At 59.1% G+C, this 43,145-nt stretch carries 38 protein-coding genes (1 of these 38 running past the window's edge); 24 read left to right on the forward strand and 14 right to left on the reverse strand.

The window, feature by feature from the left end:
* Nucleotides 1-109, reverse strand: partial view of a zinc-dependent alcohol dehydrogenase gene (locus ABIE40_RS30805; protein ID WP_112715865.1) — the beginning only. It extends 1,067 nt beyond the left edge of the window; only the first 109 of its 1,176 coding nucleotides appear in the window; the start codon lies at nt 107-109; its stop codon lies beyond the left edge, outside the window.
* Nucleotides 110-127: 18 nt separating this feature from the next.
* Nucleotides 128-706 carry an SPW repeat domain-containing protein gene (locus ABIE40_RS30810; protein WP_354541253.1) on the reverse strand — a complete coding sequence of 193 codons (579 nt, stop codon included), beginning with the start codon at nt 704-706 and terminating at the stop codon, nt 128-130.
* A 232-nt stretch (nt 707-938) separates the two neighbouring features.
* Here ABIE40_RS30810 and ABIE40_RS30815 point away from each other — a divergent pair, with 232 nt between their 5' ends.
* The 7 genes from ABIE40_RS30815 to ABIE40_RS30845 all read left to right on the forward strand — a co-directional run bounded on the left by ABIE40_RS30815 (nt 939) and on the right by ABIE40_RS30845 (nt 9,016).
* A complete protein-coding gene (locus tag ABIE40_RS30815; RefSeq protein WP_112715869.1) occupies nt 939-3,341 on the forward strand; it encodes an FdhF/YdeP family oxidoreductase in 2,403 nt (800 codons plus the stop codon).
* Between the two features lie 52 nt (nt 3,342-3,393).
* Nucleotides 3,394-3,954 carry a c-type cytochrome gene (locus tag ABIE40_RS30820; protein ID WP_354541274.1) on the forward strand — a complete coding sequence of 187 codons (561 nt, stop codon included), beginning with the start codon at nt 3,394-3,396 and terminating at the stop codon, nt 3,952-3,954.
* The gene (gene coxB / locus ABIE40_RS30825) at nt 3,951-4,934 is read left to right on the forward strand and encodes a cytochrome c oxidase subunit II (RefSeq protein ID WP_130279554.1); all 984 of its coding nucleotides are present in this window, start codon (nt 3,951-3,953) and stop codon (nt 4,932-4,934) included. The genes ABIE40_RS30820 and coxB overlap by 4 nt, the downstream gene beginning before the upstream one ends.
* 26 nt (nt 4,935-4,960) lie before the next feature.
* Complete coding sequence (gene ctaD, locus ABIE40_RS30830; protein ID WP_502944846.1) at nt 4,961-6,844, forward strand: cytochrome c oxidase subunit I; 1,884 nt, start codon at nt 4,961-4,963, stop codon at nt 6,842-6,844.
* On the forward strand, nt 6,841-7,443 hold the full coding sequence (locus ABIE40_RS30835; RefSeq protein ID WP_112715875.1) for a cytochrome c oxidase subunit 3: 603 nt from the start codon (nt 6,841-6,843) through the stop codon (nt 7,441-7,443). Before ctaD ends, ABIE40_RS30835 begins: the two co-directional genes overlap by 4 nt.
* Before the next feature lie 298 nt (nt 7,444-7,741).
* Nucleotides 7,742-8,629, forward strand: coding sequence for a cytochrome c oxidase assembly protein (locus tag ABIE40_RS30840; RefSeq protein WP_199629706.1), 888 nt, complete (start codon nt 7,742-7,744; stop codon nt 8,627-8,629).
* A 123-nt stretch (nt 8,630-8,752) separates the two neighbouring features.
* Nucleotides 8,753-9,016 (forward strand): c-type cytochrome, encoded by a 264-nt coding sequence (locus tag ABIE40_RS30845; protein WP_354541254.1) that lies wholly within the window; start codon nt 8,753-8,755, stop codon nt 9,014-9,016.
* A 1-nt stretch (nt 9,017) separates the two neighbouring features.
* Here ABIE40_RS30845 and ABIE40_RS30850 read toward each other — a convergent pair whose 3' ends face one another.
* The gene (locus ABIE40_RS30850) at nt 9,018-9,953 is read right to left on the reverse strand and encodes a c-type cytochrome (RefSeq protein WP_112715881.1); all 936 of its coding nucleotides are present in this window, start codon (nt 9,951-9,953) and stop codon (nt 9,018-9,020) included.
* A 956-nt stretch (nt 9,954-10,909) separates the two neighbouring features.
* On the opposite strand from ABIE40_RS30850, the gene ABIE40_RS30855 reads away from it, so the two are divergent.
* On the forward strand, nt 10,910-13,903 hold the full coding sequence (locus tag ABIE40_RS30855) for a DEAD/DEAH box helicase (protein WP_354541255.1): 2,994 nt from the start codon (nt 10,910-10,912) through the stop codon (nt 13,901-13,903).
* Nucleotides 13,904-14,128: 225 nt separating this feature from the next.
* On the opposite strand, the gene ABIE40_RS30860 is transcribed toward ABIE40_RS30855, so the two are convergent.
* On the reverse strand, nt 14,129-14,998 hold the full coding sequence (locus ABIE40_RS30860; RefSeq protein WP_165402644.1) for an SDR family oxidoreductase: 870 nt from the start codon (nt 14,996-14,998) through the stop codon (nt 14,129-14,131).
* Nucleotides 14,999-15,770: 772 nt separating this feature from the next.
* Here ABIE40_RS30860 and ABIE40_RS30865 point away from each other — a divergent pair.
* A complete protein-coding gene (locus ABIE40_RS30865) occupies nt 15,771-15,899 on the forward strand; it encodes a CheR family methyltransferase (protein WP_354541256.1) in 129 nt (42 codons plus the stop codon).
* Here the strand turns inward: ABIE40_RS30865 and ABIE40_RS30870 are convergent.
* Nucleotides 15,863-16,231, reverse strand: coding sequence for a hypothetical protein (locus ABIE40_RS30870; RefSeq protein ID WP_354541277.1), 369 nt, complete (start codon nt 16,229-16,231; stop codon nt 15,863-15,865). The genes ABIE40_RS30865 and ABIE40_RS30870 overlap by 37 nt on opposite strands.
* 33 nt (nt 16,232-16,264) lie before the next feature.
* Between ABIE40_RS30870 and ABIE40_RS30875 the strand changes: the two genes are divergently transcribed.
* From ABIE40_RS30875 to ABIE40_RS30885, 3 genes are all read left to right on the forward strand, one after another.
* Nucleotides 16,265-18,511: a PAS domain-containing protein gene (locus ABIE40_RS30875; RefSeq protein WP_354541257.1), complete on the forward strand. Its 2,247-nt coding sequence runs from the start codon at nt 16,265-16,267 to the stop codon at nt 18,509-18,511.
* Nucleotides 18,504-18,917: a response regulator gene (locus ABIE40_RS30880; RefSeq protein ID WP_199629705.1), complete on the forward strand. Its 414-nt coding sequence runs from the start codon at nt 18,504-18,506 to the stop codon at nt 18,915-18,917. The genes ABIE40_RS30875 and ABIE40_RS30880 overlap by 8 nt, the downstream gene beginning before the upstream one ends.
* 223 nt (nt 18,918-19,140) lie before the next feature.
* Entirely contained in the window at nt 19,141-19,521 is a 381-nt protein-coding gene (locus tag ABIE40_RS30885) for a DUF982 domain-containing protein (RefSeq protein WP_354541258.1), read from the forward strand.
* 125 nt (nt 19,522-19,646) lie between these two features.
* On the opposite strand, the gene ABIE40_RS30890 is transcribed toward ABIE40_RS30885, so the two are convergent.
* From ABIE40_RS30890 to cyoA, 5 genes are all read right to left on the reverse strand, one after another.
* Complete coding sequence (locus tag ABIE40_RS30890; protein WP_354541259.1) at nt 19,647-19,934, reverse strand: hypothetical protein; 288 nt, start codon at nt 19,932-19,934, stop codon at nt 19,647-19,649.
* Between the two features lie 410 nt (nt 19,935-20,344).
* Nucleotides 20,345-20,752 (reverse strand): cytochrome o ubiquinol oxidase subunit IV, encoded by a 408-nt coding sequence (cyoD, locus tag ABIE40_RS30895; RefSeq protein ID WP_112715885.1) that lies wholly within the window; start codon nt 20,750-20,752, stop codon nt 20,345-20,347.
* Nucleotides 20,749-21,444 carry a cytochrome c oxidase subunit 3 gene (locus ABIE40_RS30900; protein WP_199629704.1) on the reverse strand — a complete coding sequence of 232 codons (696 nt, stop codon included), beginning with the start codon at nt 21,442-21,444 and terminating at the stop codon, nt 20,749-20,751. Before ABIE40_RS30900 ends, cyoD begins: the two co-directional genes overlap by 4 nt.
* A complete protein-coding gene (locus ABIE40_RS30905; protein ID WP_112715889.1) occupies nt 21,441-23,453 on the reverse strand; it encodes a cbb3-type cytochrome c oxidase subunit I in 2,013 nt (670 codons plus the stop codon). The genes ABIE40_RS30900 and ABIE40_RS30905 overlap by 4 nt, the downstream gene beginning before the upstream one ends.
* 1 nt (nt 23,454) lies before the next feature.
* Complete coding sequence (gene cyoA, locus ABIE40_RS30910; protein WP_354541260.1) at nt 23,455-24,348, reverse strand: ubiquinol oxidase subunit II; 894 nt, start codon at nt 24,346-24,348, stop codon at nt 23,455-23,457.
* 462 nt (nt 24,349-24,810) lie between these two features.
* On the opposite strand from cyoA, the gene ABIE40_RS30915 reads away from it, so the two are divergent.
* The 3 genes from ABIE40_RS30915 to ABIE40_RS30925 all read left to right on the forward strand — a co-directional run bounded on the left by ABIE40_RS30915 (nt 24,811) and on the right by ABIE40_RS30925 (nt 27,695).
* Nucleotides 24,811-24,939: a hypothetical protein gene (locus tag ABIE40_RS30915; protein ID WP_354541261.1), complete on the forward strand. Its 129-nt coding sequence runs from the start codon at nt 24,811-24,813 to the stop codon at nt 24,937-24,939.
* 6 nt (nt 24,940-24,945) lie between these two features.
* Nucleotides 24,946-27,291, forward strand: a complete 2,346-nt coding sequence (locus tag ABIE40_RS30920; RefSeq protein ID WP_199629703.1) for a glucose/quinate/shikimate family membrane-bound PQQ-dependent dehydrogenase — start codon at nt 24,946-24,948, stop codon at nt 27,289-27,291.
* A gap of 140 nt (nt 27,292-27,431) precedes the next feature.
* Complete coding sequence (locus tag ABIE40_RS30925; protein WP_112715895.1) at nt 27,432-27,695, forward strand: hypothetical protein; 264 nt, start codon at nt 27,432-27,434, stop codon at nt 27,693-27,695.
* A gap of 488 nt (nt 27,696-28,183) precedes the next feature.
* On the opposite strand, the gene ABIE40_RS30930 is transcribed toward ABIE40_RS30925, so the two are convergent.
* The 3 genes from ABIE40_RS30930 to ABIE40_RS30940 are packed head-to-tail and all read right to left on the reverse strand — an operon-like array spanning nt 28,184 to nt 31,614.
* Entirely contained in the window at nt 28,184-29,227 is a 1,044-nt protein-coding gene (locus ABIE40_RS30930) for a Gfo/Idh/MocA family protein (RefSeq protein WP_130279552.1), read from the reverse strand.
* On the reverse strand, nt 29,224-30,213 hold the full coding sequence (locus tag ABIE40_RS30935; protein WP_112715901.1) for an MDR/zinc-dependent alcohol dehydrogenase-like family protein: 990 nt from the start codon (nt 30,211-30,213) through the stop codon (nt 29,224-29,226). Before ABIE40_RS30935 ends, ABIE40_RS30930 begins: the two co-directional genes overlap by 4 nt.
* 15 nt (nt 30,214-30,228) lie before the next feature.
* The gene (locus tag ABIE40_RS30940; protein ID WP_130279551.1) at nt 30,229-31,614 is read right to left on the reverse strand and encodes a UDP-glucose dehydrogenase family protein; all 1,386 of its coding nucleotides are present in this window, start codon (nt 31,612-31,614) and stop codon (nt 30,229-30,231) included.
* A gap of 276 nt (nt 31,615-31,890) precedes the next feature.
* Here ABIE40_RS30940 and ABIE40_RS30945 point away from each other — a divergent pair, with 276 nt between their 5' ends.
* From ABIE40_RS30945 to ABIE40_RS30980, 8 genes are read left to right on the forward strand one after another with little or no spacing between them, the layout of a single operon-like run.
* Nucleotides 31,891-32,997 (forward strand): NAD-dependent epimerase/dehydratase family protein, encoded by a 1,107-nt coding sequence (locus ABIE40_RS30945; RefSeq protein WP_199629702.1) that lies wholly within the window; start codon nt 31,891-31,893, stop codon nt 32,995-32,997.
* Nucleotides 32,994-35,036: an NAD-dependent epimerase/dehydratase family protein gene (locus ABIE40_RS30950; RefSeq protein ID WP_199629701.1), complete on the forward strand. Its 2,043-nt coding sequence runs from the start codon at nt 32,994-32,996 to the stop codon at nt 35,034-35,036. Before ABIE40_RS30945 ends, ABIE40_RS30950 begins: the two co-directional genes overlap by 4 nt.
* Complete coding sequence (locus tag ABIE40_RS30955; RefSeq protein WP_354541262.1) at nt 35,033-36,154, forward strand: glycosyltransferase family 4 protein; 1,122 nt, start codon at nt 35,033-35,035, stop codon at nt 36,152-36,154. Before ABIE40_RS30950 ends, ABIE40_RS30955 begins: the two co-directional genes overlap by 4 nt.
* Nucleotides 36,151-37,281 (forward strand): CgeB family protein, encoded by a 1,131-nt coding sequence (locus ABIE40_RS30960; RefSeq protein WP_112715909.1) that lies wholly within the window; start codon nt 36,151-36,153, stop codon nt 37,279-37,281. Before ABIE40_RS30955 ends, ABIE40_RS30960 begins: the two co-directional genes overlap by 4 nt.
* Nucleotides 37,278-38,369 carry a CgeB family protein gene (locus ABIE40_RS30965; RefSeq protein ID WP_112715911.1) on the forward strand — a complete coding sequence of 364 codons (1,092 nt, stop codon included), beginning with the start codon at nt 37,278-37,280 and terminating at the stop codon, nt 38,367-38,369. The genes ABIE40_RS30960 and ABIE40_RS30965 overlap by 4 nt, the downstream gene beginning before the upstream one ends.
* Nucleotides 38,366-39,478, forward strand: coding sequence for a CgeB family protein (locus ABIE40_RS30970; protein WP_112715913.1), 1,113 nt, complete (start codon nt 38,366-38,368; stop codon nt 39,476-39,478). The genes ABIE40_RS30965 and ABIE40_RS30970 overlap by 4 nt, the downstream gene beginning before the upstream one ends.
* A 12-nt stretch (nt 39,479-39,490) precedes the next feature.
* A complete protein-coding gene (locus ABIE40_RS30975) occupies nt 39,491-40,525 on the forward strand; it encodes a UDP-glucuronic acid decarboxylase family protein (protein ID WP_112715915.1) in 1,035 nt (344 codons plus the stop codon).
* A gap of 2 nt (nt 40,526-40,527) precedes the next feature.
* Nucleotides 40,528-41,283: a TIGR04290 family methyltransferase gene (locus ABIE40_RS30980; RefSeq protein ID WP_112715917.1), complete on the forward strand. Its 756-nt coding sequence runs from the start codon at nt 40,528-40,530 to the stop codon at nt 41,281-41,283.
* Between the two features lie 66 nt (nt 41,284-41,349).
* Here the strand turns inward: ABIE40_RS30980 and sdhD are convergent, their stop codons facing one another.
* Nucleotides 41,350-41,733, reverse strand: a complete 384-nt coding sequence (sdhD, locus tag ABIE40_RS30985) for a succinate dehydrogenase, hydrophobic membrane anchor protein (RefSeq protein ID WP_199629700.1) — start codon at nt 41,731-41,733, stop codon at nt 41,350-41,352.
* 487 nt (nt 41,734-42,220) lie between these two features.
* Between sdhD and ABIE40_RS30990 the strand changes: the two genes are divergently transcribed.
* The gene (locus ABIE40_RS30990) at nt 42,221-42,637 is read left to right on the forward strand and encodes a hypothetical protein (RefSeq protein ID WP_112715921.1); all 417 of its coding nucleotides are present in this window, start codon (nt 42,221-42,223) and stop codon (nt 42,635-42,637) included.
* Nucleotides 42,638-43,145: the final 508 nt, after the last annotated feature.

The raw sequence follows: 43,145 nt of genomic DNA on the forward strand, positions 1-43,145 counted from the left end.
TCGCGCAGGCCGACATCTTGATGATCACGTCTCGACCATCTTCTATTTTGGGATCTGGGACGCTGTCGCAGCGAATGTCGCCTTTTCCATGCCAGCAGAGTGCCTTCATCACTGTCTCCTTATTGTCTCAAGATGCGGTCCCGAGCGCGCGGGTTCTCGTGGTCAGGGAGAGCACGATGGAAAGAATACCGATTGGATAGGCGGTCCAGCGCGCCGCGGGCGGAAAATCGAAGATTAACGGTGCTATGAGCATGGCGAAGCCGAAAGCAGCGTCGAGGACTAGGTGAAACCTTATCCGCAGAAAGTGGACGGCACCCAGCTCATAGTCAGTGAGCAAGCTGTAGACGATCACGAATAGCCCCAAGTCGATCAGGGCGACGAAGCCCGCACCCTCCATCTGCAGGGCGATAGGCAGCGCGATCACGATCAGCCCGACAAGATAGTCGAGAACGGCATGAAATCGCGTAGGCAAGAAACGCATGGTCGGCTCCAGCTGTACTGTACAAGGCGGCGAACCTGCCGGATCTCGCAAAGTTCCAGACGCCGCTGGTTTTTCTCCGATGGGGTCGGCGCGGATGAAGGTAAGGCGGGCGGCCGATCTGCGAATGCAGCGCGACCCTGGCGTCTCTGGCGCGTCTTCACCGCGCAATGCTTTACGCTCGGCATCGCGAATGGCTGTGACCGTCCGCAAAAATCGCTCTGGCATCGATCGGCATCGTCGAGGCTGTCGTGAAGAGATGCTGCACGAGCCGCTACTTCGGGTAAAATGACGATGAAAGCAAACCGCCGGGCGCCAATCGATGAGTGTTGCGACAGCCGCGGTTCCACTGCGAACCCCGTGAACGCAAAAAATTGAAGAGGCACGGAACTCTGGCGTGCCAAGTTGGTTCGGGTGAATTCCTCCTTGATCAGTCTTTTCCAGTTCCAGACGGCACATCATGACAAAAAACCCAAAGAAGACGCCCGAGCTCGGTTTCGACAGCGGCCCTGCAGGCGGCTGGGGTTCGGCGAAATCCGTCAGCGAAGTTTTGTTCCGAGAGCATGTCCCTCTGTCCGGGGCAAGATTGCTGGCGCAGCAGAACAAGCCGGAAGGCTACATGTGCGTGAGCTGTGCCTGGGCCAAGCCGGCAAAAACCCATCCCCTCGAATTTTGCGAAAACGGTGCGAAGGCGACCGCGTGGGAGGTGACCAGCCGAAGAACCGACCAGGCCTTCTTTGCAGATCACACGCTGTCTGAGCTAGAGAGCTGGCGTGATCACGATCTGGAGGAGCATGGCCGCCTGACCCGCCCGATGCGCTGGGACGCGCAAAGTGACAGATACCTCCCCGTCGAATGGGATGCCGCCTTTGAGGAGATCGGCCGCGAGTTGCGGGCCATCTCACCCGAACAAGCTGAATTTTACACATCGGGCCGCGCGTCTCTCGAAACGTCCTACATGTATCAGCTCATGGCCCGGATTTATGGCAGCAATAACCTGCCTGACTCCTCGAACATGTGTCATGAGAGTTCATCGGTCGGCCTTCCGGAAAGCATCGGAGCTTCGGTCGGAACGGCGCTCTTGTCCGACTTTCAGAACTGCGATTGCATTTTCTACATCGCCCAGAATGTTGGTACCTCCTCGCCGCGTCTGTTGCACGACCTGCAGGACGCGGTCGACCGCGGGGTTAAGGTGGTGACCCTGAACCTGCTGCGCGAACCGGGCCTGGAGCGCTTCGTCAACCCGCAGTCGCCTGGCCAGATGTTGACCGGTAAGGAAACGCCGATTTCCTCAAACTATTACCAGGTCAAGAGCGGCGGCGATATTGCCGCGATGTTCGGCATCTCGAAGGCCCTTATCGAGGCGGACGATGCGCTGCGTGCAGCCAATATCAGCAAAGTCGCTGGCAGTGATGATCAACCGAGGGACCCGTCCAGCGCAGCTTCTTTGGCCTTCGCATCGTCTGTTGCCGCGGCTGATACCAAACATGTGCTTGATCATGATTTTATCGCTACCCATACGGCCGGCTTCGAGGAATTCGCTGCCGCGGCGCGGCGACATGATTGGGATGAACTGCAGCGCGTCTCCGGCCTGACGCGGCAGGATATGATCGAAGCTGCCGAAGTCTACGCGGCGTCAGACGCTGTGCTGATGGTTTATGGGATGGGTTTGACCCAGCATCTGCTTGGGGTTGAAAACGTTCATATGGTCTGTAATTTGGCCCTCTTGCGCGGTAATATCGGCAAGCCCGGTGCCAACATCTGTGCCGTGCGCGGCCATTCCAACGTTCAGGGTCAGCGGACAGTTGGTATTACCGAGAAACCGAGCCTCGTGCCGCTCGACAAGCTGAAGCAGCTCTATCAATTCGAGCCGCCGCGCTGGGAGGGGCACACGACTGTGGACGCTTGCAAGTCGATCATCGATGGCAGCACCAAGGCATTCATCAGCCTTGGCGGCAATTTTCTGCGCGCGGCGCCAGAGACCGAGGCCATGGAGGCGGCCTGGCGCAATTTGCGACTGACCGTGCAGATCGCAACCAAGCTCAACCGCAGCCACGTCATTCACGGGGAGATCGCGTATCTGCTTCCGTGCCTGGGGCGGATCGAAATCGACATGCAGGCAAGCGGCCCGCAAGCGGTGTCGATGGAAAGTTCGGTGGCGCATTTCCACGGATCACGCGGCAAGACGCGGCCGGCAAGCCGTCACCTTTTGTCCGAACCGGCGATTGTTGCCGGGATCGCCAAGGCGACGCTCACCACTGGCGCGGTGCCTTGGGACCGGTGGGTCGATGACTATTCTTTGATCCGCGATGCCATTGAAGCCACATATCCGGAAACCTTTCGAGACTTCAACAAGCGGCTCTTCCAGCCAGGCGGGATACCGCGCCCACTTCCGGCGCGGGAACGGGAATGGGTGACGGCAAGCGGCAAGGCGAATTTTCTCACCCCCGAGCGCCTTTTTCCGGAACTCCCCCCTGAGGCACGCGACGCGGGCGTACTTCATCTCGCAAGCCTGCGATCGAACGATCAGTTCAACACGACGATCTACGGGTATAATGATCGCTTTCGCGGCGTCGACGGCACAAGGCAGGTGGTGTTCATGAACCGCAACGATATCGAGAGACTTGGTTTCGTGCCCGGCGATGCCGTTGATCTGATCACAGCGATCGAGCCAGAGACGAGGAGGGCCGTCCACGGGTTCAGGATCTTGGACTATGACATCCCGGAGGGCTGCTGTGCAGCATATTACCCCGAGACCAACCCGTTATTTCCGCTCGCCCATCATAGCCCGAAAGCCAAAACCCCGTCCTACAAGCTGCTGCCGGTGCGACTGGCCCCGTCTACGGCGGTGCCAGTCAACTAGGGAGAGGAGCATTTTGGCTACCGTCTCGCGTGGAAGTTCGCTGCTGCTCACGATAGGTCTGCTGATCATCGCTGGATCGTCCAGCGCAGCGATCGCATATCTGCGGGAGCCACGGCAATACCGCGCCGATCCGCCGGTCGCGCAGGCGATGGAGGGGCTGAGGCTGATGCCGAACGGGATCGCAGGCACCCCGCCACAGGTTTACTTCGCGCTCGCCAGGCCTTATGAGAAGACGGCTTACGATCTGTCGCAGGGCAAGCGGCTTTACACTTGGTTTGGCTGCGCGCAGTGTCATGGCGAGGGGGAGGGCGGTAAGGGACCGTCTTTTCTCGATGGCTGGTGGCTATACGGGCCCTCGATGGTTTCGATCGTGGCGTCGATCCGGGATGGGAGGCCACACGGCATGCCGCCGTTCAAAAGCCGGATGACGATCGACCAAATCTGGCAGCTATCAGGATACGTCAAGGCAATCGGCGCCTATACGGCCAGTGTCAACGCCCCGGCGCGTAACGATGACCGGCAGACGCGACCTGCGGAAAACCGGGCGCCTGCTGCATTGCTTTTCAACGAGGGGCCGGTCCCGCTTCATCCCGATCAGGGACCTTCGCCGTGAAGCCGGTCCTCTTCGTCTTGCCCGCTATTTTGAGCGGCTGCGCCGGGGCGCAGTCTGCGCTCGACCCGCAAGGCCATTCGGCGCTTCTCCTCAGAAACCTGATCCTCGCCATCGTCATCGTCTGCATCATCGTCTGGCTGGTGGTGATGGCCATGCTTTTGTGGGCCTTGCTGCGGCGCGACAGGCCGAAGCAAGGCGAGAGCGGTGTTGAAAGACGGATGAGGACGGCGGTGATCGCCGCGGTGGCAGCAACCATTGTCATCATCACCGGTTTGACGATCGCAAGCTTTTACACAACGCGGGGCCTCGGGCCGGTCCCTAACGCAGATCTGACGATCAGGGTGCGAGCACAGCAATGGTGGTGGCAATTCATCTATGAGGACAAGGATCCGGCGCGAACGTTTCAGACCGCAAATGAGATCCACATTCCGGTTGGCAAGGACGTCCGCGTGCTGCTTGACAGCATTGACGTCATTCATTCCTTCTGGGTGCCTAGCCTGGCGGGCAAGCAGGACCTCATCCCGGGCCGTGAGAATGTGCTCACCTTCAGGGCCGATCGGGTTGGCTCTTACCGGGGACAATGCGCCGAATTCTGCGGCCTGCAGCACAGCCACATGGCGTTCTTGGTTATTGCGGAGGATGAACAAACCTACCGGAAGTGGGAAGCCGCGCAACGCTCAGCGGCCCTTGAACCGCAAGATGCTGAACTCGTCGCCGGCAAGGCGGTTTTCATGGCCAGGCAATGCAGTGCCTGCCACACCATCCGCGGAACGGCGGCCGACGGCAGTTCCGGTCCGGATTTGACCCATGTGGGCAGCCGGCAAACAATCGGCGCCGGCCTTATCGACAACAGCCGAGGCTCGCTTGCCGCCTGGATTGCCGACCCCCAAACCCTCAAGCCTGGCAACAACATGCCGCTTGTACCGCTTTCATCGGAAGAGCTCCGGCAGATCTCAGCCTATATGGAAAGTTTGAAATAATGGCCGAACAGCACTCGCCGGTGGTGATGGACACGGATCTGGACGACGCGGGCCTGGTCCACGCATTGGACGTGACCTGGGGCACCCGGCGCGGATTTTGGGGAGCAATTGCTACGGTCGATCACAAGGTCATCGCGCGACGATACATCGTCACGGCCTTCGTTTTCCTCATGCTCGGCGGCGTTTTGGCTCTGGCGATGCGGCTGCAGCTGGCGCAGCCGGAAGCCAGGATCATCGATCCGGACCGCTACAACCAGATCTTTACGATGCACGGATCGAACATGATGTTCCTGTTTGCCGTGCCGGTAATGGAGGCGATGGCGGTCTACCTCGTGCCGCTGATGATCGGCACGCGCAACATCGCGTTCCCGCGCCTGAATGCGTTCTCCTACTGGGTGTTTCTCGCTGGCGGGATATTGCTTTGGTTATCGTTCCTGCTCGATGCTGCACCCGATGTCGGCTGGTTTGCCTACGTCCCTTTGGCAGGGCCTGAATACGGTCCCGGAAAGCGCGCCGACATCTGGGCTCAGATGATCACCTTCACCGAACTGTCGGCACTGGCCATTGCGGTGGAAATCGTCGTGACAGTATTCACACAGCGAGCTCCCGGCATGTCTCTTGACCGCATTCCGCTCTTCGTCTGGGCGATGCTGGTCACGGCCTTCCTCGTCATCATGGCGATGCCGGCAATCATGTTTGCGAGCTCGACGCTGATCATGGATCGCCTGGTCGGCACGCATTTCTACAATCCGGCCGAGGGCGGTGACGCGCTGCTATACCAGCATCTCTTCTGGTTCTTTGGGCATCCGGAAGTCTATATCATCTTCCTGCCGGCAGTCGGAATGGTCTCGACGATCCTGCCGACCTTCGTCCAGCGGCCGGTTTTCGGATATCTGCCGCTCGTCATGGCGCTGATCGCAACCGGGATCCTGTCGTTCGGTCTCTGGGTCCATCACATGTTTGTGGTCGGCCTGCCACGGCTCGGAGAGAGTTTCTTTACAGCTTCCAGCATGGCGATCGCGCTGCCCGCCGGCATCCAGATCTTCTGCTGGCTGGCAACGATCTGGGCAGGGCGCCCCATCTTCAAGGTGCCGATGCTTTTCATCATAGGCTTCATCGTCACCTTCGTGATCGGCGGCATGACCGGTGTGATGGTCGCCTCGGTACCGTTCGACACGCAGGTGCACGATACCTATTTCGTGGTGGCGCATTTTCATTACGTGCTTGTGGGGGGCGCCGTCTTCCCGTTGCTCGCGGCAGTATACTACTGGTTTCCGAAGATGACCGGGCGGATGATGAGCGAGGTGCTCGGGCGGTGGGCATTCTGGCTGATCTTTGCCGGTTTCCACCTGACCTTCTTTCCCATGCATATTCTTGGCCTGCAGGGAATGCCGCGACGCATCTACACCTATCAACCCGAGCTGCCCTGGAGCGGGCTTAATTTGTTTGTGAGCGTAAGTTCGATCGTTCTTGCCGCAGGGTTCCTGATCTTCTTCATCGACGCGTTGCGGAGTTGGCGCTCCGGCCAGCCGGCAGGAGACAATCCTTGGAATGCCCCGACGCTCGAATGGGCGACAAGTTCGCCGCCACCGTCGCCGAATTTCTGTTTTATACCGGTCGTCGGTGACCGCAACCCGCTCTGGTCGACGCCCGGCGCGCTTGCGGTGGCTTCCGGTTTGCGGGTCGATCGCCGCGAACTTTTGGTGACGAGCGTTGTTGAGGCATTGCCGCAGGCACGTGAATCCTCGGCACGCAATTCGGTCTGGCCGTTCTGGGCGGCATTAGCCACCTCGGTCATGCTCGTCTGGTCGATGTTCTCGCCCTGGGCCGTCATCTGGGGGTCGATGCCCATTGCAGTCACATTGATCGGGTGGTTTTGGCCGAAAGGCACACCGGAGGATGATTCATGAGCCGACATGTCGTTCTTGATGTTTCGCACCTGCCGATGCATGCCACCGGCACCGCCAGCCCGACATGGTGGGGCACCTGTGCCTTTATGCTGATCGAGGGCTCGGGGTTCAGCCTAGCGGTTGCTGTCTACCTTTACCTGATGAGCCTGGCGCCCATGTGGCCAATCGATGCACCACCCCCCGATCTTTGGCCGGGTACGATCCTGACCGGGCTCTTGGTCGTCAGCGTGATACCAAACCTCCTGGTGTCGCGCTGGGCGCGGCAAGAAAACCTGCAGCGCGTTCGGTTTGGGCTCATCGTCATGTCGTTCATGGGGGTCATCCCCCTCGTTTTTCGCGGCTTCGAATTCCCGGCGCTGCATGTCTTTTGGGACGATAGCGCCTATGGATCGATCACCTGGACAATCCTCGGCCTTCACACGACCCATATCCTGACGGATATCGTGGACACACTGGTGCTGACCGCCCTGATGTTTTCGCGGCATGCCGATAACACGAGGCGTTTCGGCGATGTCCAGGACAACTGTCTGTACTGGCACTTCGTCGTACTCACCTGGCTGCCTTTGTATGCCTGCCTCTACTGGGTTCCACGCCTATGAAACGCCGGGCCATCGCACAATATTGCGGGTGGGTGGTACCGCCGGTCGTGTGGGCTTTCAACGTCCAGCTCGGGCAAATCTTGCCTCACATCGACTGCGTGGCGGGTCTGGTCACGACGATGGTAGCCTGCTTTGGGGCTTTGCTGCTTGCGGCTGGCGGAACGATTGTTTCCTGCTGGACCCGGAGCGCATCGGGGTCACGTGGTGGGAAATTTGTGGCCGGGCTCGGTGCAGCGGTGGGTTGCGCTTTCATCTTCGCGCTCTTGTTACAGGGGGCGGCGACCCTGCTGCTGAGCGCATGCGAACGTTGATCCCCCTGCTTGTTCTGCTGTCAAGCACTCGCCCGGCCATCGCTCACGGCGGGGAGGAGCATGCCGGACTTCAGCAATGGACGTTCGACCCTTGGATTGTAACGCCGATTGCGTTGGCGTGCGCTCTCTATGGGGTGGGTTTTCTGAGGCTCTGGCAGCGATCAAGAGATGCGCGACGCCTTTTGTTGTCAGCTTCGGCTTATTGGAGCGGCAGCCTGAGTTTGGTCATTGCGCTAGTGTCTCCTCTGCATTTCCTCGGCGAGCACCTCTTCACCTTCCATATGGTCGAGCATGAACTTATGATGGCCGCTGCGGCCCCGCTGCTCGTCCTGGCGCGTCCGATCGGGATAGTTTTCTGGGGCCTGCCGCGGCCTGCCCGGCACGTGCTGGTCAAGCTGATCAAAGCGAGGGCGACGGACAACGCCTGGGATTTCCTGACCCGCGGCTTTGTCGCGACGGCGCTCCACGCGCTGGCCATCTGGCTCTGGCACGTGCCGGCCCTGTTCGATGCGACAGTAACCACCATTTTATTGCACCGGCTGCAGCATCTCAGCTTTTTGGTGACAGCGATCATTTTTTGGTGGGCGATCTTCTATAAGATGGGAAGGGGCGCCGGCGCTTGGCATCTTTTCGTGACGATGATGCATACAAGCATCCTGGGGGCGCTGATTTCGCTCGCGCCGCGCGTTCTCTATATGTCGCAGACGAAGGCCGCGCCGCAGTGGGGAATGACGCCACTGGAGGATCAGCAACTGGCGGGCCTGGTAATGTGGGTGCCAAGCGGCATCATCTATGCCGGCGCCGCACTGGCAATGCTTGCGGCGTGGATATCGGCATCGAGCCGGGGAGGCCCTCATGGACAGCGCATCGACTAAACTTTGCTTGTTTAGTTTGGCAATCCTGTCATGCGCAGCAGCCGTCGGTCTTTTGACTGCCGCAGAAAAGGACAGACAGCAACGCAAGGCGGTCGCGATCGCGATGACAGGCGGGAACCCGCCATGGCGCCATCGCTTTTCCGTAAGTTCGGATGCGCTGGCTGCCATACAATTCCGGGCGTTCCCGGTGCCGACGGCAAGGTCGGCAGTGCGTTGAGCGACATGCGCCGGCGTGTCTATGTCGCCGGTGTCCTCAACAACACACCGGAAAATCTGGCAAGCTGGATTGTATCTCCACCGACGTTTTCGCCTCGCACTGCAATGCCGGTTACAGGGATCTCCGAGCGTCAAGCCAGGGATCTGGTTGCCTATCTTTATTCCCAATAAGTCAGGGGGACGCTGCCGGTCGCGCAGGCAGCAGCTTTACATAGCGGGCGATCGCTTCCCGATCACTTTGCGACAGTTGCGCGGTGTTGAGGACAACATCTGCCATGGAAGAGCCTACCCTGCCGTGATCAGGCGTTTGACCGGTGCGCAGCATTTCTTCGATGTTGTCCTCAGTCCAGTTGCCGATGCGACGGGGCGTGATGTTTGGAACGAAACCCGACCCCTCTGGGTCGGTTCCCCCCGCGAAGCGGGTGTCGGGTTTGATCGCACCGAGAAGGTTGCGGCTGGAATGGCACTCGGCGCAATGTCCCAGGGTTTCGACGAGATAGGCGCCTCTTTCCTCGCTCGTTACATCTGGCGCCTTGCCTTCGGTGAAGAACAGCAGCTTCCAGATCCCGATGAAACGGCGGTAACGGAAAAGCAGCGGCAAGTCGTGGGACGGCGGTTTGCCCGAGACGGAGGGCAGCGTGCGCAGATAGGCATAGAGGTCTCGCACGTCGTTGAGGCTCATCTTGGTGTAGCTGGTATAGGGAAAGGCCGGGTAATAGTGTTTTTCTTCGGGTGAGACACCGGCGATGAGGGCATTGGCAAGGTCCGCCACAGACCAAGCGCCTATTCCGTCAACCGGATCCGGAGAAATATTGGGCACCCGGAAAATGCCAAAAGCCGATGCGAGCGCCAGTCCGCCGCCAAGTTTCAACGGATCTTGTTGTCCAGGTTCGGCGTGGCAGGAAGAGCAATAGGCGCCAAGGAATACGAGGCGTCCGCGGACCGCATCACCGCTCTGCAGGTTTTTGTCATCCTTGGAAAAACGAGGGGCTGCGGACGTTATCCAGAAGAACACGAGAAGCGAGGCGGCCAAGACCACAAGCCCGACGCCGAGCGCCAGGAAGATGCTGGGGCGGAACCGGACTTGGGTAATGACTTCAGCAGACATGATGCACCGACCTGCACTCAAAATTGCTCAGCGACCGAAAAGCCTGAGCCAAATGACTGTTCGTCTGTTATTCAGTGAACAGCAACGCTTCGCGCCGGCAGTGTTGCTCGGCGGTGTTGTTGTTCCACCTCCCGCTAGCGCCATCGAAAGCATCTCTCCGTATGGGACAATCCCTTGATGGAAACGCGTTCTGGACCCCGACGCCTGGTTAAAACGCGGTGGACAGTGCCTTTTGGCTCTTCCAGGTCGGCCACAATTGCCCGTCCTTTCGCATCTAATCACATTTTCGCCGGGGACGCGCTCCCTATTGCGCAGTCGTCCGCCATCGCTCGAAGTCAGGCGATAGCCCCTCTGCATGTTGCCCGGGACAAACGCTGCGGTGCTGGAAGTCTCGTCAATGCCCATCATTCGCCCGACTTTCTCGTCTGGCGCCGAACAACGGGGCGCACGGATAGTTCCGCGTTCGAAAAAACGGCCAGAGAAATGCCGGGCAGGCGCTACGCCCGGCACGTTCGATTGGCCGCGGCGGCGAATGGCAGCTTGCACGGAATACGAAATCCCCAGACGCGACGGGCAAGCCTTGAAGCGGCGCAATTTGACGAAGCAGACCGCGGAACAACAACCCGCATCCGTTGTTCTTGCAACGGACCAGTCACAGCGAGATTTTCATTGCGCATTACCGAATACGAAGCCACAGATCCGCCATCACTCCCGTTTGCGGACGAGAAAACTCCGCCGACCAAGGCGCCGGTGGCCTTCATTGCGACGCGTCTTGCCGCCCTGCTTCAAAGTTCGCGCATGTCGATCTGCTACGTTGCCTTGAGTGAACTCTCCGCGGGCGCGTCGCACATTCGATCCGATGCCTGTTTCCGGACCTGGACGTCGTCGAGTTGCCACCATGGGACTGCTTGCCCTATGATCGCGTCCCCCCATCTCGCCATTGCATGGGAAGGCGGATGGACGCCTTGAGTGTCTGGAGCGAACCAAGCCGGACACCAAGGCTGCTGATCACCTCGCTCAATGCTGTTCTTCAGCGGATCCCACCCTTGGAAATCATAAGGAACAGCCGTTTTTCAGTCAGGACGGGGAGGCACCTTGAAAGGCAGATGTTCGAAGCGTTTGTCCGTTCCACGGGGTATGCTACCGAAAGCGTGGCCGATGAGCCTGGGGAGCTCGCAATCAGAGATGAGGTCATCGACATTTTTCCCGCGGGAGCGACAGCGCCGATGCGCATCGTTCTGAGCGAGGACGACGAGGTCGTCGAACTCAAATCCTATGACCCCGCGACCCAGAGGACGACTGAACTTCAAGACGAGATGGTCTTTGGTCCGGCATCGGAGGCAATCCCTGCCGATGACGGGATAAAAGGCGAGAGGCCGTCTCGCAGCATGGAGCTCGCCCTCCTGCAACTCTACGATACCATGCCGACCGTCTTCGATGTCCTCGGACAGTGTCGCGTCGCATTCGCGCCCCGAGCAGAAGCACGCATTGATGAATATCTCGACATCGTCGATGACGCGCGCCAGGCAGATGACAGGTTCAGGGCTCACGACGGTCCACATCCTCGCTCCCTCTATCTTGACCGCGCCGAGTGGGATGCAAAGATCGCGACGCTTGCAACTGTCCAGCTTGACGTAACGGCAGGCAATGCATTGCCAACCGCTGGGGAGGCCGGACACCCTCGACGGTTTCGCGAGGATGTCGCTCTTGCTAACCTGAAAAAGGGACGAAAGGTCGTCATAGCGGGCCGCGGCCGTTCGCTGGATGCGCTGTGTCAGCGGGTCGAAAAGACGTCAGGGCGCGTTTGCGGGGAGGCAACGGCGTGGGATGCGGTCCTGAAGGCGCGCGCTGGTAGCCTCATCAGGTTGGAAAGCGACGTCGAGGAAGGTTTCGTGGATGAAGACCGGGACCTCGTCCTTATCCCCGCAAGCGAAGATCTGGCCTCCCTGCCGTCAACCGGCTCTGCGCTGATCGAGCCTGAGATTGAAATCGGCGACGTGGTCGTTCATGAAGATCACGGTATTTCGATCTTGTCTGATCTGGAGCGCGTCGCAATCGAAGGGTCTGAAAGGGATGCTGCCCGGCTCCAGTTCCGGGATGACGCTTCCCTGTTGGTGCCGACCGAAGAATTCGGCAAGATCTGGCGATATGGCTCGCAAGCCGGGTCCGTCACCCTCGAGCGACTTCACACAGATGCCTGGCGAAAGACCCAGGCAAGGATCGTTAAGGACATCCGGTCGACCGCCCGTCATCTTATGAAGCTTGCCCGTGAGCGGCAGGCGGCAAAAGCCAAAAGGTTCGTTGCGCCACGCGGGGAATATAGCCGGTTTGCCCGCCGCTTTCCCTATTCGGAGACGCCGGACCAGCTGGCCGCAATTAGGGCCGTGCTTTCGGACCTGTCTTCAGGCCGGGTGATGAACCGGCTGATCTGTGGCGATGTCGGCTTCGGCAAGACCGAAATTGCGTTACGCGCAGCTGCGGCCGTGGCTCTTGCCGGCGGCCAGGTCGTGGTCATTGCGCCGACAACTGTCCTGGCTCGTCAGCATTTCTCGACGTTCCAACGCCGCTTTGGTGACACAGGAGTCTCGGTCGCGATGCTGTCGCGGCTGGTCAAGCCTTCCGGCGCTAAGGCGGTAAAAGCCGGGCTTGTCAGTGGCGAGATCAGCATTGTTGTCGCGACGCAGGCTATCCTCGCGAAAGACGTGGCCTTCTCCCGCCTTGGCCTGCTCATCGTCGACGAGGAGCACCGTTTTGGCTTGAAAGAAAAGCGGGCGATGAGCGCACTTGCGCCGGCGCTTCATACACTTGCCATGTCCGCCACCCCCATCCCACGCACTCTGCAGTCGGCCATGATCGGCATCCAGGATGTCAATCTCCTGGTTACCCCGCCATCGAAACGCCGGCCCGTCAGAACGTCGCTTGGCCAATTTGACAAGGCGTCGATGCGCACGGCACTGATGCGGGAATTTCGCCGAGGTGGCCAGAGCTTCGTTGTCGTTCCAAGGATCGAGGACATCGGGGAAGTCGAAGCAATCCTCGCGACAATCGTTCCAGAACTGGCCATCAGGATCGCGCATGGGAAGATGTCGGCCGCAGACATCGACGAAGCAATCGTTGGCTTTGCCAGCGGCGACGGGGACGTCCTGCTGGCGACCAATATCATCGAAAACGGCCTCGACGTTCCGTTAGCCAATACCGTGTTTATCTGGCGGGCTGATAAATTTGGGCTTGCGCAGCTCCACCAGCTGCGCGGCCGGGTTGGACGGGCGAGAGCGCAGGGTTTTGCCTACCTTGTGACCGAAGAGGGCGCCGACGTTTCGGAGGAAACGCGGTTGAGACTATCTACCCTTGTCGAGAACGATCGCCTCGGATCCGGGCTTTCCATCAGCATGCGAGATCTCGACCTTCGCGGCGGAGGTGACGTTGCCGGCGAGGAGCAGAGCGGGCACATCAAGGCGATCGGCATCGGGCTTTACCAACGGCTCCTCGAGCAAGCGCTGTTGGGGCTGCATGGCCAAAAAGCGTTGGATCACCGGCACTCGATCGTTAACCTCGGGGTTTCCGGCTCCATCCCGCGCGACTACGTGTCGGATCCGGCGGTGCGGTTCAATTTCCATGTGCGCCTACTGCAAGCGGCCTCCATCGAGCAGGTGGACGATCTCGAAGAGGAATTCGAAGACCGGTTCGGCGATCCGCCTGAGGACGTATTAATTTTGCTCCGGCTGACCAGGCTGCAAATCGCGGCGGCGCGCTTTGGTTTGGCGAGACTGGAGGCCGGCCCCAAGGCATTGGCCGTCACGTTGACCCCGAAAACGCCTGCGAAGGCGGTGACCACCTTGCTTAAGAATGTCGGATCGACTCGACACGACGACCGTGTGGTGTTCGAGCGAGCAACGCAGACGGGCGCCGAACGTTTGTCTTTCTTCGAAAAGCTTCTGTCGTTGCATTAGGCGGCAGCCCGTTCACTTTGGCGCATCGCCGCATGGATCAACGTTTGCTTTCCGCCCGATTGTTCGAAGACATTCGTCCTGATCGCGTCGAAGCGCGACGGAGGACCGATTGGTATCAGCTCGGCTTGTGTGGCTCGCGTTGGGCCTGCTCCTGAAGGAGACCTATCGTCGGCGCGGCTTTGGGCTGACAGCGTCTTGAGCCGACGCTGTCAGTGGTTTTGCCATTTAGATCATCACCTCGCCGCCCGTCACGGGGATGACGGCGCCGGTCATGTAGCTGCCGAGGTCGGAGGCCAGCAGTACATAGGCGCCAGCCAATTCCGCTGGCTGCCCGGCGCGGCCGATCAGGGTCTGTTCGCCGAACTTGGCAGCCTTTTCGGCTGGCATTGTCGAGGGAATGAGCGGGGTCCAGATCGGGCCGGGCGCCACCGCGTTGACACGGATCCCCTTGTCGGCAAGCATCTCGGCAAGTCCAGCCGTGAAGTTCAGGACTGCCCCCTTGGTCGACGCATAGGCCAAAAGCTGCGGTGAGGGTTGACGCGACTGGATCGAGGTCGTGTTGATGATCGCACTTCCGGCCTTCATGTGTTGAGCGGCAGCCTTGGAAAGGAAGAATGGGGCGTAGATATTGGTGCGAAACGTCTCGTCCCACTCCTCCGCGGTGATGTCACCAATATCAGCATATGTGCGTTGAAATGCGGCATTGTTGACGAGAATGTCGATGCCTCCGAGTTCCTCGACAGCGCGCTGAACCAGGGAACGGCAATGATCTTCGGACTTAATGTCGCCGGGGACCAGGACCGCCTTGCGACCGGCCTTTTCAACCCATTCTGCCGTGTCTTTCGCGTCCTCCTCCTCAACGTCCAGATAGGAGACGAGAATATCGGCGCCCTCGCGGGCAAAAGCGATCGCGACAGCCTTGCCTATTCCTGAATCGGCACCTGTGATCAGTGCCACCTTGCCGTTCAGTTTGCCATCGCCTTTGTAGGATTGTTCGCCATGGTCGGGAACGGGGTCCATGGCCCTCGTCTTGCCCGGCGGGCTTTGCTGCTGCTCGGGATAGGGCGGCGTTGGTCGGCTTACGTCATTCGTCATCGTCTTCTCCATTATTGTTTGTCCATTATTGTTGAGCGGATGCCAAACATCTGCAGGCAATCACAGTTCCATCGCCTCGCGTCTTTTCGAGAAGGAGGTAACCTAAGGGCTTTCGGACGTTCAAGAGATGCCAGACGAGACGAGAGGAATGCGGATGACTTGACGACCCCCCCGACAGATTTGAAGGCTTTTGGGGACGGACTATTATCGCCGCGCTCGGCGACCTCGTTTTGCCGACGCGATGGTGGAACGGACGGTTCGATCGGATGGCGGGGTACGTCGGAACTGTTTCGGTACCGGTTTGCAATCGCCTCGTTGTGCCGCTACCGCAACGGTAGCGCCTCGAGGCCGATTTCTTCGCCGTCACGCAGGGGCGGAAGACCGATCCTTAGCAGTGACTGTCGGTGCGCCGCGCGATCCCGGTTGACGGCGTGTCGGGAACCCTGAAATTCGGCTGGTTCTCGCGCGATCGATGCATTAGGCCTTCGATGCCGCCCCCAAGCAACGGCGCGCCAACAAATGCGGCCGGGTAAATGCTTGGATCTGCCTCGCAACTTTCCGTCCCGGGCGAGGTTAGGGCCATGGAGGCAAACATGGCCAATAGAGACGTCATTGTCATCGGCGGGTCCACCGGGGCGATCAAGCCGTTGAACGCAATTCTTGGAATGCTGCCCGGCAATATCGACGCAGCGGTTTTGGTCGTGATCCATGTGCAGTCTGGCAGTGCCGGCATTCGTAGTGCGCTGGCGCGCATTTTCGCGTTCGCAAGGAATTGCGCGAAAGCGTACTGTTTGCCAAACACAGCATCCTTAAGGAGCCGCCCTTCATGCGGCTCGACGTCATTTCCTGCCGGAACCTGCTGATCTACCTGGAAAGGAGCCTCCAGGCCCAGGTCTGCTGATCTTCCACTATGGCCTCAAGCCAGGGCGCTACCTCTTCCTCGGCTCGGCTGAAACCGCAGACGTTGCTGCTGATCTCTTCGCCCCCGTCGATCGTCATGCGCGGATCTATAGTGCACGCCCGAAGTCGAGCCACCTGCTTCCCATCCTGCCGCAATTCGCAGCACCCGAGCAGATCAACCATACCGAACGCGCCACTCCGATCGGGACGGAGCGCGCCGCTCTTGCCCTGCACGTCGCCGCTCTCGAGCACAATGCCCCGGCAAGCGCTCTTGTTGATGATGGGCAGAATATCATTCATCTTTCTCCGACGGCGGGGCGTTTCATCTTCCATTCCGCCGGTCCGATCTCCAGGACCCTGCCAGGAGTGGTCCGTTCGGAACTGCGTCTCGACCTTCGCCTTGCGCTCTCACGGGCGATCGAGCAGGGAGAACCGACGATCACGCTGCCAACGGTTGTTAACTTCGACCATCAGCGCCGCCGCATCTCGATGAACGTGACGCCCGTCGCAAATGACGCGCAGCCGGCGACCCAGGCGCTGGTCTTTTTCATGGACGGTGGTCCTGTGCACGACGGCGAGGATCCCGATGTCGTGCCGGAGGCCAGGCCCGACGAGGTTCGCCGTCTATATGCCGAGCTTAAAGCCGCCCAGGAGGCGCTGATCGTCAGCCGGACCGGCCAGGAATCGTCGATGCAGGAATTGCGCGCAGCCAATGAAGAACTTCAGTCGATGAACGAGGAGTACCGCTCAACGGCCGAAGAGCTGGAGACGTCGAAGGAAGAGCTTCAGTCGATCAACGAAGAGCTTCACACGGTCAATGCCGAGCTGAAAAGCAAACTCGAAAGCATTTCTGCTGCCCACAGCGACCTCCAGAACCTCTCGGCTGCGACCGAGATCGGTACGCTGTTTCTTGATGCGGAGATGCGCATCAAGATGTTCACCTCGCCTGTTGCGGAGCTGTTCAATATCACCAGGCACGATATTGGCCGCGCCATCTCCGATTTTACCCATCAGCTGAACTACGACAACATTCAGGAGGATACGAGCAAAGTGCTGAAGGACCTGATCCCGATCGAGCGCGAGGTCGGAAGCCGGCGTTCCCAGCGCTACGCCATGCGATTGCGACCTTACCGCACGGTTGAGGACCGCATCGATGGAACCGTAGTCACATTCGTGGATATTTCCGAGCGAGCGCGTGTCGAGGCCGCCCTACGCGAGAGCGAGGAGCGTCTGCGCCAGTTTGGGGAAGCTTCCCAGGCCATTCTCTGGATCCGCAACGCGGAAACCCTTCAGTGGGAATATCTGACACCCGCTTTCGAGGTGATTTATGGCTTGGACCGCGAGGCAGCCTTGCGCGGCGACAATATGAGCGGCTGGCTGGAGCTTGTCGTTGCGGATGATCGCGAGCTGGCCGCAGCCAACCTTCAGCGCGTTCGAGATGGGGAAAGGGTCACCTTTGAGTATCGCATTCAACGACCTTCCGACGGGGCATTGCGCTGGCTACGCAACACGGATTTTCCGATCAAGGACGAGGCAGGAGCCGTCGTCCACATCGGCGGCATTGGTCACGATATCACCGAGATCAAGGAAACGGAGCAGGCACTGGCTGCCGCCGAAGAACGACAGCGAGCCCTTCTCGAAGGCATTCCGCAACTCGTGTGGAGGGCCAATGACGGAGGCAACTGGACTTGGGCAAGCCCGCAATGGACGCAGTATACGGATCAGGCCGAGGAACACAGCCACGGGTTCGGTTGGCTCGAGCCGGTGCATGCCGATGATCGCGAGACGGCACGTCTTAGCTGGTCAGAAGCGGTGAGGACGGGCGGGTTCGAAGTCGAATACCGCGTTCGTCATGCCGCGACGGGCACCTATCGATGGTTCCACACTCGTGCTGCGCCTGTGCGTAACGCTGCCGGCATCATTGTCGAGTGGCTCGGCACGTCGACCGACGTTGACGACTTGCGCGGACTACACAAGCGCCAAGAGGTGCTCGTCGCCGAGCTGCAGCACAGGACACGGAACCTTATGAGCGTCATCCAGTCGATTGCCGACAACACGGCCCAAACCAGCGAAAATCTCGCTGCCTTCACCGAGCGCTCCAAAGACCGGCTGGAAGCCCTCGCGCGCGTGCAGGGACTCCTGTCGCGGCTGAACGAGCATGACCGGGTCACCTTCGACGACCTCATCCGGGGTGAACTTGGCGCGATGGATGGGGCCGCTGAACGCGTTTCGCTTGAGGGGCCGTCGGGAATTCGGCTGCGTTCATCCACAGTCCAGACGCTCGCCATGGCGCTGCATGAACTTGCGACCAACGCGGTGAAGTACAGCGCCCTTCGTCAACATGATGGCAGACTCGCCATTCGATGGTGGCTGCAGACGGACGGAGAAGGGAACCAACCTTGGCTGCACATCGACTGGCGGGAGACTGGTGTATCGATGCCACAGATTGAGGCTGCACCGGTTGGAAGCGGTCAAGGTCGCGAACTGATCGAAAAGGCGTTGCCCTATCAGCTCAAGGCTAAAACCACCTATTCGCTCGGAACCGACGGCGTGCACTGCACTATTTCAATTCCTGTCTCGGCTAACGGGAGTACGTTTCCGGGCGATGATTGATATTCGCTTGCAGACGGCGCTGGCAGCGGTAGGATCCTTGGAGGCCGCCGGGCGCTGGCCCGACCAACAACAGTTTTCCTGGACACTTATGGCTGACCTTACAGATAAGACGGTTCTGATCGTCGAGGACGAGTACTATGTGGCCGCTGACACTGCACGCGCACTCCAAGAGGCGGGAGCGAACGTTCTTGGTCCCTGCGCCGACAAGGATGAAGCGTTCGATCTGATTGCCAATGAACTGCCCTCTGCTGCGGTGATTGACATCAACCTCGGGGATGGGGCCGATTTCTCCGTCGCCGAACTCCTTGCCGGTCGTCTGGTTCCGATCGTCTTCATGACCGGCTATGACTCGGACGTGATCCCGACGAAATTCGCCCACGTGCCTCGCCTGCAGAAACCCCGTTGACCTTCGCGAGATCGTTAACGCCGTCGCGAAGATAGTACCGGCCAGTGATTGATGAGAGAGCCCGAAATCAAGAAGCTGATGATTTCGGTGCTTGCGTCGCGGGGTGGGAAGCAGTCGCCGAAGCCAATGTGTGGAAAGGGTTGTTATAGCCCGAGCACTGAGGTCGAATGATCTTGGCATCGGCCTGGCAGGTCTTGTCTGCCAAGCCAGCGGCGTTCTCGGGTTGGCGTCCGAAACCCCGCGGCGCCTTGAGGTCTCGTCCGCCAGCGGACCAACCGTCTTAATTCTGGAACCGCAGGACCGTGACGATGTTTGTCTGAACACGTTAACGGAGGGATCTTTCAAGGAAAAGATTATCGATGTCGACTTCCACCTTATCTGGACCTCACCGGTGTTTTTAAGGCTAGGGGAGGGCCTGCGCGAACGCATCGACGGGCCTGATGCAGCCCTCGCTCAACTCCACAATCGCTGGCCGCCAGACAGCCACCCAGAGTACGCCGCCGCGAAGCGCCGATGCGTCGATGCTATCACCCGCCGGGGAAGCTCTGAGCTTGCCCGGGCCGCGTTTATTGAGGCTGCGGCGCTCGCCAAAGTGCTCTCTTGAGCTGAAGTGCGTGGAACGAAGCCGAGATGGCTTCGCCTTCGGGTTCTTTGACGCGATCATCTGCGTCTCATTGCTCAATGACGACGTGCTTCCATCTGTTGGACACATGGCTATGACCGGCGCGGTTATTCAGCTGCTTGTCGGAGCGACGTGGTGTCTGGAGGGTCGATGATCGCAAGGAGCTGGAAGTCTTCAATCATATGATGTTGTTCGGAGCCGAGGACAGCAACAGTCCAATAATCCGGAGCCTCCCCGAAAACCGTTGATATCTGCACGATCGAAAGTGCCCCATCGGTCTGCTTGACCGGTCTTGCCCAGTAAAATGCCTCAGGCACAATATCAGGTACAACACTCTTCATGACGCCGACTCCGACAATTCCAGAAAAGATAGCAGAAATTGGTGCCATTGCCATGCTGAGCCGCCAGGCCGAGTGAGGATTTGTCGCGATAGTACGCAAACAGACAATGTACAAGATCTTGGCGCCGCTCTTTGCGATACGAGATCTGGCGCGGTCGGAAGGGCGTATTCGGCCACTGCTGAGCCCGATACTCCGCGGTGACTGCAAGTTTCTCGCTTGTGGTCGCTCCTGGCAACTCTTTGCGGGTTTGACAGTTAGGCGGTCCAATCGAGAAAGAGAGACCATCATGTTCGGACCGTGCAATATCCTCGCCCTGGCCGGAGCACTCGCTCTCGCCGGCATCGCGCTGCAGTTCCTTTTGATGGTAAGCCTCGGTCCATGAATGAGGCTGCCGACGCGACGCCCGCGACGGTCGGCTTCAGGAAAGCCGGGGAGAACGATCCTCATCGACGTGGCCTGGCCAGCTACATCGGCATCATGTCTGGGCTTGGCATCATGTTATGGGTGAGGTGGCCCATGATCCAGATCGAGCCAATCACGATCAACATCACCACCATGACGCCGAAAGCCAACGCCAGAACATTATTGGTGTTGTCGGGTCCCGTGGTGATGTGAAGGAAAAATACCAGGTGAACGCCCATCTGAGCGATTGCAAGCACGATGAGTGCTACAGGCACCGACGGCGGGTAGATGATGTCGGATCGTACGAGATAAAACGCTGCCCCCGTCAGGATCACCGAAAGGAAAAGCCCAATGTTGGCGTTTCTGATCCAGTGGCCATAGTCTTCAGGTGGCTCGTCGCCGGGTGAGTGATCAGCCCGGTGGCTGAGAAGATCATCGTTTTCGCGTCGAGGCAAATTTCCGGAACTCATGCGTTCACCCCCATCAGGTAGACGATCGTGAAAACCCCGATCCAGACAATATCAAGGGCATGCCAAAACAGGTTGAAGCAAAGCAATCGGTGGATGATTTCTGGTCTGAAACCTTTGACCTGGACTTGCGCCATCATCGTCAGAAGCCACAGCCCACCGGCAGTGACATGCAAACCATGCAATCCGACAAGGCCGAAAAACGAGGTGAGCATGCCGCTGCGTTGCGGTGCGATACCACGACCAACCAGCTCAGCAAATTCTTGGAATTCCATGACGAGAAACGACAAGCCCAAAACACCGGTCGCCAAAAGGAATACCTGCGTCCACAGGCGACTGCGGGCGTTGGTGGCGGCAAAGGAGAGCATACAAGTGTAGCTGGACAGAAGAAGCACACCTGTCTGCAGTGCGACGCGATTGACATCGACGATGTCTACCATTGTCGGCCCACCTGCGGTCGCACTCCTCTGCACCGCGAAAGCTGCAAAGAAGCATGAGAAGACGACAATGTCGCTCAGGAGATAGATCCAAAAGCCATAGCCGACCAGGATACGCTTTTGCGCCGGGCCAGACGCGCCGTGGCCGGCGCCCTCGATTGGCTCGGACGGCCCGTGCGAGCGGTGCCCGAGGCGGTGAGGATCTTGGTTGACCCGGCGGATCGTTTCTATACTTGCGGGGAAGCGACTGTCGGTCATGCCGTTCCTCCCTCCTGTGCCAGACGGTTGAGAAATTCCTCGCGTGCTGCGCGTCTCTTGCGCTCGGCCCGTTCGACTTCCTCTTCCGGTACCTCGAACTCGTGCACATCTCGCCATGCGAATACGACAAAGCCGATGAACGCTGCCAGAAGGGACAGCGCTGCCAGCCACCAGATGTACCAGATCATTGCAAAGCCGAAGACCGTTGCGAAAAAGGCGGTGTAGAAACCGACGGGACTGTTGATCGGCATTTCGATCGCTTCGTAATGTGGTTCCGGCGAGAGTTGCTGAGTTTCAATTGCCCGCAGCTTGATCCCCCAATATGCTTCTTCACCCTCTACGTTCGGCGTCACGGCGAAATTGAAGAAGGGAGGCGGTGAGGCGGTCGCCCATTCTAGAGAGCGGCCATCCCACGGGTCTCCCGTCACGTCGCGGAGCGCGTCCCTGTTTCGGATGCTGACGATGAGCTGTAGGACCTGCGCCACCACGCCCGCGATCAGAATGGCGATCCCGACAACCGAGACATAGAGCCACGGCGTCCAGTGCTCGAAATTGATATGTTGCAGCCGCCTGGTCATTCCATCCAGACCGAGGATATAGAGCGGCGTGAAGGTCACCCAAAAGCCGAAAAGGGCCAGCCAGAACGCGGCTTTGCCCCAGCCTGCATGCAGACGAAAGCCGAATGCTTTGGGGAACCAGAATTCAACGCCTGCAAATATGCCAAACACGACGCCGCCAATAATGACATTGTGAAAGTGGGCGACCAGAAACATGGAATTATGTGTGACGAAATCGGCCGGCGGGATGGCGAGCAGAACGCCGGTCAAGCCGCCCAGGATGAACGTGAAGATGAAGCCCAGCGACCAGAGCATGGGCACTTCAAGACGGACACGGCCGCCATACATTGTAAAGATCCAGTTGTAGATCTTGACGCCCGTCCCGACGGCGATGATGCTTGAGGAAATTCCGAAGAAAGTGTTCACAGCGGCGCCGGCTCCCATCGTAAAGAAGTGGTGCAGCCACACAAGCATCGAGACGACGCAGATGAACAGCGTCGCAGCAACCATAGACCGGTATCCGAACAGAGGCTTGCCGGAAAACGTGGAGAAAATCTCGGAGAAGATCCCGAAGGCCGGCAGGATCAGAATGTAGACCTCCGGATGCCCCCATGCCCAGATCAGGTTGACGAACATCATCGGGTTGCCCCCCGACATGCTGGTGAAGTAGTGCCAGCCGACGTAACGATCGAGGGTCAGCATTGCCAGCGTCGCCGTAAGGATCGGAAAGGCCGCAACGATGAGGAGGCAGGAGGCGAGCGCCGTCCAGCAAAACACCGGCATGCGCAGATAGCTCATTCCCGGGCATCTCATCTTCAAGATGGTTGTGACAATATTGATCCCCGTTATCAACGTGCCGATACCGGAAATCTGCACGGCCCAGAGATAATAATCCACGCCCACACCTGGAGAGTAGGTCGTTTCGCTGAGGGGAGGGTAGGGAAGCCAGCCGGTGCGGGCAAATTCCCCGACAAGGAGAGAGACATTGACAAGCAATGCGCCGCTCGCAGTCAGCCAGAATCCTACAGAGTTGAACGTGGGGAATGCAACGTCGCGCACGCCCAACTGCAGGGGTACAAGGAAATTCATGAAACCCAGGACAAGAGGCATGGCGCCGAACAGGATCATGATCGTGCCATGTGCCGTGAAGATCTGATTGTAATGCTCTGGCGGAAGATATCCCTCGGCATTGATCGCAACAGCCTGTTGCGTGCGCATCATGATCGCGTCCGCAAAGCCGCGGATCAACATCAGTATTCCCAAGAGGCAATACATGATGCCGATGCGCTTATGATCGACGCTCGTAATCCATTCGTGCCAGAGGTAGGGCCATAGCTTTTTGGTTGTGATCAAAACGGCGACAGCCAGGCCGATCACCACCACAATTGCCGAAGTGATCAAGGGGATCGGCTGCGACAATGGGATCGCCGAAAGATCTAGTTTCCCGAACATGTCAATGCTTTCCCCCGGTTGACGTCTCTCGACCAGCGTGATCGGGTGCCTCTGGTTGCGGACCTGCTCCGGAGGCGACCGTCTGATTGGCTATCAAGTGAAAGAGATGCGGATCCGCCTTACCGTAGACGGTCGGCGTCATGCGCTGCGATTGATGGAGCAGGTCGCTGTAGCTGCTCTGATCAAGGACGGGGCCTGCGAGTTTGGCATGATCAATCCATTTTGCGAATTCATCTTCCGTCAGGCTATGGACGTTGAACTGCATGTCCGAAAAGCCATCGCCGGAAAACTGCGCCGAGGTTCCCCAGATCTGTGTCGGCCGATCGGCCTGAAGATAAAGCTGGGAGGTCATTCCCGGCATCGCGTAGATCATGGAGCCGAGCCGCGGCACGAAAAAGACGTTGAAGACGCTGGCAGAGGTGATGGAAAAATGCACGGGCCTGCCGGCCGGAATGACCAGTTGGTTGACGGAGGCGACCTTTTCCTCAGGATAAATAAAAAGCCACTTCCAGTCGAGCGAAACAACCTGCACCTCAAGCGTGGGCGCCTTGGAAGGCAATGGCCGGAACGGGTCGAGCTCATGGGAGCCAATCCAGATCAGCCCGCTCAAGAACATTATCGTCAGAATTGGAATCGACCAGACGACTGCTTCGATCCGTCCGGAATATGACCAATAGGGAAGATAGTCAGCTTTCTTATTCGAAGCCCGGTAGCGCCATGCAGTCCAAAAGGCGAGGGCAATGGTCGGAATGACAATCGCCAGCATGATGATCGTCGCGTCGATCAGAATCTGGGCGTTGCCTCTACCGACCGGGCCGAGCGGGTCGAGTATGGCAAGCGAACATGATGAAAGAGGCGCACCGAGCGAGAGGAGGAGCAGGATATTTGGCGCCAACAGCCTCGCCTGGCATTTCCGAGCCGCACGCCAAATCATTGGCGCTGTCCGTTTTTTGGAAATGAGGTCATAACGCAGGCCCCGATTGGATCAAAGAAGGCGCCCAAACCGTTAGGTGGGATAAAAGTTGCAAAGAAATCTTGCTGAACGCTCGATTTAAGCGGATACCGGCTCGCGCGACCCTCGACGAGCTTGGTTTTCCGCCGCACGCTGTCCCGTCGAATCCCACCAGGCTCTCGTTTGGTCGCTGCTATGACGAACAGGCTCGGTCATGTCAAAGTCGCGTTTGCGCCTGCCTCCGGGAGCGCAACAACAGGCAGCCGCGACATGTGCACTCACTGTTCCCAACGTCAATCGCGACAGCTTGCGAGCTCGAACAACGCTGCGATCGCTCATTATCCGAATTGGCCTTGGAACTATCGGCGTTGCTTGAGGTTCGCCCGGCCTTCTGGAGGAATTCGAATGTCCCGCTTCATCGCTATTGTCGCCATCCTGTTGGTATTGGTGCTTGCCTTGTTTTTCTGGAAAGGACTGGGGGAACAGGAACGACCAGGACAACCGTCACCCCACGCGCTTGATCAGTCGCAGTAGGACCCAATGATGCTTACAATAACCTCCATCCTTTTTATCCTCATCGGACTGGCGCTTGGCGGCGGCGGGCTGTGGCTCGTGCTGCTCGGCGGCAGCATCTTCTATCTGTTCGCCGGCGCGATGTTCATCATCACCGCCGTGCTGCTCCTCATGCGCAAGGCGGTAGCGCTCTGGGTCTATGCGGCTCTGGTCGTCGCGGCGCTGATCTGGGCCGTGTGGGAAGTCGGCTTCGACTGGTGGCAGCTCGGGCCGCGCGGCGGGCTGATCATCCTGCTCGGTCTCTGGCTGCTGACGCCCTGGATCAGGCGGCCGCTCGGCTTTGCAAGCCCGACCGGCGCGGTCTACAGCGCCAACCCCTGGCCGCTCGGCGTGCCCGTGATCATCGCCATCCTGGTTGCCGGTTACTCGATGACGACGGATCCGCATGATCTCGCAGGCGACCTGCCGAAGGATGTGGTCGCGGCCGCCCCGCCCTTCGGCGGCGATGTACCGGATGGCGAGTGGCATCAGTATGGGCGCACGCCGTTCGGTCAGCGCTACTCGCCGCTCGACCAGATCAACGCCACCAATGTCAAGGATCTCAAGGAGGTCTGGCGCTACCAGACCGGCGACGTGAAGCGGCCCGATGATGTCGGCGAGACCACTTACCAGGTGACGCCGCTGAAGGTGAACGACACGCTCTATCTCTGCACACCGCATAACTGGGCCATCGCGCTCGATGCCAAGACCGGCAAGGAGAAATGGAAGTTCGACGCCAATTCCGGCATGAACCCGGACCGGCAGCACCAGACCTGCCGCGGCATCACCTATTATCAAGACACGGCGACGGCGGCCGGCCAGCCCTGCGCCGACCGCGTCTACCTGCCGACCTCGGACGCGCGGCTGATCGCGCTCGATGCCGTGGACGGGAAGGTCTGCGAGAACTTTGCCGACAAGGGCACGCTGCATCTCGAGACCGGCATGAAATACAATCCGGCCGGTTACTACTATTCGACCTCGCCGCCGGTTGCCGTTGCCGGCAAGCTGATCATCGGCGGGGCCGTCAACGACAATTATTCGACGCAGGAACAATCCGGCGTCATCCGCGCCTTCGACATCAATACCGGCGCGCTGCTCTGGAACTGGGATTCCGGCAATCCCGATGTGACGACGCCGCTGCCGCAGGGGCAGACCTACACGACCAACTCGCCGAACAGCTGGTCGGTGCTCTCGGTCGATGAAGGCCTCGGCATGGTCTATATCCCGCTCGGCAACCAGGTGCCCGACCAGCTCGGGATGAACCGCAGCGCCAATGTCGAGAAGTTCTCCTCCTCTGTTGTGGCGCTCGACATCAACAGCGGTCAGCTGAAATGGGTGCAGCAGTTCGTCCACCACGATCTCTGGGACATGGACGTTCCGGCCCAGCCGGTGCTCTTCGACATGACCAAGCCTGACGGCTCCGTCGTGCCGGCGCTGGTGGCGCCCACCAAGCAAGGCGATATCTATGTGCTCGACCGGCGCACCGGCGAGGCGATCATTCCCTTCAAGGAAATCCCGGCTCCGGGTGGGGCGATCCCGGAGGACAAGACGGCGCCGACGCAGCCGATCTCGGACCTGACCTTCTCGCCCGATCCGCTGCAGGAAAAGAACATGTGGGGCGTCTCGCTGTTCGATCAGCTCGCCTGCCGCATCGAGTTCCACCGCTACAAATACGAGGGCCGCTACACGCCGCCGTCGCTTCAGGGCACGATCGTTTATCCCGGCAATTTCGGCACATTCAACTGGGGCTCCGTCGCCGTCGATCCCGAACGGCAGATCATGTTCGGCATGCCGACCTATCTCGCCTTCACCTCGAGGCTCGTTCCGGCCGCCGATATTCCGCCGAAGGGGCAGGACGAGAAGTGCAGCGAACAGGGCCTCAACCGCAATGACGGCGCGCCCTACGGCGTGTTCATGGGCCCGTTCCTCGGACCGCTCGGCATTCCCTGCCAGGCGCCGCCATGGGGCTATGTCGCCGGCGTCGACCTGCGCACCGGCAAGATCGCCTATATGCACAAGAACGGCACGGTGCACGACATGACGCCGCTGCCGCTGCCCTTCAAGGTCGGCGTCCCCGGCATCGGCGGCCCGATGATGACCAAGGGCGGCGTGGCCTTCCTGGGCGCTGCCGTCGACAACTATCTGCGCGCCTATGACGTCACCAGCGGGGCCGAGCTCTTGCAGGCCCGTCTCCCGGCCGGTGGGCAGGCGACGCCGATGACCTATACGACATCTGACAACAAGCAGTATGTGGTGATGGTTGCCGGCGGGCATGGGTCGGTGGGGACCAAGCCGGGGGATTATGTGATTGGGTATACATTATCGTCCGACTGATGATCGACCAGAGAACGGCAAAGCGCTTGGCTCTAGCAAGCGCACCGCCGCCTCGCCAGAAGCCCGTGCGGCACCGCAGTTGGAACTCCGCCTTATCGTCGATGTTCGGTGGCATCATCACCTGAAGCGAGGAGCTGTCGATGAGCAATGCAGCAACGACGACTGACCACGATATCGTCAAGAAATGGATTGAAGCCCGTCAGGGTCGCCCATCCGTCATTCGAACGAAGGGCAAAGGGGGCCTCCTTCACGTCGACTTCGGGGAGCCGGAAGACGATTTCGAAGAAATCGGATGGGACGACTTCTTCAAGATCTTCGACGACAACAGGCTTGCCTTTCTTTATCAGGACCAGACAAAAGACGGCGGGACGAGCCGGTTCAACAAGTTTGTCGAACGCGAGTGAAGCAAGCGTTGCTCTTTTGCCCGGACGAAGAGACCGCCTGCATGACGCGGGTCCCCACGGGCACTGACCGCAAATTCAATTCCAGACGTCTCGCATCTGGCAACACCCTTGATGATCTGCGTTGACGCTGGCATTTAGAGTGAGGGAAAGCTCGATGCATCCCTTGCAGGCTCGCCTCGCTCCCCGGTCTGCCTTTGAAGCTCCTGGCGGATCATGGAAACGGCGCGCCGCCCGATCCCGGGGATCGTCAACAACCGCTCATCCGACAAGGTGGACATGACGCTCAGTCGTTTGATGCCGGCTTGCCGCAAGGCTGTTATGATCCAGGGTGGCAAGCCGCTTCTGATAACCAGATCCGATGTGGTTGGCGTCTGTTCCAAATCAAATCTACGCCGCGGCATTTCCACCCCCTGCTGGTTTTCGACTAGAACCGAGCTCGCAGGCCATGGTTCCTGAACCAAGACGCTCAAAGCGCTTATCTCGCTTCATCAGTGGTCGCAGATTGATGCGCTGCGATAGATCATATCCATGGCGCGTGAAACCTCGGCGAGATGCTCGGCAGCTTCGTCGAACCTGGCTCCGGTGGCCAGCCGTCTCGCCCAGTCGATTGCAGCCCGTCCACCCCAGTCGTCTGGAGGATCGACCAACCGTCTGCGTTGCGTTCCGACTAGATGATCGGCGTAGAAGTCATAGAATGATCCATTCAGGTTGCGCATGGCAGCGCCACCCTTGGTACCGTAGAAGCTTGCATCGATGACACAGTCACAACCTGCATTCAGGCCCCAGGAGCAGGCGAGACGGACAACTGTGCCATTGGCCAACTGCAGCGTTGCCAATGCATAGTCTTCCACCTCTTCCGCGGTGATGGAAACTGGACGGCCAGCGGACATAAGGGAGCCTGAGGCCGCGACGATCTCAGGAAAGTCCAGGGACCAGAGCGCCAGGTCGATCATGTGAACCCCCAGGTCAATGACGCACCCGCCTCCGGATTTCGAACGCTTGTAGAACCAGGTTTTATCCGGCCCATAGGCATTGTGGAATGTCAGGTCGACAGCCATCACCTCACCGAGCTCGCCCGCCTGAAGCAGGCTTTTGATCCGTTGCATTGCGTGCGTGTATCGGTACGAGAGATCGACTGAAAGGAGCTTGTCGGCCGTCCTGGCGGCCGTGAGCACAGCGTTGACCTCCTCAAGACTGCGCCCGAGCGGCTTCTGGCAAAAGACCGCGTGTCCAGCCTCAAGTGACCTTATCGACTGCTGGGCGTGCTGGGCGCTTGGTGTAGCGATGACGACGCCATCAACGTCCTGGCCAAGAAGATCATCGAGGCAATCCACCCGCTCTGCTCCCGGCGCAGCCACCATGGCCGCCTTTGCCATTTCTTCTGATGGTTCGACGATGAAAGCCGCCTCGACAGCGCCTGTGGCAAGCATTGCTTCCATACGGTGTCTGCCAATCCATCCAACGCCCACAAAGCCAACCCTGGCAGGTCTTTCAGCAGCCTCAAAGGACGCGTTCGCAACAGGGCTGTTCATGAGTTTACCACCAATGCTTTCATGAAGTTGCCCGGCCGGTCACGCGTGTTGTTCAATGCCTGGCCAAGCTGACTGAGAGGATAGCGATGGGTGTACAGTCGCGAAGGATCGAGCCTTCCTTCACATGTCGCCTTGATGGCATCGTGGATACCTTCAATATAAAGCGCCGGGTCCCGTTCATGTGCGTTGACCACGTCAATACCGCGCCAGTTCCATAGCTGCATGTTGATCTGCCGTGCTCCATCCTGATGGTAGCCGGCAACCACCAGGCGCCCGCGCTCCATCGTCAATTCGCCTGCAAGATCGATTGGCCACTGCTTGCCAACCGCCTCGATCACGCAGTCACAGAACCGGCCCCCGGTAAGCGCCTTGACCCGCTCGATGATGCGCCAGTGATCGTCCATTTCGATCGTCTCATACGCCCCCATGATCTTAGCAACCGCCAGAGAGGTCTGTCGCCGCGAGATCGCGATGACCCGAGCACCGGCCTTTGCCGCCAACTGCGTCAGCAATGCCCCTAGAAAGCCGATACCGATAATGGCGACCGTCTGTCCCGGGCGTATTTCAGCTCTTTTGAAGATGTTCATGGCGCATCCGAGCGGTTCTCCGGGGAAGGGCTGGCCGGCAAGTTCTTGCGGAAGTGCGACGACCATGTCTGCCTTGGCAAAGTCGTGGCTCGCATAGGCATGATAGGAAAGGGCAGCAACGCGATCACCTAATTTTAGATGGTCGACCCCTGGACCTATCGCATCGACGTGACCCCAACCCTCATGACCAAGCCCGCCTGGTTCGGTCGGAAACTGCATCCATTCCGGTCCTGACCAAGGCGTAAGGTTGGAGGCACAGACACCGCAGCCTTCCAGTCTTATCCTCACCTCGCCATCACCTGGACGACGAAGCTCTTGCTGCACGAGCTCTGTCACTCCAGGGGCGGAGATCACGACCGCGCTCAAATGATCAGATAAAGTTCGACTGCTGTTGTCCATCATCTTCTCCGGCGTTCAACGGGCACAGGCGGCAATATCCGCCCATACAGGGTTTGCTCCAGGGTTTACCTTGCGTCGGTCCACGTCACGCGGTTTGGCCACAGGACGTCCGAGGCTATGATAAGAAAATCCGTGGCGCGTGACACTTTCGGCTGTGAACAGGTTGCGGAAATCAAACAGAAGTTTCCCGGCCACAAGATGACCAACCTTGGCGAGGTCGAGCTCGCGATATTCATCCCACTCCGTCATGATAGCGACAGCGTCGACGCCGCGGACGGCTTCATAGGGATCGTCATGCCATGTGACGCCGGATCCAAGAATAGTTTCAGCGTGCAGGCGTCCTTTCGGATCGTGACCGGATACATCGATACCGGCTCTTGCCAAGACTTGAACGACCGACAGTGCGGCCGATTCCCTGACATCGTCCGTGTGAGCCTTGAAGGCCATCCCGAGGACTGCGACACGGGCAGATTGTTGACCGGCAAGGGCTTCAAGAATTCGATTGGCGAGCATTGTCTTGCGCTCTTCGTTTGCCGTAATGACCTGTTCGATCAGAGATTGAGGGCTTTTAAACCGCCTGCCCGTTGCGGCGAAAGCTCGCGTGTCCTTTGGAAAGCAGGAGCCACCGAAGCCGGGTCCCGGCTGCAGAAAGCTCTCGCCAATGCGGCGATCCGAGCCGATACCACGCGCAACCGCACCAACGTCCCCGCCGGTATTTTCGCAAATGTTGGCGACCTCGTTGATGAAGCCAATTTTCAGTGCCAGAAACGCGTTCGCCGCATATTTTATAAGCTCCGCGTCGGTCGTTGTCGTGCTGATGAAGGGTGTTCCGGTTTCGATCAGCGGGAGATAGAGCTGACGCATCGCTGCAGCCGTATCGGGGTCGTCGGCGCCAACCACGATTCGGTCTGCCTGCATGAAGTCCGATAGCGCAGAGCCTTCTCGCAGGAACTCAGGATTCGATGCGATGCGAACTTTGCCATGGGGTTTGAGTGTCCTTATGATCTCGCCTACCGCGCGCGCTGTCCCGGCGACCACCGTCGACTTGACGACCACGATCGCATGATCGGGTAGGACGGTGGCTATGGCGCGTGCGGCTGCGGTCACATAGGACAGATCAATGTCGCCGTCTGGCCCTGACGGTGTTCCTACCGCGATGAAAACGAAGTCGGCTCCTGCTACCTCGCGCGCCAAATCAGAGGAAAACGTCAGCTTTCCGGCTGCCGTCATGTCTGCAACAAGCTCGCTCAGACCCGGCTCGAAGATCGGAATCTTGCCCCGCTGAAGATCCTCGATCCGCTTTACATCGACGTCGACGCAACAAACGTCGCGACCGAGAGATGCAAAGCAGGTCCCAGTCGTGAGGCCGACATAGCCCGCCCCGATCATTACAACTTTCATAAGGGAAGTCTCCGGTTGCAAGAGCATTTGCCGGTCGAACTTTGCTCATCGGCAAGAGTTCCTGTTCATGTCAATGAAGATGACGTTGATGATGACATGCAAGATGCCTCAACGCGCCCGGCTCGCATCTTGAGCAGTCAATCGTAGCGAAGGGAGCCCGCCAGCTGCGGGGATGTTCTCATTGATGATGTCGATGTCATTAAAGATGTCATAGCAGGAACTTTCGTTAGAAGCCGAAGTTCGCGCCCCATCATCACCAGCGACGATGGGGTCGATATGAAGAATATTCTAGTGACCGGTGGGTGCGGCTTTATTGGTCGTCACGTCACCGAAGAGCTTCTGGAGCACGGTTTCAACGTCCGCATTCTTGATGCGATGATCGATCAGGTGCATGGCGACGCGGAGGTCGAGGTACCGGACGCAGCCGAGGTCGTCAGGGGCGACATCCGCGACAAGGCTGTCGTTGAACGCGCTCTGGAGGCCGTCGATGGCGTCATACATCTTGCTGCGGAAGTAGGTGTCGGCCAGTCTATGTATGAGATTGCCCGCTATGTCGGCGGCAACGACCTTGGAACAGCAGTCCTGCTGGAGGCAATGATCGACAGGCCGGTCAGGCGGATTGTCGTGGCTTCGTCGATGAGCGTTTACGGTGAAGGCCGCTACCGCAGCAAAACGGGAGATCAGATCGGCCTGATCAGACGCCGGGCCGACAATATAAGGACAGGTCAGTGGAACCTCGTTGGGCCGGATGGGGAGGCTCTCATCCCGGTGGCGACCGACGAGGAAAAGCCTGTCGACCTTGCTTCCATCTACGCGCTTACAAAATATGCGCAGGAAAAACAGGTTTTGATCTTTGGTGAGGCCTATGGTGTGGATGCCGTGGCATTGCGCCTCTTCAACGTCTTTGGTGCAGGTCAGGCGCTTTCAAACCCCTATACCGGCGTCCTCGCCAATTTTGCCTCCAGGCTCGCGAATAATCAGCTCCCGATGATCTTTGAAGATGGTCAGCAACGGCGTGATTTCGTTCATGTACGTGACGTCGCGCGGGCGTTCCGGCTTGCGGTGGAGAAGCCTAATCTGAACGGGCACACCATCAATATCGGCAGCGGCCAGTCCTATACGATTGCCGAGGTCGCTGCTCTCCTGGCCGCTGCCATGGGCGTGCCGGAGATCGGCCCCGAGATCATGGGCAAGGCACGGGCCGGGGATATCCGCAATTGCTTTGCCGATATCTCGAAGGCGCGTGAGCTCCTCGGTTTCGAACCGCAGCAAAGGTTGGAGACATCGCTTGGACCTTTCGCACAATGGGTCCGCGCCGCCGGCGCCATCGACCGGGGCGGGGAGATGAGACGCCATCTGGAAGAGCGAGGCCTTGTATCATGACAGTATCCTTCTCATCCGACAGGTCCGCTGCGAAGACCAAGACCTATGGGTTTGTCGAATGGTTCCGTCCCGGTGAGTTCGAGCGGACCGAACGACTTTTGCCGGACATTCTGGCAAGCGGCGCAAGCTACCTCAGAACCCATCTTTCATGGGCCGAATATCTGGCACCCGGCGGCGAAGCCTGGTTCGACTGGCTCATCCCGCGGCTCGGCGGTCAAATCGATCTGCTACCCTGCATCCATTACACGCCACCTTCGATGTCGCGCACCGGGAGATCGTCCGGCGCACCGCGTGATATCAAGGCTTACGCCGATTTCGTCGATCACGTGCTGACCCGCTACGGCAGATACTTTGAATTTGTCGAGCTGTGGAACGAGCCCAACAACCTGCTTGATTGGGATTGGCGCGAAGACGGCGACTTCCAGCTCTTCTGTGAGATGATCGGGAAGGCCGCCTATTGGGCCAAGCATCGCGGGTGGAGGCCTGTTCTTGGCGGACCTTGCCCCTTCGATCCCTACTGGTTCAACCTGATGGGGGATCGCGGCCTCCTCAGCGTCGTCGATGCGGTGGGCTTCCATGGCTTTCCCGGAACCTGGGATAGCGAGGAGGGCACCTGGGGTGGGTGGGACATGCATCTTGGCGAGATGCGTCGTATCCTTGACCGCTTTAATGAAGACGCGCAAATCTGGATTACAGAAACGGGCTATTCCACTTGGCGCAATGACGAGACGGAGCAGGCCAGGCGGTTCATCAAGGCATTGTCGGTTCCCGCCGATCGCCTGTTCTGGTATTCATGGGCCGATGTGGCGCCCGACATTCCCGTACAGGAGGGGCTCTGGTTCGATCCACGCCATTACCATCTCGGCGCGGTGACCCACGACAACCAACCCAAGCTTCTCGCACGTCTTTTGATCGAGGGCGGGGTCCCCCGGCTGGAAGATATCTCCAGGCTTGCTGCGCCCAATCTGGCAAAAGGCTCCGCTCCGATCGTCATTACCGGCGGCAGTGGTTTCATCGGCTCCAATCTCGCCGACAGCTTGCTGCTTGAGGGTGAAGACGTCGTAATCCTAGACAATCTCAATCGGCCGGGCGTCGACCAGAACCTTGCCTGGCTGACGGAACGACATGGAAAGCGGGTACATCCCGTTCTTTCGGACATTCGCGATGTTCGTGGCATCGAGCCGGTCTTTACAGACGCGAAGGCAGTTTTCCATCTCGCTGCCCAAACGGCTGTGACGACCAGCCTAGTCCACCCGATCGATGATTTCGAAACGAACGGGCGTGGCACGATCAATGTTCTTGAGGCTGTGCGTAAAGCTGGCAGGCAGGCGCCGGTGATCTTTGCAAGCACCAACAAGGTCTATGGATCTCTCGACGATCTCATCATGGTCGAGACTGATTATTCCTATGTCCCGCAAGACGCAGCAATTCGCTCACGCGGCATCGCCGAAGATCGGCCTCTGCGGTTCTGCACGCCTTACGGCTGCTCAAAGGGCGTCGCCGACCAATATGTCCTGGACTACGCGAAGTCCTTCGCGATACCGACGGCGGTGCTTCGAATGAGCTGCATCTACGGACCAAGGCAATTCGGCACCGAAGACCAGGGCTGGGTCGCTCACTTCCTGATACGCGCGCTCCAGGGAGAGCCGATTTCCATCTATGGGAACGGCAAGCAGGTGCGTGACGTGCTCCATGTCGACGATGCAGTCGCCGCTTATCGCGCAGTTCTCGGCAACATCGGAAAGGTCAGGGGGCAAGTCTTCAACCTCGGTGGCGGCGCGAACAATGCCGTCAGCGTCCTGACAGTGCTGCGTGAAATTGAATCCCTTGTCGGCCATCCGCTCGATACGCGGTTTGGCGACTGGCGCGCCGGTGATCAATATTATTTTGTAGCCGATGCGGGAAAGCTCACCCGCGAACTTGGCTGGCAATCGAACATTCATTGGAAAGCGGGCCTGCGCCATCTTGCCGACTGGCTTGAGGAACATCGCTTCGCCGGTCGCGTTCGGCTGCAGCCCAGAAAGAAGGTTCCAGCATGACAGGGGTTCAAACCGCATGCCAAGGGATGAAGGTGCTGATGACGGTCGACGCTGTGGGGGGTGTCTGGCGTTACGCCATGGATCTGGCAGCCGGGTTGCGCATCTTGGGCGTCGAAACGGCGTTCATCTGTTTTGGGTCGGCACCATCAGCGGCCCAGGCTGCGGAGGCACAGCAGATTGGTGCGCTCCATGTCTGCGATCTTCCGCTCGACTGGATGGTGGACAACGAGGCGGCGTTGCATGGGGTCACGGGTGCAATCGAGCATTACGCAGCTGTCGAACGGGCCGATCTCATCCATCTCAACTTGCCGTCACAGGCCGCCCGATTGAGAACGAATATCCCTGTCGTGGCTGTCGGCCATTCATGCGTATGCACCTGGTTTAAGGCAGTCCGGGACGATCATGCGCCAAAAAACTGGCAATGGCATTTTGAACTGAACCGTCAGGGGTTCGATCGGGCCGATGCGGTCGTGATGCCCAGCGAAAGTCATGCCCGGCTCTCCACTGAAGTCTACGGCGAGATAAAGGGGCTGCGCGTTGTCCACAACGGCACTTGTTTACCGGAGGTTTCGGGCCAGAAAGAGAACTACGTCTTTGCAGCAGGACGTTGGTGGGACGATGGAAAGAATGGTGCCGCACTGGATGCTGCAGCCGGTGGTCTCGACTGGCCGGTCGTGATGGCAGGCTCTAACCGGGGGCCTAACCGGCAGTTTCTGCAGCTTCTCAACGTCGATCATCGCGGCGAACTGGATCATTCCGAGACCATGGCCTTGATGCGTCAGGCTGCCATCGTGGTCTCGCCGTCGCTTTACGAGCCGTTTGGCCTGGCGGTGCTCGAGGCGGCACGCAGTGCAAGCGCCATGGTCCTGGCGGACATCCCAACCTATCGGGAGCTGTGGAGCGGGACAGCCCTTTTTGCCGATCCCAACAGCAAGGAAGCATTTGCAGCGGCAATCAGCCGTCTGGTGCACGACAAAGAGCTTCGCAAGCGCCTGGGAGGGCTGGCGCAGGCTCGTTCGCGCGCATTCACCGTCGAGGCCCAGGCCGCATCCGTTCGCGCGATCTATCGGCACGTTCTTTCAATTGTGCAAGCCCCAACCGCCATGGAGTACACATGAAGTTCATCTTCTACACCCATTCGCTGGTATCTGACTGGAACCACGGAAACGCCCATTTTCTGCGTGGCGTCATGCGTGAGCTTATCGGCCGCGGCCATGATGCACTGGCGCTTGAGCCAAGCCATAGTTGGAGCCGCGACAATCTCGTGGCCGATCAGGGCATGGTGGCGATCGACATGTTTCGCAAGACGTTCCCGGACTTGAAAGCCGAGGTCTACGACGCTGATTTCGAGCATGAGGAGGCCTTGGCTGACGCCGATGTCGTCATCGTCCATGAGTGGACCGAACCGGCTCTGGTCGCGCGTCTTGGACGCGCGCGGCGCAATGGGGGTGCCTTCACGCTGTTGTTCCATGACACCCATCATCGCGCGGTGTCCGCTCAAGACGATATCGCGCGCCTAGAGCTTGCTGATTATGATGGTGTTCTCGCCTTCGGCGAGACATTGCGACAGCGCTATTTCAAGGCGGGGTGGGGCCGCAATGTCTTCACTTGGCACGAAGCCGCTGATGTCGCGCTTTTCCGGCCAATGCCGGAAATCGAAAAGACCGGCGATCTGATCTGGATTGGCAACTGGGGCGACGACGAACGCTCCGAGGAGATCATCAACTATCTCGTGCGCCCGTCGGAGGCGCTGCGCTTGAGGACGACCGTTCGGGGGGTCCGATATCCGCAACACGCGCTTGACGCTCTTGTGGCCGCCCATATCGAGTATGGAGGCTGGATCGCAAATGCCGAAGCGCCCATTGCTTTTGCGCAGCACCGGGTGACAGTTCATATTCCGCGCCGCCCTTACGTCGAGCACCTCCCCGGAATACCGACCATCCGTGTCTTCGAAGCGCTCGCCTGTGGCATCCCACTTGTTTCGGCGCCGTGGGACGATGCCGAAAATCTCTTCCGTTCCGGGCAGGACTACCTTGTCGCCTCCAGTGGGTCAGAGATGGCCCTCACGCTGGACCGGGTGTTGAAAGATGCTGAGCTTTCGGCGGCACTCGTTGCATCCGGGCTCGAAACAATTCGTACCCGTCACACCTGCGGTCATCGTGTGGATGAACTCCTGTCGATCCTTTCTACATGCGGCAGCCGGCGGGTCACCGAAAAGCTTACAGCACTGGAGGCCGCTCAATGAAGGTCGCATTTTATGGTTCGAGCATCGTGTCGGCCTACTGGAATGGCGCCGCCACTTATTACCGCGGCCTCCTACGTGCGCTTGCGCTCAAGGGGCACGATATCACCTTCTATGAGCCGGATGTGTTTGAACGTCAGCAGAACCGCGACATCGATCCGCCCGAATGGTGCAAGGTTGTCGTTTATGACGGGTCGATCGACGGACTAAGGCAGGCGACAGCCGAGGCAGCGCGAGCCGATGTTGTCATCAAGGCGAGTGGTGTAGGCTTTGAAGACGATCTCCTGCTTGCCGAGCTTCTTCGCAACGCGCGTGCCCGCGCGCTGAAGATCTTCTGGGATGTCGATGCCCCCGCGACACTTGCCGAACTTCATGCTCGCCCCGACCACCCGCTTCGTCAGGCGCTTGCACGCATCGACCTCGTCCTGACCTACGGCGGCGGTGAGCCCGTTGTGGATGCTTATCGTCGCCTTGGAGCGGCCGACTGCATTCCGATCTACAATGCCCTTGATCCTCTGACGCATCATCCGGTCGAACCCGACCAGCGCTATGATGCAGAACTCGGCTTTCTCGGCAACCGGCTGCCCGATCGGGAAGGGCGTGTCGAAGACTTCTTTCTTGCGGCAGCGGCAAATAGGCCCGGCCAAACCTTCTTGCTCGGCGGATCTGGCTGGCATGGAAAATCCATGCCCGGCAATGTCCGCTATGTTGGTCATTTATCCACGCGCGATCACAACGCGTTCAATGTTACGCCGAAAGCGGTCCTCAATATCTCGCGCGACAGCATGGCGAAGAATGGTTTTTCCCCTGCAACGCGCGTATTCGAGGCCGCCGGTGCCGGTGCCTGCCTCATCACCGATCATTGGGAGGGCATTGAACTCTTTCTGGTGCCTGGCAGCGAGGTCTTGGTCGCTCGCGACGGGAAGGATGTCGCAGAAATTCTCGCCTCGTTAACCCCCGAGCGAGCCATGACCATAGGCAAGAATGCGCTCGCGCGAGTCCTTTCGCAACACACCTATGATCACCGTGCCGATAGGGTCGACGGCATTTTACGCTCGTTTTCGGCGCGTCGACTGGAGGCAGCGGAATGACACGGTCATTGCAGTTGGTCTTCATCGGGCTGTCTCTGTCTTCATCCTGGGGCAATGGCCACGCCACGACGTTCAGAGCGCTTATCAGAGGTCTGAACGAAAATGGTCACAAGGTGCTTTTCCTGGAACGTGATGTGCCCTGGTACGCAAACAACCGAGATCTCGCTGAGCCGGATTTCTGCGAACTGGCCTATTATGAAGATCTCGACGAAATGGTCACGCGATATGCAAAGCGCCTGCGCGCTGCCGATGCGGTGGTCGTCGGGTCCTACGTGTTCCAGGGCATCGACGTTATCGATCGCCTGGCAACGATCGCACTGCAGAGGCTATGCTTTTACGACATCGACACGCCCGTAACGCTTTCCAAACTCGATCGTGGCGACGAGGAATATCTTGCGCGCCGTCAGATCGCAGTTTTTCAGGCTTATTTCTCGTTTTCGGGCGGCGAAGTGCTCAAGGAACTGGAGACCCGATACGGCGCTCAGCGTGCCATTGCGCTTTATTGTTCGGTTGACCCGGACCGATACGGCAAGACCGATGATCCCACCATCTGGGAGATGGGATATCTGGGCACCTACAGCGCTGATCGACAACCGACGCTCGAGCAGCTGCTTCTCGAACCTGCACGTCAGCTTCCCGACAGGCGGTTCGTCGTTGCCGGCCCACAATATCCAGATGATATCGACTGGCCCGCCAATGTTGAACGCATCGATCACCTGCCGCCCTCAGACCATGCACGTTTCTACAGTCGTCAACGCTTCACGCTCAACGTCACGCGCGCTCATATGATCGCTGCCGGCTGGTCCCCGAGCGTTCGGTTGTTTGAGGCAGCTGCCTGCGCAACGCCGATCATCAGCGATGCGTGGCGCGGCCTCGATGAGCTTCTGCCGGATGGGCAAGCACTGATCATCGCCCGAAACTCGCAGGACGTCATCAGCGCGTTGGTGGAATTGCCGGAAGCGCGCCGCCGGTCAATGGCCGAGCGGGCGCGGGCAATCGTGCTTGGCGGACATACGGGACGGGCGCGGGCGCGTGAGCTCGCCGAGGCGATCTCATGCCTGCCAGCCGCACCGGCACCGCGCATTGCCCATCAACAATTGTCAGCGTAAGGAGGACGGAAGATGCTGCAGAGCAACCGCGACGGACACATGAAGACCACCCTTGTTGCAGGCGGCGCCGGCTTTGTCGGTTCGCACCTGTGTGACGCGTTGCTTTCGCGAGGCAATCGCGTCATCTGCGTGGACAGCTTCATCACCGGGTCTACGCAAAACGTTCAACCCCTGATGAACCACCCGAACTTCCGCCTGATGTCGCAGGACATCTGCACCTTCACTGCGCCCAATGAGCCCGTCCAGGAGATCTACAATCTGGCCTGTGCAGCCTCCCCACCCCAATATCAGGCGGATCCTGTTCACACGATGATGACCTGTGTGGCAGGGACGGGCAACTTGCTGAAGCTTGCGCAGCGCGACAATGCGGTCTTTCTCCAGGCTTCGACGAGTGAAGTCTATGGCGATCCGGTTGAACACCCTCAGCGGGAAGACTATCGCGGCAATGTCAGCTGCACCGGCCCGCGTGCCTGTTACGACGAGGGCAAGCGCGCGGCTGAAGCCTTGTGCTTCGACATGCTTCGTGCTGGGCAAGTCGATGCACGCGTTGCGCGCATTTTCAATACCTACGGGCCGCGGATGCAGCCTCATGACGGGCGCATCATATCCAACCTACTCGTTCAGGCGCTCTCGAATGATCCGATGACGATCTATGGGACCGGCGAGCAGACCAGATCCTTTTGCTATGTCAGTGATCTTGTGGCCGGCCTGATGGCGTTGATGGATATCGCGGTCAATCCGAATGGTCCCGTCAACCTTGGAAACCCGGGCGAGTTCACGATCAACGAACTGGCGGCAATGGTGAGTGAGCTTGTTCCCTCGGCCTCGACGGTCGTTCATCGTCCCTTGCCGCAGGATGACCCGCAGAGACGACGCCCCGATATTGCACGCGCTCAAGAGCTCCTGAACTGGAAGCCGGAGATTTCGCTGCGGGAAGGCTTGCAGCGGACCGCCGACTGGTTCTGCACGACACTTGCCGCCAACGCACCAGCAGCCCCTCGCATTGCAGACAGGCGCGCGGCTGCGTCGCTGCCGATCGGAGCGTAAGCATGGGCGAGCTCACCGACGATCGAAAGATATTGGAAGCGCGCATCGAGGCGCTGGGTCCATGGTTTCAAAATCTCGATATCAATGGGGTAAAGACCGCGCCGAACCATTTCCTAGGCGACTATCCCAGCTTCAAATGGCAGGGTTTCAAGGAAAGCATCCCGGAGGACCTTGGCGGGCGCAGTGTGTTGGATGTCGGCTGCAACGCGGGCTTTTACACACTCGAGATGAAACGACGCAATGCTGGGCGCGTCGTGGGGATCGATTCTGATCCGCTGTATCTAAGACAGGCGCGCTTTGCTGCTGAACGATCCGGCCTGGATGTCGAGTTCAGGCAGATGTCAGTCTATGACGTCGAAAAGCTCGCCGAAAAGTTCGATCTGGTGATCTTCATGGGCGTTCTCTACCATCTGCGCCATCCGCTGCTTGCCCTTGATCTTCTCCATGAGCATGTCGTTGCAGACCAGCTTCTGTTTCAGTGTCTGCAGCGGGGCGACGAGCGCGTCGGCGATGTGGAAGAGGACTACGATTTTTCTGAATGGGCCGTATTTGATCGCGCGACTTACCCAAAGCTGTTCTTTGTGGAGAACCGTTACGCCTCAGATCCCACGAACTGGTTCGTACCCAACAGAGCGGCGGTTGAGGCAATGCTGCGCAGCTGTGGCTTCGCAGTCGAGTGCCATCCAGAGCGAGAAGTTTATCTCTGCCGCCGGGCAGAGCGCCACTATGCGGTCGAACCACCACCCGGGATCCGATGAACAAGCAGCTCTGGCGTCCACATTTTTTTCCCGTTCGCGGTCGCCGATAAAAACCGGTCCGAGGTCTTAGCGGCTCGCGCTCTCGAACATGATCAACAAGATGGCGAGGACCGAGGCCACGCAGACCGACCACGTGAATGCCGAGTTCAGGAAAAGCAACGCCAGCTTTTTCATGTGGCCGTGCACGTAGTCCTCTATGATCGCACGCATTCCAGCGTCCATGTGTATGGCGCTCAAAATGATGAAGCCGACAAGGACGGGTCCTACCCAGAAGCTTGCAATGGAGGACACCACAAAAGGCCGGTCTCGACCAAGCAAATAGATGCCGATCCCGATTACATAGGGCGTGAGGATGCCGAGGGCCAAGCCGGACGCCTGCTTGATCACATAAGCTGTCGTTCCCGATTTTGACGATCCTAAACCACGAACCCGTCCGAGCGGCGTTGTCATCAATTTCCTCCGAGCTAGATCCCTACGAGGTTGTGACCAATCCCGGCATTCCGTCAATAGTGGCGGCCGCTAGAAGCCGTTTTGTACGTTTCCGACAAGAGATCGTGATCTCCGTGGCGTCGGTAGAATACCGAACCAAGGTCAAGGGTCAGCGCCCGGTCGGAGAGTGCCTGCGGGTCCGGAGCAGCGCCGCATGCGCGTAGTCCTCAGTATTTGTCGTGATCAGCCGAACGAATTTCGCTGGTTGTCGTAAGCCGTCGGTCGACGGGCCCACAGGAGAACGTCGCAAGAACTGCGCCGCAAGCGTCGATGATGCCGCGTTGTAAAGGGCGGAATTGAAATCCTGTGCGCAGGGAATTTCGTCGCCCAGCAGCCATGACAGGAACAGATGAACATCTTCGTCCCCAAGACGTTCATAATCAAGATCAGCTTCTAATCGCAAAGGCCGCTTTCGGGGCGGCTGTTTTCAACCAGGGAGTAAAACACAATGGCAGACCCTAAGGATTCACCCGCCGTCCAATCGTTGCTTCGCGAACAGGCGGCACAACGCTCACGGTCGCAAAAAGGCGAGCTCGACAGAGCTCTCGAAGACACTTTCCCGGCGTCAGACCCCGTATCCGCGTCGACAACGTCCATTCCAACCGGCCGGGCTGACGCAGGCGAGGCAGCGCGCGGGCTTGAGGCCGATGAGTCTTCCAGCTCTGAACCGGCTGATCGGTCCTTGAGGCGTGACGCTGGTCAAGTGAGACAGGCGGCGTCTCAGGTTGCAAAAGACGGGGCGAGGGCCGCCCGTGCCGAGGCTCGAAGCGTCTGGGCCGATGTTGAAGCGACCGTACGCGAAAACCCGCTGACCGCAGTCGGCATTGTCGCCGCCGTCGCCTATCTGTGGGGCGCCACGCGGTAGGCTCAATCAAGCACCGCAGGAGGCTTGCGGACAAGGGCGAGCCTCCTGCTCATGCCCAATGTGGCGTTCAGTTTGCTCTGCCGACAGTATCCACGATAGGCAGATGCAAGTGGATATTGAGACGCGACCGCACGATCGTATTGCGTCTTCGTTCCTGTCATTGCTATCGCACCAGCCGGCCGTTGCCCATTTCCAGCCGCGCCAAAGATGGTATTGATCGCCGATAACGTCGACCCAATCAGCATAATGATCGAAGCAGGCACTCCGGTTGGAGCTAAGATGCGCGACTATCGCGAGCGAGATCAAAGCGCGCTGCGAGGCCTTTCTCTGTCAACCGGCATCTGTAGGCCAAGGAAAGGTCTCCTATGACTTCGATCAAATCATTTTGCATGGCCAGGCGAGTTGTTCGCCGTCCCACGCTCGATGGCGGGGGCCGAAAGCTCAAGTGGTCGAGATGCATCAGTAATGTGCGCATGCGCTGGCCGGTCAATGTCTTCATAGGCAATCG

Origin of the sequence: Rhizobium sp. OAE497 (genome assembly GCF_040546565.1) — a bacterium.
Taxonomy (GTDB): Bacteria; Pseudomonadota; Alphaproteobacteria; order Rhizobiales; family Rhizobiaceae; genus Rhizobium.

What these genes read in the sequence shown, in the direction of transcription:
- ABIE40_RS30960 (WP_112715909.1), top strand. Translation starts at nt 36,151, where the DNA reads ATGAAGTTCATCTTCTACACCCATTCGCTGGTATCTGACTGGAACCAC.
- ABIE40_RS30980 (WP_112715917.1), top strand. Translation starts at nt 40,528, where the DNA reads ATGGGCGAGCTCACCGACGATCGAAAGATATTGGAAGCGCGCATCGAG.
- ABIE40_RS30935 (WP_112715901.1), bottom strand. Translation starts at nt 30,213, where the DNA reads ATGGACAACAGCAGTCGAACTTTATCTGATCATTTGAGCGCGGTCGTG.
- ABIE40_RS30840 (WP_199629706.1), top strand. Translation starts at nt 7,742, where the DNA reads ATGCGAACGTTGATCCCCCTGCTTGTTCTGCTGTCAAGCACTCGCCCG.
- ABIE40_RS30810 (WP_354541253.1), bottom strand. Translation starts at nt 706, where the DNA reads ATGCCAGAGCGATTTTTGCGGACGGTCACAGCCATTCGCGATGCCGAG.
- ABIE40_RS30870 (WP_354541277.1), bottom strand. Translation starts at nt 16,231, where the DNA reads ATGGAAGATGAAACGCCCCGCCGTCGGAGAAAGATGAATGATATTCTG.
- ABIE40_RS30860 (WP_165402644.1), bottom strand. Translation starts at nt 14,998, where the DNA reads ATGACGAATGACGTAAGCCGACCAACGCCGCCCTATCCCGAGCAGCAG.
- ctaD (WP_502944846.1), top strand. Translation starts at nt 4,961, where the DNA reads ATGGACACGGATCTGGACGACGCGGGCCTGGTCCACGCATTGGACGTG.
- ABIE40_RS30880 (WP_199629705.1), top strand. Translation starts at nt 18,504, where the DNA reads ATGATTGATATTCGCTTGCAGACGGCGCTGGCAGCGGTAGGATCCTTG.
- sdhD (WP_199629700.1), bottom strand. Translation starts at nt 41,733, where the DNA reads ATGACAACGCCGCTCGGACGGGTTCGTGGTTTAGGATCGTCAAAATCG.
- ABIE40_RS30970 (WP_112715913.1), top strand. Translation starts at nt 38,366, where the DNA reads ATGACACGGTCATTGCAGTTGGTCTTCATCGGGCTGTCTCTGTCTTCA.
- ABIE40_RS30940 (WP_130279551.1), bottom strand. Translation starts at nt 31,614, where the DNA reads ATGAAAGTTGTAATGATCGGGGCGGGCTATGTCGGCCTCACGACTGGG.
- ABIE40_RS30930 (WP_130279552.1), bottom strand. Translation starts at nt 29,227, where the DNA reads ATGAACAGCCCTGTTGCGAACGCGTCCTTTGAGGCTGCTGAAAGACCT.
- ABIE40_RS30925 (WP_112715895.1), top strand. Translation starts at nt 27,432, where the DNA reads ATGAGCAATGCAGCAACGACGACTGACCACGATATCGTCAAGAAATGG.
- cyoD (WP_112715885.1), bottom strand. Translation starts at nt 20,752, where the DNA reads ATGAGTTCCGGAAATTTGCCTCGACGCGAAAACGATGATCTTCTCAGC.
- ABIE40_RS30905 (WP_112715889.1), bottom strand. Translation starts at nt 23,453, where the DNA reads ATGTTCGGGAAACTAGATCTTTCGGCGATCCCATTGTCGCAGCCGATC.
- ABIE40_RS30890 (WP_354541259.1), bottom strand. Translation starts at nt 19,934, where the DNA reads ATGGCAATGGCACCAATTTCTGCTATCTTTTCTGGAATTGTCGGAGTC.
- ABIE40_RS30845 (WP_354541254.1), top strand. Translation starts at nt 8,753, where the DNA reads ATGGCGCCATCGCTTTTCCGTAAGTTCGGATGCGCTGGCTGCCATACA.
- ABIE40_RS30955 (WP_354541262.1), top strand. Translation starts at nt 35,033, where the DNA reads ATGACAGGGGTTCAAACCGCATGCCAAGGGATGAAGGTGCTGATGACG.
- ABIE40_RS30945 (WP_199629702.1), top strand. Translation starts at nt 31,891, where the DNA reads ATGAAGAATATTCTAGTGACCGGTGGGTGCGGCTTTATTGGTCGTCAC.
- ABIE40_RS30850 (WP_112715881.1), bottom strand. Translation starts at nt 9,953, where the DNA reads ATGTCTGCTGAAGTCATTACCCAAGTCCGGTTCCGCCCCAGCATCTTC.
- ABIE40_RS30915 (WP_354541261.1), top strand. Translation starts at nt 24,811, where the DNA reads ATGTCCCGCTTCATCGCTATTGTCGCCATCCTGTTGGTATTGGTGCTT.
- ABIE40_RS30950 (WP_199629701.1), top strand. Translation starts at nt 32,994, where the DNA reads ATGACAGTATCCTTCTCATCCGACAGGTCCGCTGCGAAGACCAAGACC.
- ABIE40_RS30835 (WP_112715875.1), top strand. Translation starts at nt 6,841, where the DNA reads ATGAGCCGACATGTCGTTCTTGATGTTTCGCACCTGCCGATGCATGCC.
- ABIE40_RS30920 (WP_199629703.1), top strand. Translation starts at nt 24,946, where the DNA reads ATGATGCTTACAATAACCTCCATCCTTTTTATCCTCATCGGACTGGCG.
- ABIE40_RS30900 (WP_199629704.1), bottom strand. Translation starts at nt 21,444, where the DNA reads ATGACCGACAGTCGCTTCCCCGCAAGTATAGAAACGATCCGCCGGGTC.
- ABIE40_RS30990 (WP_112715921.1), top strand. Translation starts at nt 42,221, where the DNA reads ATGGCAGACCCTAAGGATTCACCCGCCGTCCAATCGTTGCTTCGCGAA.
- ABIE40_RS30965 (WP_112715911.1), top strand. Translation starts at nt 37,278, where the DNA reads ATGAAGGTCGCATTTTATGGTTCGAGCATCGTGTCGGCCTACTGGAAT.
- ABIE40_RS30815 (WP_112715869.1), top strand. Translation starts at nt 939, where the DNA reads ATGACAAAAAACCCAAAGAAGACGCCCGAGCTCGGTTTCGACAGCGGC.
- ABIE40_RS30855 (WP_354541255.1), top strand. Translation starts at nt 10,910, where the DNA reads ATGGACGCCTTGAGTGTCTGGAGCGAACCAAGCCGGACACCAAGGCTG.
- ABIE40_RS30975 (WP_112715915.1), top strand. Translation starts at nt 39,491, where the DNA reads ATGCTGCAGAGCAACCGCGACGGACACATGAAGACCACCCTTGTTGCA.